59 protein-coding genes and 2 tRNA genes (2 of these 61 only partly in view) are annotated in these 55,828 nt (G+C 59.0%); 30 read left to right on the plus strand and 31 right to left on the minus strand.

Annotated elements, in window-relative coordinates:
* Nucleotides 1-707, minus strand: the 5' portion of a protein-coding gene (locus ACR0DO_RS12405) for a helix-turn-helix domain-containing protein (RefSeq protein ID WP_170469388.1). The gene continues 316 nt to the left of window position 1, outside the view; only the first 707 of its 1,023 coding nucleotides appear in the window; its start codon is at nt 705-707; its stop codon lies beyond the left edge, outside the window.
* Nucleotides 708-803: 96 nt separating this feature from the next.
* On the opposite strand from ACR0DO_RS12405, the gene ACR0DO_RS12410 reads away from it, so the two are divergent.
* Genes ACR0DO_RS12410 through ACR0DO_RS12420 form a run of 3 tightly spaced genes read left to right on the plus strand, consistent with a single transcriptional unit; the run spans nt 804 to nt 3,085 of the window.
* A complete protein-coding gene (locus tag ACR0DO_RS12410) occupies nt 804-1,343 on the plus strand; it encodes a DUF1254 domain-containing protein (RefSeq protein WP_480559098.1) in 540 nt (179 codons plus the stop codon).
* Entirely contained in the window at nt 1,312-1,557 is a 246-nt protein-coding gene (locus tag ACR0DO_RS12415) for a DUF1214 domain-containing protein (protein ID WP_480559100.1), read from the plus strand. Before ACR0DO_RS12410 ends, ACR0DO_RS12415 begins: the two co-directional genes overlap by 32 nt.
* A gap of 34 nt (nt 1,558-1,591) precedes the next feature.
* Complete coding sequence (locus ACR0DO_RS12420; RefSeq protein ID WP_170380003.1) at nt 1,592-3,085, plus strand: DUF1254 domain-containing protein; 1,494 nt, start codon at nt 1,592-1,594, stop codon at nt 3,083-3,085.
* A 138-nt stretch (nt 3,086-3,223) separates the two neighbouring features.
* Here ACR0DO_RS12420 and ACR0DO_RS12425 read toward each other — a convergent pair whose 3' ends face one another.
* From ACR0DO_RS12425 to ACR0DO_RS12435, 3 genes are read right to left on the minus strand one after another with little or no spacing between them, the layout of a single operon-like run.
* Nucleotides 3,224-3,526 carry a hypothetical protein gene (locus ACR0DO_RS12425; protein WP_214648679.1) on the minus strand — a complete coding sequence of 101 codons (303 nt, stop codon included), beginning with the start codon at nt 3,524-3,526 and terminating at the stop codon, nt 3,224-3,226.
* A gap of 60 nt (nt 3,527-3,586) precedes the next feature.
* The gene (locus ACR0DO_RS12430) at nt 3,587-4,357 is read right to left on the minus strand and encodes a nuclear transport factor 2 family protein (protein ID WP_170380001.1); all 771 of its coding nucleotides are present in this window, start codon (nt 4,355-4,357) and stop codon (nt 3,587-3,589) included.
* Nucleotides 4,358-4,392: 35 nt separating this feature from the next.
* The gene (locus ACR0DO_RS12435; RefSeq protein ID WP_480559102.1) at nt 4,393-5,277 is read right to left on the minus strand and encodes a VOC family protein; all 885 of its coding nucleotides are present in this window, start codon (nt 5,275-5,277) and stop codon (nt 4,393-4,395) included.
* A 14-nt stretch (nt 5,278-5,291) separates the two neighbouring features.
* On the opposite strand from ACR0DO_RS12435, the gene ACR0DO_RS12440 reads away from it, so the two are divergent.
* The 3 genes from ACR0DO_RS12440 to ACR0DO_RS12450 all read left to right on the plus strand — a co-directional run bounded on the left by ACR0DO_RS12440 (nt 5,292) and on the right by ACR0DO_RS12450 (nt 7,897).
* On the plus strand, nt 5,292-6,173 hold the full coding sequence (locus ACR0DO_RS12440; protein WP_170379999.1) for a LysR family transcriptional regulator: 882 nt from the start codon (nt 5,292-5,294) through the stop codon (nt 6,171-6,173).
* 343 nt (nt 6,174-6,516) lie between these two features.
* Nucleotides 6,517-7,077 carry a recombinase family protein gene (locus tag ACR0DO_RS12445; protein WP_480559104.1) on the plus strand — a complete coding sequence of 187 codons (561 nt, stop codon included), beginning with the start codon at nt 6,517-6,519 and terminating at the stop codon, nt 7,075-7,077.
* Nucleotides 7,078-7,330: 253 nt separating this feature from the next.
* Entirely contained in the window at nt 7,331-7,897 is a 567-nt protein-coding gene (locus ACR0DO_RS12450) for a recombinase family protein (RefSeq protein ID WP_480559106.1), read from the plus strand.
* Nucleotides 7,898-8,078: 181 nt separating this feature from the next.
* On the opposite strand, the gene ACR0DO_RS12455 is transcribed toward ACR0DO_RS12450, so the two are convergent.
* From ACR0DO_RS12455 to ACR0DO_RS12495, 9 genes are all read right to left on the minus strand, one after another.
* Nucleotides 8,079-9,257, minus strand: a complete 1,179-nt coding sequence (locus ACR0DO_RS12455) for a hypothetical protein (RefSeq protein ID WP_480559108.1) — start codon at nt 9,255-9,257, stop codon at nt 8,079-8,081.
* Between the two features lie 69 nt (nt 9,258-9,326).
* Entirely contained in the window at nt 9,327-9,950 is a 624-nt protein-coding gene (locus ACR0DO_RS12460) for a hypothetical protein (protein WP_480559110.1), read from the minus strand.
* Entirely contained in the window at nt 9,947-15,271 is a 5,325-nt protein-coding gene (locus tag ACR0DO_RS12465) for a DEAD/DEAH box helicase (RefSeq protein WP_480559112.1), read from the minus strand. Before ACR0DO_RS12465 ends, ACR0DO_RS12460 begins: the two co-directional genes overlap by 4 nt.
* A 213-nt stretch (nt 15,272-15,484) precedes the next feature.
* Nucleotides 15,485-15,559 (minus strand) — tRNA-Phe (locus tag ACR0DO_RS12470).
* A 79-nt stretch (nt 15,560-15,638) separates the two neighbouring features.
* Entirely contained in the window at nt 15,639-15,821 is a 183-nt protein-coding gene (locus ACR0DO_RS12475; protein WP_480559114.1) for a DNA gyrase inhibitor YacG, read from the minus strand.
* On the minus strand, nt 15,818-16,840 hold the full coding sequence (locus tag ACR0DO_RS12480; protein ID WP_480559116.1) for a ribonuclease E/G: 1,023 nt from the start codon (nt 16,838-16,840) through the stop codon (nt 15,818-15,820). The genes ACR0DO_RS12475 and ACR0DO_RS12480 overlap by 4 nt, the downstream gene beginning before the upstream one ends.
* The gene (locus tag ACR0DO_RS12485) at nt 16,837-17,415 is read right to left on the minus strand and encodes a Maf family protein (protein WP_480559118.1); all 579 of its coding nucleotides are present in this window, start codon (nt 17,413-17,415) and stop codon (nt 16,837-16,839) included. Before ACR0DO_RS12485 ends, ACR0DO_RS12480 begins: the two co-directional genes overlap by 4 nt.
* Before the next feature lie 11 nt (nt 17,416-17,426).
* Nucleotides 17,427-17,645 carry a translation initiation factor IF-1 gene (gene infA, locus ACR0DO_RS12490; protein ID WP_005978431.1) on the minus strand — a complete coding sequence of 73 codons (219 nt, stop codon included), beginning with the start codon at nt 17,643-17,645 and terminating at the stop codon, nt 17,427-17,429.
* A 91-nt stretch (nt 17,646-17,736) separates the two neighbouring features.
* Nucleotides 17,737-18,612 (minus strand): carbon-nitrogen hydrolase family protein, encoded by an 876-nt coding sequence (locus ACR0DO_RS12495; protein WP_480559120.1) that lies wholly within the window; start codon nt 18,610-18,612, stop codon nt 17,737-17,739.
* A 142-nt stretch (nt 18,613-18,754) separates the two neighbouring features.
* Between ACR0DO_RS12495 and ACR0DO_RS12500 the strand changes: the two genes are divergently transcribed.
* Nucleotides 18,755-19,270 (plus strand): excalibur calcium-binding domain-containing protein, encoded by a 516-nt coding sequence (locus ACR0DO_RS12500; protein ID WP_480559121.1) that lies wholly within the window; start codon nt 18,755-18,757, stop codon nt 19,268-19,270.
* 9 nt (nt 19,271-19,279) lie between these two features.
* On the opposite strand, the gene ACR0DO_RS12505 is transcribed toward ACR0DO_RS12500, so the two are convergent.
* From ACR0DO_RS12505 to ACR0DO_RS12550, 10 genes are all read right to left on the minus strand, one after another.
* Nucleotides 19,280-19,873 (minus strand): GNAT family N-acetyltransferase, encoded by a 594-nt coding sequence (locus ACR0DO_RS12505; RefSeq protein ID WP_480559123.1) that lies wholly within the window; start codon nt 19,871-19,873, stop codon nt 19,280-19,282.
* A complete protein-coding gene (locus ACR0DO_RS12510; RefSeq protein WP_170327935.1) occupies nt 19,866-20,264 on the minus strand; it encodes a ketosteroid isomerase-related protein in 399 nt (132 codons plus the stop codon). Before ACR0DO_RS12510 ends, ACR0DO_RS12505 begins: the two co-directional genes overlap by 8 nt.
* Before the next feature lie 2 nt (nt 20,265-20,266).
* Nucleotides 20,267-20,719 (minus strand): arsenate-mycothiol transferase ArsC, encoded by a 453-nt coding sequence (locus ACR0DO_RS12515; RefSeq protein WP_170448442.1) that lies wholly within the window; start codon nt 20,717-20,719, stop codon nt 20,267-20,269.
* A gap of 3 nt (nt 20,720-20,722) precedes the next feature.
* On the minus strand, nt 20,723-21,202 hold the full coding sequence (locus ACR0DO_RS12520; RefSeq protein ID WP_480559125.1) for a UPF0262 family protein: 480 nt from the start codon (nt 21,200-21,202) through the stop codon (nt 20,723-20,725).
* A gap of 69 nt (nt 21,203-21,271) precedes the next feature.
* Nucleotides 21,272-22,072, minus strand: a complete 801-nt coding sequence (locus tag ACR0DO_RS12525) for a glycosyltransferase family 32 protein (RefSeq protein ID WP_480559127.1) — start codon at nt 22,070-22,072, stop codon at nt 21,272-21,274.
* A 122-nt stretch (nt 22,073-22,194) separates the two neighbouring features.
* Entirely contained in the window at nt 22,195-23,496 is a 1,302-nt protein-coding gene (gene hisD / locus ACR0DO_RS12530; protein ID WP_480559129.1) for a histidinol dehydrogenase, read from the minus strand.
* Nucleotides 23,497-23,548: 52 nt separating this feature from the next.
* On the minus strand, nt 23,549-24,016 hold the full coding sequence (locus ACR0DO_RS12535) for a GNAT family N-acetyltransferase (RefSeq protein ID WP_480559131.1): 468 nt from the start codon (nt 24,014-24,016) through the stop codon (nt 23,549-23,551).
* Nucleotides 24,017-24,062: 46 nt separating this feature from the next.
* Nucleotides 24,063-24,539 (minus strand): DUF2948 family protein, encoded by a 477-nt coding sequence (locus ACR0DO_RS12540; RefSeq protein WP_480559133.1) that lies wholly within the window; start codon nt 24,537-24,539, stop codon nt 24,063-24,065.
* Nucleotides 24,536-25,804 carry a UDP-N-acetylglucosamine 1-carboxyvinyltransferase gene (murA, locus tag ACR0DO_RS12545; RefSeq protein WP_480559135.1) on the minus strand — a complete coding sequence of 423 codons (1,269 nt, stop codon included), beginning with the start codon at nt 25,802-25,804 and terminating at the stop codon, nt 24,536-24,538. The genes ACR0DO_RS12540 and murA overlap by 4 nt, the downstream gene beginning before the upstream one ends.
* A gap of 6 nt (nt 25,805-25,810) precedes the next feature.
* Nucleotides 25,811-25,966 carry a hypothetical protein gene (locus ACR0DO_RS12550; protein WP_480559137.1) on the minus strand — a complete coding sequence of 52 codons (156 nt, stop codon included), beginning with the start codon at nt 25,964-25,966 and terminating at the stop codon, nt 25,811-25,813.
* A gap of 83 nt (nt 25,967-26,049) precedes the next feature.
* On the opposite strand from ACR0DO_RS12550, the gene ACR0DO_RS12555 reads away from it, so the two are divergent.
* From ACR0DO_RS12555 to ACR0DO_RS12565, 3 genes are all read left to right on the plus strand, one after another.
* Nucleotides 26,050-26,124, plus strand: a tRNA-Thr gene (locus ACR0DO_RS12555).
* Between the two features lie 178 nt (nt 26,125-26,302).
* Entirely contained in the window at nt 26,303-26,857 is a 555-nt protein-coding gene (locus ACR0DO_RS12560; protein WP_480559139.1) for a TetR/AcrR family transcriptional regulator, read from the plus strand.
* On the plus strand, nt 26,857-27,693 hold the full coding sequence (locus ACR0DO_RS12565) for a sterol desaturase family protein (RefSeq protein WP_480559141.1): 837 nt from the start codon (nt 26,857-26,859) through the stop codon (nt 27,691-27,693). The genes ACR0DO_RS12560 and ACR0DO_RS12565 overlap by 1 nt, the downstream gene beginning before the upstream one ends.
* 7 nt (nt 27,694-27,700) lie before the next feature.
* Here the strand turns inward: ACR0DO_RS12565 and ACR0DO_RS12570 are convergent, their stop codons facing one another.
* Nucleotides 27,701-28,393, minus strand: coding sequence for a Crp/Fnr family transcriptional regulator (locus tag ACR0DO_RS12570; protein ID WP_170448427.1), 693 nt, complete (start codon nt 28,391-28,393; stop codon nt 27,701-27,703).
* 178 nt (nt 28,394-28,571) lie between these two features.
* Between ACR0DO_RS12570 and hemA the strand changes: the two genes are divergently transcribed.
* Nucleotides 28,572-29,795 (plus strand): 5-aminolevulinate synthase, encoded by a 1,224-nt coding sequence (gene hemA / locus ACR0DO_RS12575; protein WP_480559143.1) that lies wholly within the window; start codon nt 28,572-28,574, stop codon nt 29,793-29,795.
* A gap of 55 nt (nt 29,796-29,850) precedes the next feature.
* Here hemA and ACR0DO_RS12580 read toward each other — a convergent pair whose 3' ends face one another.
* The 7 genes from ACR0DO_RS12580 to ACR0DO_RS12610 form a co-directional block, all read right to left on the minus strand.
* Nucleotides 29,851-30,138, minus strand: coding sequence for a cytochrome C oxidase subunit IV family protein (locus tag ACR0DO_RS12580; protein ID WP_480559145.1), 288 nt, complete (start codon nt 30,136-30,138; stop codon nt 29,851-29,853).
* Between the two features lie 5 nt (nt 30,139-30,143).
* Entirely contained in the window at nt 30,144-30,692 is a 549-nt protein-coding gene (locus ACR0DO_RS12585; RefSeq protein WP_480559147.1) for a cytochrome c oxidase subunit 3, read from the minus strand.
* The gene (locus tag ACR0DO_RS12590; RefSeq protein WP_480559149.1) at nt 30,689-32,611 is read right to left on the minus strand and encodes a nitric oxide reductase activation protein NorD; all 1,923 of its coding nucleotides are present in this window, start codon (nt 32,609-32,611) and stop codon (nt 30,689-30,691) included. The genes ACR0DO_RS12585 and ACR0DO_RS12590 overlap by 4 nt, the downstream gene beginning before the upstream one ends.
* Before the next feature lie 9 nt (nt 32,612-32,620).
* Nucleotides 32,621-33,430, minus strand: a complete 810-nt coding sequence (locus tag ACR0DO_RS12595) for an AAA family ATPase (protein ID WP_480443201.1) — start codon at nt 33,428-33,430, stop codon at nt 32,621-32,623.
* A 5-nt stretch (nt 33,431-33,435) separates the two neighbouring features.
* The gene (locus ACR0DO_RS12600) at nt 33,436-34,803 is read right to left on the minus strand and encodes a cbb3-type cytochrome c oxidase subunit I (protein ID WP_170332379.1); all 1,368 of its coding nucleotides are present in this window, start codon (nt 34,801-34,803) and stop codon (nt 33,436-33,438) included.
* A gap of 16 nt (nt 34,804-34,819) precedes the next feature.
* Nucleotides 34,820-35,269: a c-type cytochrome gene (locus ACR0DO_RS12605; protein WP_170448418.1), complete on the minus strand. Its 450-nt coding sequence runs from the start codon at nt 35,267-35,269 to the stop codon at nt 34,820-34,822.
* 99 nt (nt 35,270-35,368) lie between these two features.
* On the minus strand, nt 35,369-36,550 hold the full coding sequence (locus tag ACR0DO_RS12610) for an NnrS family protein (protein WP_480559151.1): 1,182 nt from the start codon (nt 36,548-36,550) through the stop codon (nt 35,369-35,371).
* 233 nt (nt 36,551-36,783) lie between these two features.
* Here ACR0DO_RS12610 and ACR0DO_RS12615 point away from each other — a divergent pair, with 233 nt between their 5' ends.
* The 19 genes from ACR0DO_RS12615 to ACR0DO_RS12705 form a co-directional block, all read left to right on the plus strand.
* The gene (locus ACR0DO_RS12615) at nt 36,784-38,460 is read left to right on the plus strand and encodes a cytochrome D1 domain-containing protein (protein WP_170327964.1); all 1,677 of its coding nucleotides are present in this window, start codon (nt 36,784-36,786) and stop codon (nt 38,458-38,460) included.
* Between the two features lie 125 nt (nt 38,461-38,585).
* The gene (locus tag ACR0DO_RS12620) at nt 38,586-40,373 is read left to right on the plus strand and encodes a NapC/NirT family cytochrome c (protein ID WP_480559153.1); all 1,788 of its coding nucleotides are present in this window, start codon (nt 38,586-38,588) and stop codon (nt 40,371-40,373) included.
* 53 nt (nt 40,374-40,426) lie between these two features.
* Nucleotides 40,427-40,828: a cupredoxin domain-containing protein gene (locus ACR0DO_RS12625; protein WP_480559155.1), complete on the plus strand. Its 402-nt coding sequence runs from the start codon at nt 40,427-40,429 to the stop codon at nt 40,826-40,828.
* Nucleotides 40,829-41,030: 202 nt separating this feature from the next.
* Complete coding sequence (gene cobA / locus ACR0DO_RS12630) at nt 41,031-41,792, plus strand: uroporphyrinogen-III C-methyltransferase (RefSeq protein ID WP_170674194.1); 762 nt, start codon at nt 41,031-41,033, stop codon at nt 41,790-41,792.
* A complete protein-coding gene (locus ACR0DO_RS12635; protein WP_480559157.1) occupies nt 41,785-42,150 on the plus strand; it encodes a c-type cytochrome in 366 nt (121 codons plus the stop codon). The genes cobA and ACR0DO_RS12635 overlap by 8 nt, the downstream gene beginning before the upstream one ends.
* Nucleotides 42,147-43,292, plus strand: coding sequence for a cytochrome D1 domain-containing protein (locus ACR0DO_RS12640; protein ID WP_480559159.1), 1,146 nt, complete (start codon nt 42,147-42,149; stop codon nt 43,290-43,292). The genes ACR0DO_RS12635 and ACR0DO_RS12640 overlap by 4 nt, the downstream gene beginning before the upstream one ends.
* Nucleotides 43,293-43,295: 3 nt before the next feature.
* On the plus strand, nt 43,296-44,285 hold the full coding sequence (gene ahbB, locus ACR0DO_RS12645; protein WP_480559161.1) for a siroheme decarboxylase subunit beta: 990 nt from the start codon (nt 43,296-43,298) through the stop codon (nt 44,283-44,285).
* On the plus strand, nt 44,282-44,731 hold the full coding sequence (locus ACR0DO_RS12650; protein ID WP_480559162.1) for an Lrp/AsnC family transcriptional regulator: 450 nt from the start codon (nt 44,282-44,284) through the stop codon (nt 44,729-44,731). The genes ahbB (ACR0DO_RS12645) and ACR0DO_RS12650 overlap by 4 nt, the downstream gene beginning before the upstream one ends.
* Nucleotides 44,728-45,210, plus strand: a complete 483-nt coding sequence (gene ahbB, locus ACR0DO_RS12655; protein ID WP_480559164.1) for a siroheme decarboxylase subunit beta — start codon at nt 44,728-44,730, stop codon at nt 45,208-45,210. Before ACR0DO_RS12650 ends, ahbB (ACR0DO_RS12655) begins: the two co-directional genes overlap by 4 nt.
* Before the next feature lie 3 nt (nt 45,211-45,213).
* A complete protein-coding gene (gene nirJ / locus ACR0DO_RS12660; RefSeq protein WP_170448401.1) occupies nt 45,214-46,428 on the plus strand; it encodes a heme d1 biosynthesis radical SAM protein NirJ in 1,215 nt (404 codons plus the stop codon).
* Complete coding sequence (locus tag ACR0DO_RS12665; protein WP_480559167.1) at nt 46,403-47,956, plus strand: cytochrome D1 domain-containing protein; 1,554 nt, start codon at nt 46,403-46,405, stop codon at nt 47,954-47,956. The genes nirJ and ACR0DO_RS12665 overlap by 26 nt, the downstream gene beginning before the upstream one ends.
* The gene (locus ACR0DO_RS12670) at nt 47,913-48,182 is read left to right on the plus strand and encodes a hypothetical protein (protein ID WP_480559169.1); all 270 of its coding nucleotides are present in this window, start codon (nt 47,913-47,915) and stop codon (nt 48,180-48,182) included. Before ACR0DO_RS12665 ends, ACR0DO_RS12670 begins: the two co-directional genes overlap by 44 nt.
* A gap of 106 nt (nt 48,183-48,288) precedes the next feature.
* Complete coding sequence (locus ACR0DO_RS12675; RefSeq protein WP_480559171.1) at nt 48,289-48,729, plus strand: DUF2946 family protein; 441 nt, start codon at nt 48,289-48,291, stop codon at nt 48,727-48,729.
* Between the two features lie 44 nt (nt 48,730-48,773).
* Nucleotides 48,774-50,897 (plus strand): 4Fe-4S binding protein, encoded by a 2,124-nt coding sequence (locus ACR0DO_RS12680; RefSeq protein ID WP_480559243.1) that lies wholly within the window; start codon nt 48,774-48,776, stop codon nt 50,895-50,897.
* A 15-nt stretch (nt 50,898-50,912) separates the two neighbouring features.
* Complete coding sequence (gene nosZ, locus ACR0DO_RS12685) at nt 50,913-52,820, plus strand: TAT-dependent nitrous-oxide reductase (protein WP_480559173.1); 1,908 nt, start codon at nt 50,913-50,915, stop codon at nt 52,818-52,820.
* Between the two features lie 3 nt (nt 52,821-52,823).
* Nucleotides 52,824-54,080 carry a nitrous oxide reductase family maturation protein NosD gene (locus ACR0DO_RS12690; protein ID WP_480559175.1) on the plus strand — a complete coding sequence of 419 codons (1,257 nt, stop codon included), beginning with the start codon at nt 52,824-52,826 and terminating at the stop codon, nt 54,078-54,080.
* A complete protein-coding gene (locus ACR0DO_RS12695) occupies nt 54,070-54,963 on the plus strand; it encodes an ABC transporter ATP-binding protein (RefSeq protein ID WP_480559177.1) in 894 nt (297 codons plus the stop codon). Before ACR0DO_RS12690 ends, ACR0DO_RS12695 begins: the two co-directional genes overlap by 11 nt.
* Nucleotides 54,960-55,781, plus strand: a complete 822-nt coding sequence (locus ACR0DO_RS12700) for an ABC transporter permease (RefSeq protein ID WP_480559179.1) — start codon at nt 54,960-54,962, stop codon at nt 55,779-55,781. The genes ACR0DO_RS12695 and ACR0DO_RS12700 overlap by 4 nt, the downstream gene beginning before the upstream one ends.
* A protein-coding gene (locus ACR0DO_RS12705) for a nitrous oxide reductase accessory protein NosL (protein ID WP_480559181.1) crosses the window boundary here: on the plus strand, nt 55,778-55,828 show its start. The gene runs 465 nt beyond the window's last position; 51 of the gene's 516 nt are visible here — the first part of the coding sequence; its start codon is at nt 55,778-55,780; its stop codon lies off the right edge, out of view. The genes ACR0DO_RS12700 and ACR0DO_RS12705 overlap by 4 nt, the downstream gene beginning before the upstream one ends.

Below are 55,828 nucleotides of genomic sequence, written 5' to 3' on the forward strand. Positions count from 1 at the left end.
CTAAGTGTTTGAGGTGGGCCGCCCAATCGTTCGCGAGAAATATCTCCGACGGTTGTCGAGCCGCCGGTAAGTTTTTTGGGCGTGGTTTCGGCTCGCAAAGCCGATGCATCAAAATCAACCCCAAGCCGGGAGGCGTTCCAGATTACAGGACAAGCGTAGGTGTCTTCTGCCTCGACAAATCCAGGAACCTTCGGGAAGTCCAAGAGCACGGCAGATGGCTTCCAGTCGCTTCCTAAATACGCGCGGAATATGCTCAAAAAAACCCCAACGGCCGAGAAGCCGATGTCCGGATACGCGAAATGCGAGCGAAGTCCAAAACGATAACAGTAGCGCGCGCTTGTGCCCGAAGTTTCAAGCCACGCGCGATCCGTAGACGAATGAAATGGCATGACGGCAGAAGCTCGTATTAGCGCTGCCCCCAGCGTTGGAGCAGAAAGAACGTAACTCCCCCAGGCGCCGTAGTCAGCGACAGTGAGATACGGTGACCACAACAATCCGATGTTTTGTTGTCCCGTGGATCGTGCGGCTTCGTGCACAAAGGTCGCCAAGGCATGCTCCGAGATGTAACCGCCTCTTTCCTCAATGAAGTGAACAGGAAGATCGGCAGAGTCAAAAGCACGCAACAAGCGTCTTTCCCCAGCGGCCTCAAGCACAAACTGGGGCATCGCGCCCAAGGCCTTAGCCGAAATCATCGGTGGTAGGTTCAATCCGTCAACCCGCTTGTTCGCCCGCGTGTCGTGAAATGATACGCATCGGCTGAACGGATGTGCAAGCTTTCCCTAAACAGCAGGGAGCATTGCAATATGAAAATACTTCGGCCATTACACGGCGGTTTTTCGATGCATTTTTTGGGAATGGTGCTCGGCGCAGGTATTTCTGCTTCACCAGTTTTCTCCCAGTCCTTCAACGACACGGGCGACATCCTTGCACGATCAGCCGAGGTCGAGGACATCGAGTACAAGATTATGGTGCAGCGTGCCACCCAGACGGCCATCTGGGGAATGCCTGCCGCCGGTATGATCGATTTCCTCAAGGGCATTCGCCGCGACCTCGGTGGCGACTACAATGACATCATTTATCTCAACAAGCCGTTCGACTCCAAACATGGGTTTCTTACGGCCAACGATGTTACGGCCTATGCTTGGGCTTCAATGACCTCCGAACCCGGTCCCCTTGTCATTGAAGTGCCCGCTGCCACCGACAAGGTGAACTACTTCGGTACAATCGTGAATGCTTGGGATGTTCCTATTGTGGACGTAGGTCCCGATGGTTTCGATGAAGGTGCCGGCGGCAAGTACCTCATGCTATTCGATGGAGACCAAGAGCTTCATCCGGAACGTTGATCCAGTGGGTCTGTCCGAGCGCGACACAGACTCTATGCAAGCCGATGAAGACGGTTCTTACGACATCTTTTTTGGACCGGAGGCACCGGAAGGCAAGGAAAGCAACTGGATACCAACCACAGAGCCGTACTTCCTTTTGTTCCGTCTATATGGGCCGCAAGACGGATGGTTGGAAAGTGGCTGGATGCTGGGCGATCTAGAAAAAGTAAACTGATCAAAACAAACAAAAATTCCCAATGGAGTGAACAATGAAAACAAAGTCGTTAGCCGTGCTGACCGCCCTGGTACTCGCATCGCAATCTCCAGCCCAAGAGTACAAGGCTGAAGTTCCGGATAGCATAATCGTACCGGATCAGGTGGAGACACGATTTGGAACGTTGGAATATTTTGACGGCTTGCCGACGCCGGATACAGCTAAGCTGTCGTATAACGCATTAAATTTCATGCGTGGCATGCAGGTATTCATGGATGGAATGCCTGCAGCCTCAACATATGCAATGTGTCACGGGCTCGAAGAGGGCGCTGGCGTTGATCCGATGAAGATCGGGATCTTTGAAGACCTGTATAACGCCCGTTCGCTTCTTCTCACGCCGAACACCACGACAATCTACATTCTTAACTGTACGGACCTGTCCGAAGGGCCAGTGGTTTACGACGTGCCGCCGGGCATGCTGGGGTTCGTGAACGATGCCTATATGCGTTATGTCACTGACATCGGGAACGCTGGGCCTGACGCTGGCGAGGGTGGGAAGTTCTTGATCGTTCCGCCCGACTATGAAGGTGAGTTGCCGGACGACGGTTACTATATTGTGAAGCCGCCAAGCTATCGGAACTGGTTTCTGTTGCGTGCGTTTTATGGGGAAGACGGCGTTGGAGCCGCAGTGGATCGTGTGAAGGAAACTCTTCGTGTTTACCGGTGGGAAGACCGCGACGCGCCGCCCGATCAGGAATTTGTGAACCTGACTGATCTTCAGTTCAACACGATACACGCCAATGACTTTTCCTTCTTTGAAGAGATGAAGGCCGTTGTAGACAACGAAGCGGAAGGAGCACTTCCCGATGAATTGATGGGAGCAATGTTCTCGCTGGGTATCCGAAAAGGTGAACCATTTGAACCCGATGACGAACTGAGGCTGCTGCTCACAGAGGCAGTCGCATTGGGCACGGCGGCGGCTAAGTCGTTGAATTTTGCTCCTCGCTCGCGTGCGCCATTCTACTATGACGAAGGGTATTGGAAGACGGCGTTCGTCGGTGGCAATCATGAGTTCCAGGCGGGGGACGTGAAAATCCTCGATGCGCGGACCCTGTTCCACTACTACGCGACTGGCATTACGCCTGCCATGGTTGCACAAAAGGTTGGTGTCGGGTCGCAATATGCGCTGGCAAACCGGGACAGTGACGGGAACTACTTCGATGGGAGCAACACCTATTCCGTCACCATCCCGCCAAATCCGCCCGCGCAGGATTACTGGTCTTTCGTCGTTTACGACACCCAAACCCGTTCACTGCTCGAAACTGATCAGAAACTCGCAGGGGTCGACAGCAACCAAGCTACATTGGAAGCGAATGAAGACGGAAGTTACACTGTCTGGTTCGCGCCTGAAGCGCCTGAAGGCAAAGAGGGCAACTGGATACAGACGATGCCGGGCAAATCTTGGTCGACCGTACTGCGATTGTATGGCCCTCTCGAGCCTTGGTTCGACGGATCGTGGCGCCCGGGCGAGATCGAACTTATGGAGTGATAGACTGTCAATTTAGCGCCCTAACAGTTCGCTATCGAGAACGAGATGTCGTGCCATGTGAGTGCGCATCCCGAACAACGCGACAACAACCAGGGGAGGGCGGCAACTACCTCGTAGTGCCGCCCTTCTGTTTGTCTGCTATCGCGCTAAATTGTAGCGTGTCATCGACATTGTGGTTGCATCGATCATGCTCATGAATCGTTCAGCAGCGGGTGCTGATGCAAAGCTATCCATGGACGCTTGGGCGTCTTCGGCACTTTCCCAGTTAACTACCACTGCCCATTTGCCATCTGTGAATGCAGCTTGGCGCGAGACAAAGCCTGGTTGTTTGCTGACATGCTCATCTTCGATGACTTTATCAACAGGTTCGAACTCTTGCGGTGTAACGCCTTCCGCAAGGTCCATCGTCACAATTTCAATGACGCCGACGTCTTGTGCCATTGCGTTACCTCCTACGAGCATTATCAGGGTGATCAAGAACGCTTTCATGATGGCACCCGATCAAAACTTTCCATTGTCGTGGGCCATCTCGGACGGGATGTCCGCGATTACGTCCCAATGCTCAACGATCTTGCCGTCTTCGACGCGGAACAGGTCATAGAAGGCAGTCGGCTTGTCGGCAAACGTGCCCTCGGAGGCGGTGAAGACAAAGTTGCCCTCGGCCACAACAATGTGGACGTCCGTGTAGATCATCTGGATGCCTTGCTCGGCCATGCCTGCAAGAGCCGCACCCAAACCGTCCAGACCGTCAGCAATGTTGCTGTTGTGCTGTATGTAGGTCTCCGTCGACAGAAATTCGGTTATCCGGTCAACGTCGCCATCCTTCAGGATGGTGTGCACAAAGTCTGTGACCAGCGCCTTGTTCTCAGCGGTCTTATCCAGATCGGTTATCTCAGTTGGACCATCGGTCTGAGTATGACCCGACGGGTTCGGCGGTGTGATTGGTGTCAGGTTGTCCCAGTGTTCTGCAACCTTTCCGTCCTCGACGCGGAAGACATCAAAGCCAACCAAGGTGTCTGCACCAAACGCCTGGGCGTTGTTGTAGGTGGTATGCAGGACGACGATATCGCCCTCCGTGATGACCCGGTGGATGTCCACCTCGATCCCGCTTTCCTTAAGACCGGGGATAAACCCCAGGATTGGAGCGGCACCTGTGGGTACAGCAGGGTTGTGCTGAATGTAGTCATTTGCCAGCAGTTGTTCGGCTGCGGTTGCGTCGAAGTTGACGAAAATGGCGGCTACAGCCTCCAATACGAGCTCTTTAGGTGTCATTGTTGTTGTCCTCTCTTGGTTTGATTTGACGATATTCACGCGGCGCAGGCTTGCGCCGAGTTGATCGTGAATTCAGTGCCCCACGGGTCGACCTTGCGGCCGGGCGTGAGAGTTTTGGGGTCTGCCAACAGCTCAACACTTGTGAGACCAGTGGCCCCAGCAGAGCGCGAGCCTGCTCCCTTGGATTGCCAAGCGTTTGTAGCTAGGTGGTGATGGTAGCCACCGGACCCGAACCAGCGGGCTGAGGGCAGCTCAAAGGTCTGAACCATACTCAGTTCGTCAGTAACGAATTTCGCTGCTTTGCTGACATCACCGACACGTAAATGAACGTGTCCGATGACTGTGCCTTGTGGTGCGCCTTGCCACTGTGTGGCATCTTCTGTGAGTGATTTCAGATCGAGCGGGTGCGTTGTCATGTGGACGGTATCGCCCTCGCGTTTCCACATTTTGCGAGGCAGGTCACGATAGATTTCGATGCCGTTTCCTTCGGGATCGTTCAGATAAAGCGCCTCGCTGACACCGTGGTGGGATGCCCCGTCCAGGCGAACACCGCGCTCATCCGCGTAGATCAGCCATGCGCCGAGGTCTTGTTTGGAAGGCAACAGAAATGCCGTGTGAAACAGCCCCGCCTCTTTAGGAAAGGGTTTGGCGTTTCGGTCCTGGCGCAGCTCGATCAGCGTTCCAGCCTCGGTGCCGAGGTAGGCGCTTTCACCGTCGCGTTCGATCAGGCCGAGGCCAATCACGTCTTCATAGAAGGTGGCGGTCTTATCCAGATCGCGCACCGTCAGGGCGACCTGACCTATTGAGATGGGGGCGTCTGACGCTGCCATGTTCTTTTCTCCTGCGATTAAGCTTGAGAGGAACTTAGCGATGGTCTTTTCTCCATAAAATGGCGATAAGAGCGAGTGTGTATCGCGCAAATGGAGACAATTCTATGGACCGGATCGACGGGATGCAGAGCTTCGTGGCTGTTGTGGAATCCGGTTCTTTTGCCGCCGCCGGACAACGGCTTGGCATTTCAAACAAGCTGGTCAGCAAGCGTGTCGCACAGCTCGAAAACATGGTTGGGCTGAATCTTCTCCATCGCACCACCAGGTCTATGTCGCTGACCCACGAGGGGGAGCGATATCTGGAAGGAGCGCGACGAGTGCTGGCTGAGATGGAGCAGTTGGAGACTGAGTTTGACGCTTCAGAGGGCTTGAAGGGCATCGTTCGTGTGGCCGCGCCCCTTACCTATGGCGACACGGCGGTGGCTAAAGCAGCAAGCCGCTTCGTAGAGCAACACCCGAACGTCACGGTCGAATTGGACTTGTCGGATCATTATGCCGATCTGGCCAAGGGCGGTTTCGATATCGCAATACGGATCGGCGCGCTCAGTGACTCCAGTTTGGTCGTTCGCAAGCTTGGTGAAACGCATATGAAAGTCGTCGCGACCCCTTCCTACCTTGAAGAACATGGCGCACCTTCACATCCTGCGGAACTCTCGGACCACATTTGCATTCGAGATGCGAACAACCCGGATCCAAACCGCTGGCCCTTCCAGATCGAAGGGCAAACCGTGCAGGTGCCTGTCTCTGGCCCATTTCTCGCAAACAGTCCTCCCGCCTGCCTCGTTCCGACGCGCGCAGGGAGCGGCATCTTCATATGCCCAGATGTGTTTTTGGGGGACGACCTTGAAACCGGACGTCTTGTGCAACTCTTTCCGGAGTTCCATTCCCGCACTTTGCCGATCCAAAGCGTGCAGTTGCCTTCGGCCTTTCGAAAGCCGCGTGTTAAGTCCTTTGTCGAGTTTATGCGTGAAGAGATTCGAGCGTAGGAAGTCCAAAGCAGTCACTCGCGCTATGCGCAGCATTTGGTAGGTATGGGCTCAGGGCGGTCATTCGCTGCATACAGCGTCAATGTCCGCTGCTTAGGCCGAATTTACTGTAATTTTTTGGCGAATTTTTTCGAGCCCGTATCTATAGCTCCGGACAGCCTGAGCTCCCCCCATGGGGTAGTCAGCATATGTCTTGGCCCTTTTGTATAGTATTGCTGTTTCACAAGGCCCTGCCCCAGCGACACAACCAGCACACACGCAAATTGTGTCTCACAGATGTTGACTTTGCTTTTTGAGACAGTATGTGTCTCAATATTTAAGACTTTGAGAGACGGAACAGATCATGCTTGTTGGCTATGCTAGGACTTCGACTTTAGATCAAACGGCTGGGCTTGATGCTCAACTACGGGAACTAGAAAAAGCCGGGTGCGAGAAGGTTTTCACCGAACAGGTATCCTCAGTGGATGTGAGAGCGCGTGAGAAGCTCACAGAGGCGCTCAACTTTGTCCGAGAGGGTGATCACCTAGTAGTCACCAAACTAGACCGACTGGCGCGCTCTATGGCCCACCTGATGGAAATCCGTAACCAGCTTGACGCCGTTCGGGCGCACCTAACGATCTTGGGGTTAAGTCTCGACACTTCCACTGCCCAAGGCAAGCTGATGTTGAACCTGCTGGGAAGCGTGGCTGAGTTTGAGCGTGAGATTATGCTGGAGCGTCAGCGTGAAGGAATTGCCAAGGCCAAAGCCGCTGGAAAATACAAAGGGCGCAAACCAACCGCATTGGAAAAGTCGGACGAGGTGCTTGCGCTGGCAGGTGAAGGCATCGGCGCCTCCAAGATTGCAAATGACCTCGGCATCAGCCGTGCGTCGGTGTACCGGATATTAAATGCAGGTCAAAGCTGACCGCTGCTACCCGCGTTGTTGACGAGCGAAACGGATGCCAAGCTGAAGCTTAACAGACTTACGCTCGCGCCGTGTCATCAATCTTCTTTGCTAACCCGCGCCTAAACTCGATGCACCCGCATTTGTCCGAATTGAGTATACCCTGACCTGACAGCAGAAAAACTGCGGGAAGTGTCAGATTAGACTTATCGAATCATTTATCTGACAGTACGGTAACTTCAGACACGCAAATCGGACAGTTGGAGGTTGGTGAATGGGCGAGCTCATAGGTTACGCTCGGGTTTCTAGCGCAGGTCAGAAACTGGAAGTGCAGAACGCCGCCCTGACGGGCGCGGGGTGCGGTCGAATATTCGCTGAGAAAAAGAGCGGGACCAAAACGCAAGGGCGTTTGGAACTTGAGCGTATGCTGGATTACGTCAGAGAGGGCGATACGGTTGTGTGTGTGCGTCTTGACCGACTTGCGCGCTCTACACGCGATCTGCTCCAGATCGCCGCGACGTTGGAGCAGAAAGGCGTAAACCTGAAGGTGCTCGAACAGGAAATCGACACCAGCACACCTGCCGGTCGCCTATTCTTTACGATGATTGCCGCCATTGGCGAGTTCGAGACGGAACTCCGCAAAGAACGTCAACGCGAAGGCATAGATGCTGCATTGGCAAAAGGAGCTGACAGTCCCTTCAAGGGACGTCCAGCGAAGATAAACTTGCAGGATGTGCAGGAAGCACTCGAACGCCAAAACGGGAGCAAGGCCGCAGCAGCGCGCGAATTGGGTATCAGTAGAGACAGCATCTATCGCCTGATCAAGCAAACAGCGGCATAGGGGCTGGGATGGCCGGGCAGGCGAGCCCTGACGCGCGCTGCGCACGTCCTCCCTGTCGCCAGAAATTGCGTGAACAATTTGTCTTTATTTGAGGCGGGACCCAGAGGCGGGGGTAGTCCGGTTTTCGGATCGCACCACGGTGCCTGTAAGCGAGTTGCCGAGTAACTTTATGGTTACAGGGTCACGACGGGAAAATGCCAGCAGCAAAATTTATTCTGCCAACACTTCGCAAGCCCTCGACGAAGTGACGTCGGAAATTTGTTTTGCTCATAAGGTCGTGAACTTCTTGGCGGAAGTCGTTGCGGGCTCTGAACTCACGCTTCTTGTTTTCTAGTCTGGGCTCATAGAATTCAGGGAACACACCGTCTCTTGCCAAATAGAAGACCGTCTCTGCATCAGCGAATTCATCTTCTGTGAGTTCGCGCGTTATGGCTTCATGCACTTTGGCGTCATCGCCCATTCTTTGTAGCATCGCGGCGCGGTCGAGTTTGAAATAGTCTATTCCGAGATCATCGGCCTTGGTACGTGGTGGGTGCAGTTTGTCCCATTGCTCAAGTAGCCAAACCGCCTTGGTGTCTGAGAGATGAGTCAAGTCCGTCTCGATGCCAATGAGGCCAGAAAGCCCCCGGTTTTCTTGAATTTTGTTGAGTGCGAGACTGAACTGCCTGTTGCCTAGCGCGAAACGCTCTTTAATCCTGCGCTTGCATTCGTCGAATTCTGCCGTTGCCCAATTCTCTCGCTTTGGGAGCATTCCAGCAATTTTCACGAGATCACGGCGAGAGCAATGTGTCGTTCTTGTGCCCGTCCGCCATTCGTCACAAAGCGAATAGGAACGATTTCTTATGTTCTTTAGCGCGTCCTGTAACGTGCCGAGGCTCCTCCGTATGACGGCAATGTTTGCAAGGGCCTTCCCCTCCATGCTGCGCTGTCCATCGCGGTTTTCGTGGAAGCGAAGCTCCTGTCCATCGTCGTCAATCTGGGCGAGGCTGTCGACGTATGGCTGGAGCACTGACAACCGCTCTCGGAAAAGCTCGTCGGGTATGACTTTCGATTCAAGGAAGGCCAGATGTGACGCGATATCGTGGTTTTTCGGATGGCCGCCACCTAAAATGCCTGCCCGGACTAACTCACCGATTACCAGCTTGAGGGTGAGTTCTATAGCGTGGCGTGCGTTGTAGAGTATAGGCAAGACGAGCGTGTCGCGTTTCTCGTACATGCGCTTCTCTAGAACCGCCGCAGCCAACTCTATCGCCGCCTCGATGTATCCATCTGCGTAGTTCTCTTCATCGCCTTGACGACCGATGCAGGCGTTCCATTCGGTATCGTCACCAAGATCAAAGAATAGGTCAGGCTGCGACATGGTTAGTCGATGTCCAGTTTGGGAAAGTCATTCAATATCGGGCGTTACATCACGCATTGTGGCGCGGACTTATTTGTCTTTAGGATTCCAATAAAGCGAAACTGCTTTATGTCTAACGCCGAAGTCCAAACCGGAGCACTCGTGCTTGTGGGTAGAAACGAATGATAGAGGGTTTTCATCTTCGCCGTCAGAAATGCTGACGTCCGGATTTCGGGTTGCTAACTCGTCCCGCCACTTGGACACCACGGCCATTGGATTCTGGACAAAGCAATAGATCAAGACGTCTCCTTGATCTTGCCCATAGTTGCCCGTCGAGTACCGGGTAGATAACTGTTGAAAGCCCTTGTCTAACCAAGAATAGCTGCTGTGAATTTTAGCTTCCGCCAGCCATAAAAAGTCGTCACGCTCTTCAACGACAATGTCGCAATGCCCCCCGACAGAGGCGTTGTGTACAGCCTTCACACCGCCTATCTTGAGCATACTGCATACTTGAACAGTCAGACCATCTTCATCGTCATCTTGCTTCTTTTCGCGGTGTTTCACCAGTTCACTACAGGCGAAGTCAACGAGTCTTCTGACCGCTCGCACACGACCATCGTGATCTTGCGCATAGACAAAATCTATACCAGCTTCCTGCGCCGTTCCTAAAAACGGGGCTTTGAGCGCGGCGAGAGCGTCCGGGGTGATCGTCATGACACCGGCACCTCAAACAGATCGTTGTCCAATTCGAAGAAGGGCACAACCCGTTCAGATGCGCCTGCGACATCCTCGTTTGTCAGCGGATGCAGGACCGTATCGACATCCAGCGCGCGTTGGAATTCTTCAGGACTAAGCGGATGCCGCGTGCCGTCATCATCCACGAATTCCGCTGAGGCGCGGAAGATCGCGTATTCGGACTGCACCAAAATCGCCAAAGCCGCGATCACATCCTTGGTCAGTTCGTCCCTTCCCAGAAGACCTAGGAGGCCGCTGACGCGTAGGGTTTGCTCTGGGGCCACCTTACCGACACTGACAGCGTCGACGATCTGTAGGGCAGTCTGAGCGGCTTCTGTGCCCGCCCAGTGCTCGTTGATCGCTGACTTGAGCTCGGCGACGGTGCGGACGCCTTTTTGCTCGCCCGTGTCGATGTCCAGCGGCGGGAGGCTGTTCACGATCTTCATTGTCTCAAGGCTGACGGTGATCACGCGTTGGAACAGCTCCAGCGGGTACTTGGGGTCGCCGACCGTCTCGTTGGCGTAGTCGTTGGCGTCGTTGACGATGCCGCTCTTCTTATCGGTCTTCACGACCTGCCGTTCCATCACCCATTCCAGCGCGGGCTTGCCGTTGACGACGTAGTCATAGGCCTCAAGAGGCACGTTCTGGATCGTGATGTTGTCGTTGTAGATGACGGTCGTGAGGTCCTTTTCCTTGCCCTTGCCGCCCCATTTCCATTTATTGGTATGCCTGACGCGGTAGAAGGCGACAGGATCGCTCTGGGCCTCTGGGATAAGGTCGTGGGTGCCTTCCTTGAACGTGACCATATACGGCTCAACGCTTTCGAAGTTCACATGCAGATTGCCCAGCGCGCGGCCCGCGTCGCGGAAGGCGGCGAAGTCTTCGAAAGTCCGGACCGCTGGAATGCGGGGGAGCTCTTTAGTCAAATTGTCTGCGTAACGCTCCAAGTACTGGGGTGAGTGCAGCAAACCGTAGACATAATAAAATATGTCTTCTTTATTGATGTTCTCTTTGGGATACGCCGTTTTGAAATGGGCTAATCCTTCATCGGAGATGGCGTCACGACGGCGCAACTCTGAAGTTTGACCGTCAAAAAGACCGCCAACCTCTACTTGCTCATCATACAAATAAAGAGGAAAACACTGGGTCCCGGCTTTTGCTGCGGTCACTGAAAGGTCTTGGGGCAAATCCGACATCAAGGCGGAGAATGGCGTGACGTTTCCGGGCGACGGAAGGCTTATAATCAAGTTATCCCCGCCACCTTTTGGAAAGATTTTGGGGAACTGACCAGTTCTATGAATGAATACCTTATCATAGTAGAATTCAAGCTTTTGAAATGGTCGATACACAGCCCTTGCAATATGCTCTTCTGAATATTCCCCTTTTTCACCTCGTTCGAGACGAGGAATAAGGCTGCTCGACCACTTAATTCTCTTTGGATCGCCATCAATAAAGTCAGAAGTAGCAACGCCAAGTGGTTTCTCGCGAAACCGCTCAACCTCGACATTGAATTTGTCGATCATACGCTTCATATTTTGGGACAATTTAGACTTGGAAGCGTTGAACGCCCAAGCGTCTCGGTTTGAGTTGATTCCCAGTGAATAATTCTCAAACAGACAGGACTCTGAAACGTCGTTTTTGGACCCAATTTTGATGAAAGCATCGAAGGATGTGTCGCGCTGATTAATCCAATCGTGCTGGTCATCCGGGAAAATACGATTCCAACCATCCTGGCTTGTAATCCCCGAAATACTCCCAAATTCAGCTATTCTTGCGAGCTTTTGCAGTCGATCCAAATAGTCCCCAATGTCGTGAAACCATATCCGACCATGCTCTAATGCGTTAGGGTTCTTCACAAAGACACTGATGCCAATGGGAGCTCGACTTCCAGAGCCAAAGGTTTGGCCGCCCTCTTTTCGCGCTCGCTCACCGCTGGTACGAGTGTTTCCGCGTAGATGAAACACATACAAGTCCGTAAATTCTTCTTCGAGGCACGCGCGAAGCCCGTCAGCAGTGTTGCCTTCGATCCATCCGGCGTTGCTTACGTACGCTACTATCCCAGCGTCTCCAATTCTATCGGAAGACCAGCGCAATGCTCTAATGTAGCTGTCATAAAGAGCGTTCTTTTTGTTGGCAGTAGATCTTTTTGCGTATGTGTCTCGGATTCGCGCATCGAGACCGGGATAGGACACATTGGCGTTGTTATCATTTGCGCTAGTTTGCCCCGCCGAATAGGGCGGGTTTCCAACAATCACGCGGATATCCAGCTCTTTCTGACGAGTACGACGCTCTGAGTTGTCGGGCAGCAGCTCCGCGATCAAGTCGCGTTCTTGCTCGTACATTTGGAACGTATCGGTGAGCAAGATGCCCTTGAACGGCTCATAGGGAGCGTCTTTGTTCAGCTCCCCCTGCGCCAGTTCGTGATAGACCGTTTCGATGTTCACGGCAGCAATGTAATAGGCCAGCAGCACGATCTCGTTGGCGTGAATCTCGTGCTTATATTTGCGCTCCAGCTCTTCGGGCGCGATCAGGCCAGATTGCAGCAAGCGGGTGATGAAGGTGCCCGTTCCGGTGAAGGGGTCAAGGATGTGGACGCCTTGCGACCCCAGCGTTTGCCCGAACTGGGCCTTCAGCACGTCGTTGACCGAATGCAGGATGAAGTCGACCACTTCGACCGGGGTGTATACGATGCCAAGGCGCTGGGTGAGGACGGGGAACGCCCCTTTGAAGAAACTATCATAGAGCTTCAGGATCAGCTCCTGCCGCCCGTTTGCCGTGACCACATCCGCCGCGCGGCGTTGGACGCTGGCGTAGAATTTCTCAAGGCTTTCGGATTCCTTGGACAGGTTGTGCTGATCAAGCTGGCCTAGCACGATCTCCATCGCGCGGGAGACCGGGTTTTCCTTGGTGAACTCGCTGGATTTGAAGAGGGCGTCGAAGACCGGTTTGGTGATGAGGTGCTGCGCGAGCATCTCAATTGCTTCGTCTTCGGTGATTTCCGGGTTCAGGTCGTCTTGGAGTTCGGCAAGGAAGGCGAGGAAGGCGTCGCGTTCTGGTCCCTCGTGCGCGACGATGGTCTTGATGCGGGTGATGTGGGTCTGGGCGATCTCTGCGATGTCCTTGGCCCACTTGTCCCAGTATTCCCGGGTCCCGCATTTCTCGACGATCTTCGCCATGATGGCGCGGGTGAATTCGTCGAAAACAAAGGCCTGCTGCGCGTTAGCGAGGTCTTCGCGACGGGGCGCTGGGCCTTCCTTGCCAATTTCTGAGCCGGGTTTGTTGCGCTTCTGCTTGTTGGTGTCGAAGTCATCTACAACCGCCGTCAACTCCCTCAATTCGGTCTCTGAGGATATGCTTACCAGTTCGACCTTATCGCTGATGTCCTCGCCCAGCTCCGCTTGGTTGATCCGGGCGTCCAGACGCTCGTCATGGGCGCGAAGGGCGTTGAGGATTTGCCAGACGACCTTATAGCGCTCATTGTCGTTTAGCGCCTCTTCTGGCTTCGTATTGGGCGGAATGGCGACAGGCAGGATCACGTAGCCCAACTTCTTGCCCTCGGCGCGCCGCATAACGCGGCCTACGGACTGCACAACGTCGATCTGGCTCTTGCGGGGGTGCATGAACATGATCGCGTCCAGAGCGGGCACGTCGACGCCCTCAGAGAGTACGCGGGCGTTGGTCAGGATGCGGCACGTGTTGTCGCCTGCGTCATCCTTAAGCCAGTTCAGCATTTCCTCGCGTGAGCTGGCATTGTAGCTGCCGTCGATGTGGCGAACTTCGGTGCTCAGGTGACGGTCGTCGTCGATCAGCTCGTTGCCAACATATTCGTCGACCACCTGCGTGAACTCGTCTTCTATGATCTCGGACTTCTTGATGGTCTGACAGAAGGCCAGCGCACGCTTCATGGGGCGCGGGTCAAACTCAAGGTCTTGTGCGAGGTCGGTCTTCGTCAGCGCCTTGTAGCACCCGATGATCTTGGTCGCGTCATCTAGCGTCAGCTCCGGGCCGTCTTTCAGGCGGTTCTGGATGGTTTGTGATACCAAGCCTTCATCAACAGCAAGGACGACCACCTTGTAATCCGTCAGAAGCTCGTTCTCGACCGCCCAACCAAAGCCACGATGGAACAGGTCTTTGCCGAACTTGCCCTCATCATCCATAGACGCCAGACGGGCGTCATAGTCATCCGCCTTGCGTTTAGCTGTATCCGCAAAAATTCGCGGGGTCGCGGTCATGTAGAGGCGTTTCTTTGCCGCGACATAGGCGTTGTCATGGATGCGGACAAAGTTGCTGTCGTCCTCGTCCTTTAACGTAACACCTGTCGTCCGGTGCGCTTCGTCACAAATCACCAAATCGAACTCTGGCAGACCGTGGTTCTTTTGCGCACGGGTGAGCACGTCAATCGAATGATAAGTAGAAAACACCACGGTCATTTGATCTAACGGCGCGGACAGGACTTGACTGGCCAGCTTCTCAGGGTCCGTCGTCGCAGGGAAAGCCAGATCATGCACGTTCAAATCAAGGCTGTCCGCGTCCGCTCTGCGTCCCACCTGTGTATCGGAACAGGCGGAGAATGCGGTGAACGGGTCCTCACTATCATTCTTCCATTCTCGAACTGTCTGGGACATCAGCGCGAGCGAAGGAACCATGAACAGGACGCGCTTACCCGGACCAGCGAGCGTTTCCGCTATGCGCAGCCCCGTAAAAGTCTTCCCCGTGCCGCACGCCATGATCAACTTGCCACGATCTGCTGTTTGCAACCCAGTCTGCACTTCGCGAAGAGCGTCTTTCTGATGATCTCGGAGCTGCTTTTTTGGCGCTAGGCTAACCGAACCAGAACGGATGAACTGCGACCAATCAATGCGGCTTGCCTCAAGCTCTGCGACACTTATCCGGTTCCATTCCTTCGAAAGTTTGTCCAGCGTCTCCTGCGTGTTGCGACCAAGCTCTTTGTGCGTGGTGTCCGCGATGACCAATCGGGTAAAAAGATCGTTCGAAGATGCGGATATAAAGCTGTCGATATCAGGCTTTTGGATTGTGTGATTGGGCGCGTAGAACTTGCACTGAATCGCCGCAAAACCAGACCCGTCAGACAATGTACCAACGAGATCGATGCCCGTGTCAGCGTTGCTCCATCCTTGCGATGTCGCCCAATCTGCAAACGTCTCAACCTTAGAATAATACTGACGCTGAGTATCATCGTTTTCCATGAATACCCGAACAAGGCGTTCGAAATAGTCGCCCTTCTCGCGTTCGGTCCGCGCGGATGCGCGGTACTCTTCCAAAATGTCTTGTAAGCGCACCTGTCACTACCCTGTTTATTGATTTTGTTCTTCCGACTTGTCGCCGGTTGGGGAAACCTAACGTACGCTGGGCGTACCGTCCAGCAAGGGGAAGTCAGTAGAGCTGAGAGATTCATCAAAATGGACAACTCAAAAACCGTCCATAGAGCTGTACATAGAATGTTTCGCGCATCGCTCTAAGCGATTGATTTTGATATATTTTTCCTGATTAAATGGTGCCCGGGGGCGGAATCGAACCACCGACACGAGGATTTTCAATCCACTGCTCTACCCCTGAGCTACCCGGGCACGGGAACGATGTTTATCGTTGGGTGGAGGCCTTCTATGACTTGCCACAGGCAGTGTCCAGAGGCTTTTTGACATTTTTTTAATGTGGGCGCGATTGCCCGGTTTCGCCTTCGGGGACATCTGCGTCCAGGTCCTCTTCGCGCTGCGACGGGACCGCATATGACCCGTTCAGCCACTTGGCCAAATCGACGTCAGCGCAGCGTTTGGAACAGAACGGACGGAATCTGATCACCGTGTCTTCGCCACAGATCGGACAACTCATTTCAGCACCTCCGTCAGGGGAATACGGCCACGTTTGCGCTGCAGTTCATAGTGCCCCAGCGAGGTCCAACCGGCCAAAGTGGTCTCGATCCCATCCGCCTTGAAAGCAGCGCGCAGGGCCGATTCAAATCCCCGGCGGTCTTTCTTAGGCATGGGGGCAAGATCCAGGGTGATTTGCCCGCCGAGACCGCGTACACGCAGCGCGCGGGGCAGCGCCTTGGCACAGGCAAAATTAACCTTGGTACCAGCGGCCAGAGACGTATCGGAGCCGGTGTTCACATCCACGGCGACCAGCGCGCGTGTGGGCTGGATATAGAGATGCCCTCCGCCCGGCAGCGGCTCGGAAATTCCACGCGCAACGTCCAGAGCATCCAGTACACCATGCGCCTCGAACCCACCGGCTTGGGTCACGACCTCGGCCGGGTCGGTCCAGTCGCGCCAGGCCAACACTTGCGGGCCGTCCCCTTCCAGCAGCAGTTCGGGCTCGGTTCCGTGGTCGTTGATAACCTGATCGGCATGGGCCAGCATGGCGCTGATATCTTCAGCGATCTCGCCTGCGTCCTCTCCCGCGCAACAGGACCGCAGGATCAGGCCATAATCGTTGCCCTCCATGCACTCATGCGCGATCTCGAGCAGGCGGTCGCGTTCATCCTCGTCACGGATGGAACGCGAAATATTCAGGCCCGGCGCATCGGGTGTGACAATCGCATAGCGGCTCTTGAACAGGATGCGGTCGGTTACAGGCAGCGCCTTGCCCGGCTCGGCGTAACCCGTCACCTGCACCAGCATCAGCGCACCGGGGGCAAGCCCCTTGACCTGCCGCAAAAAGGCCGGGCCATCGGGTGTTGTCAGGAACATGCCGCCCTGCCCTTTGACCGGACGGTCGGCGCGGGCGCGATAGATCGTACCCGGCGCAGGGGCATCTGCGGCGATCAGGAAATCGTCCAGCTTGCCATCCACCATCAAGGCAGCGGCTTCGCGGTTGTCGATGTGGTCCAGAACGATGGTGCGACCCTTCATGATGCCTCACGATACAGGGGATAGCCGATGCCTTGCAAAAGGGCGGCTGTTTCGGAAAGGGGTAGACCGACGATGCCGGTGAACGAACCCGAAATCCACGGGATGAACGCGCCAGCCGGACCTTGAATGGCGTAAGCGCCTGCCTTGCCCTGCCAATCACCGGTGGCCAGATAGGCGTTGATCTCAACGTCCGCCAGGCGTTTGACCTTGACCTGAGAAACCACGTCGCGTTGCAGCACCCGATCCCCGCGCCGCACAGCGACCGAGGTGATCACACGGTGCCGCCGACCGGACAGAGCGTGCAGAAACTCAGCCGCTTGCCCTGCATCTTCGGGTTTGCCCAGAATGCGGCGGCCCAGCGCGACAGTGGTATCTGCGCAGAGGGTGATATCGTCATTATCCGCCTGAACCGCCTGCACTTTTTCCCGCGTGATGCGGCTGCAATAGGGCACCGGCAGTTCACCCTTCAGAGGCGTTTCGTCAATGTCCGGGGCGCGGATGGCATCGGGCTGCACGCCAAGCTGGGACAGCAGGTCCAGCCGCCTTGGGCTGCCCGATCCTAAGATAAACGCCATTGCGGCAGGCGTTACTTGAAGCGGTAGTTGATCCGACCCTTGGTCAGATCATAGGGGGTCATCTCGACCTGAACCTTATCGCCGGCCAGAACACGGATGCGGTTCTTGCGCATCTTGCCTGCCGTATGTGCGATGATCTCATGGCCGTTTTCCAGCTCGACCCGAAACGTCGCATTAGGCAGGAGTTCCTTCACGACACCGGGAAATTCGAGCGTATCTTCCTTGGCCATGTTGTCTCCATCATTACGTTGCACTCGCAGAATCTGCGAGGATGTGCGCTTAAATGAGCCTATTTTGGGCTTATTTCAAGGGCGGAATCACCTAAAGGGGGGATATTGTGACTGAATCGACTCGGGGCGCCTGCTCCTCCCAGTGGGTGCGGTTCAGTACATTTCCGTCGGCGCGGACCTCGGCAATGGCTGACAGGTCAACCTCAGCATAGGTCCAGCCGGGCTGGTTCAGGGTGCCCTCGGACAGCACGCCGGTCGCCGGAAAGCCCTTGTCCGGCGGGCCGAAAATGCCGCCGGTGCCGGTGTTCATGTCTACCGCCTCGGACCAGTCATTGTTGCCGACCAGCGAAGCCATCACCGTAACGCATTGATTTTCCAGCGCCCGCGACATCGCGCCGATCCGTACGCGCCAATAGCCTGCCAGTGCCTCGGTACACGAGGGGACGAGGATCAGGTCGGCTTCATGCAGGGCGCGGCCCAGCAGGGGAAACTCGCTGTCATAGCAGATCAGAACGCCGATCTTGCCCAAGGCGGTATTGAACAGCTTGAGCGGGCCGCCGGGTGCGATATCCCAATCCTCGCGCTCGAACCGGGTCATGATCTGCTTGTCCTGATGACCCTGTTGACCATCGGGGGCATAGATCACGGCACGGTTCACCGGACGGCCCGGACCATCTACGACCGGAGCCGACGCACCCAGAATGTACGTATTGTATTCCCGCGCAAGACGCTGGTGCAGAGCCTGGGTATCTTCCATCCGATCCGACACCGCCCGGATCGAACGCTCCAGATCACCGGCCACTCCGGTGCCATCGAGCGTTGAAAGCTCCATCGCTCCGTATTCGGGGAAGACCAGCAATTCGGCCCCCTGCTTGGCCGCGTCAGAAACCCAGTGATCCAGCTTGTCCTCATATTGCGCCCAACTGTCGAGCCAATCGAGGTTATAGGCGGCAGTTGCGACTTTCATGGGTGGCATCCATTCAACAGGTCAGAGATTTTGACATCCGGTTTCCCGGCCCAGCATTGCAGAGCTTTCTCACATGGGAAAGAAATGTGCTCAATTCCGAAAACAACCTTTTCACCTGTTCAGGCGACATCCTGAGGTTTCGATGAAAACACTCTTTCCGACCAGCCTTGCTTGTACTCTGCTCGTAGCCTGCACTTCGCCAATCGCCTATCAAACAGCCAGCACCCCGGACCTTTGGGTTCAGCATAGCGCAGCACAATCGCCGTTAGAACTGGCTTATATCGAAGCTGAACTGGCCAGCCGGGGGCAGCGCAGCTCTGGGGCGTCCTATCTGGGCCAGCGAACGGCTGTTGCTTATGGAAAGCCCGTGTACCAACGGGACGCCGAGCGATCCGGTGATCTGGATTGCAGCGACTTTGCCTCAGCCGCCGAGGCGCAAAAGGCGTTTCTGGCCGCAGGCGGTCCGCTGTCAGATCCCAACAATCTGGATGCGGACGGAGACGGGTTGGCCTGTGAGTGGGGTAGAACCCTTACAGAAAACGCCAAGCGATACCGCGCGCCGGTGCAACGCTCGGCATCGCGCACGTGCTATATCGGTCCGCGCGGCGGGACATATACGATCACGTCAAGCGGAAATAAGAATTACAGCGGATGCTGAAAAACGCGCTTACAGATCCCTGATCCAGAACTGCAACGGTTTCTGGGTCTCGTCCTCTTGACCGACATCCTTCCACGAAAACTGCGCCACCGCGCCGGGCAGCGGTTCATATCCCCGCGCGCGCCAGAAGCCATCCAGTGGGCGGTAGCTTTCCGGTCGCATCGGATGATCTGCCGGGCGTTGCACGCTACAGAAGGCGCATTTGCTGAACCCCATCGCGCGAGCGTGGGTCTCGCGCAGGTCGAAGAATTTGTGGCCAACACCTTGCCCCCGATAGTCAGACAGCAGAACGGATTCAGCGCAGTAGAAGATTTCGGACAGATCCAGCCCGGACCCATCGAAGGCTGCGGCGAAATCGTCGGCGTGTTCATTCAGAGGCGCCCCGGTCGAGGCTCCGAACAGGCGGTCGCCGTCAAAGGCTCCGACCACGATCGCCTTATCGCTGTCGCGGTAGGATTGCAGGTACTTGCGTTCATAACCCAGATCACCGTCATACAGGTACGGCCACGCCCGAAACACTTCGATCCGCAGGCGCGCCACGTCGTCCAGAGCGGCCTCAAGCGCCGCTCCGGTCAGGGGGCGGACGGCGGTGACCTCAGCCATTCGAGACCTGCTTGGTCCAGTCGGCGAGATTGTAGAAGGTGGTAACGCGGGTGATCTTGCCATCCTTCAGGTCAAAGAACGACCCGGCGGGCAGACGATAGGTCTGGCCGTGGGCTTCGGGCAGGCCTTCGTCGGTTTCCAGATAGGTGCCGTTGACAATGAACTCGGCCGCCGCGCGGGTGCCGCCTTGGGCGTCGAACACCACGATATCGGTCAGGTTCTCGCGGTAGCAGCGGTTCATGTGATCGCAGAAGGCGGCGAATTTCTCTTTGCCGACACGGATCTGGCCTTCGTTCACATGATGGGCCACGTCATCGGACAGGCAGGCCAGCATGCCGTCCACATCGCCAGCGTTGAATGCCTCGAAATAGGTCTTGACGGTCTGGTTCATTGTCACTCCGTAGGTTCGCCCCAGCGTTCTTTCAGATGCCCGATGATCTGATCACGGGTCTGTCGGTAGTGATGTAGCTTTTCTTCGCGATTCTCGCCCAGCCCGGTAGGGTCCATTATTGGCCAATAATCGACATCCAGGTGAAAAATCCGGGTCAGTTCCAGCGCTTTTCGCTGACTGGCGGGCGACAGGGCAACCACCAGGTCAAAGGAACTGAGGTCATCGCCCCATTCCTGCATCTCGTCGAACGAGCGCGTCCGGTGGCGCGAAAGCTCGACCCCGATCTCCTGGCAGACAGAAATGCAGAACCCGTCAATCTCAAGATCGTTGCGCACTCCGGCGGATTGCACATAGGTGCCGGTGCCATAGAACTTCTTCATGATGCCTTCGGCCATCGGAGACCGGACCGAGTTATGGTCGCAACAGAACAGGACCGACTGCGGCAGAGGCGTCACCCGTCAGCCCCCGAAGTGCAGCACGCAGATCAGCGTGAACAGACGGCGGGCGGTGTCGGTGTCGATATCCGCTTTTCCTTCCAGCCGCTCCTGCAGCACGCGGCTGCCTTCATTGTGGATGCCCCGTCGGGCCATATCGATGGTTTCAATCTGACTGGGTGGCAGGGTCTTGACCGCGTTGAAGTAGCTTTCGCAGATCTGAAAATAGTCTTTGACCACCTGTTTGAACGGCCCCAGCGACAGGTGGAATTCGGCCGCTTTTTCCTCAGCCTCGGTGGCGACATCGAACACCAGCCGCTTGTCCCGGATCGACAGCTGGACGCGATACGGCCCTTCAGGCACCTCGCGCCCGTCCCGCTGGGGCAGCGCAAAGCGGTTTTCTTCCAGCAGGTCATAGATGGCAACCTTGCGCTCCTGCTCGATCTCGGGGGTCGGCGGGGGCAGGTTACGGTCATCCAGTTCGATATGCGAAATGCGGGTCATTTGCGTCAGGTCCGTTCGGGTCGAGACAGACTTATCGCAACTGAAAACCATGAACAACGCGGGAATAAGCTAAATCGGGTGCATATTCGGATCGATCTGGTGCTTTCGCAACAAATGATCCACCAGCGCGCCACGTTTCAGGCTTTGAACGTCAGCAAATATCTTCCGAAACCACGATCCATGAAAGTGGATCGACATCTTGTTCTGCCAATCCAGGAAATCCAGCTTGGACATGTCCGGGTCATTCCAAAGATGCCGGAATCGTGGAGGCAAAGCATACAATTCCGCGCGTGGGACCCCTCGTGACATTTCACCGCTCTGGCTAATGAAATAATACAGCATAGGCGGCCCCAAACTGAACAGGGGCAAGCTCCAATACGTGGATTTTCCATACAGTTTCAGATAGGCCTGTTTGTGCGCGTCCGGCCACCAAGGTGGCACCAGATCACTGTCAAAAGCGAAATCGCACATGGCCTGAAGGGACGGGCTGTCGTTTGGAAAGGCCATGACGCTGTTGATCAGTCGCTGGTTCTTTTTGTTTCCAAGCGGGAAAAGGTAGCCGTCCTTTGCTGTCAGCGGGCGAAGGGCATAGATATCCGCATCCACCCAGATATAGTCGGTTTTCTGAAGCAGTTTCAGCCGGAACAAGTCTGCGTGCACCGCCACGGATCGGTTGATCGGATCGCGGTAAATCTCTGGCGCATCGTATATTTCCCGGGCGTCCCGGACTTCGATATAGTCCGGAATGTCCTCAAGATCGCCATAGTGGTAGACGATCAGCTTTTGATCGACATCCGCAAAGGACTTCAGGCACAGATGTTCAAGGAAACTGAACCTCTTGCCGATCCAGAGGGTAGCTGCGCGCTCCAAGTTCAACTCCTTCCACCAGATTGCCGCTGCGACTGCGCCGCAGGTCGGCATTCAGGTTCAAGCCTTTTCAGCGTGCCGGACATCAGATTGAAAGACGCTGTGACCGGCAGGCCATATAAGGTTCAGCCATTCAAACGTTTAAGCCGCGCGGTGACCGACAGGCCATGCGCTTCCAGGCTTTCGGATTGCGCCAGTTGCTCGGCCGCGGGGCCAATCGCACGCAGCGCTTCGGGCGTCATCTGGCTGAGTGTGGTGCGTTTGAGGAAATCCATCACGCTGAGGCCCGACGAAAACCGCGCCGACCGCGCTGTGGGCAGCACATGGTTGGGGCCGCCGACATAATCGCCGATTGCTTCGGGTGTGTACTGACCCAAAAAGATCGCGCCCGCATGGACGGTTTTGCGGCTAAGCGCAACCGGGTCGGCGACGCACAGCTCAAGGTGTTCCGGGGCAATGCGGTTTGACAGTGCCGCAGCCTCGTCCAGATCGCGGACGGTGATCACCGCGCCAAAGTCGCGCCAGCTGGCCCCGGCGATCACGCGGCGTTGCAGGGTTTCCAGACGCACTTTGACAGCCTCTGCCACCGCCTGCCCAAATCCGGCATCATCGGTGATCAGGATCGATTGCGCGCTTTCGTCATGCTCGGCCTGGCTGAGAAGGTCCAGCGCGATCCAGTCGGGATCGTTGTCCTTGTCCGCGATCACCAGGATTTCAGACGGCCCGGCAATCATATCAATGCCCACCTTGCCAAAAACCCGGCGCTTGGCAGCGGCGACAAAGGCGTTGCCGGGACCTGTGATCTTGTCCACCGGCGCGACGGTCTCGGTTCCGTAAGCCAGCGCCGCAATCGCCTGCGCACCGCCGATGCGATAGATCGTATCCACACCCGACAACTGCGCCGCCAGCAGGACCAGAGGGTTCACCTCCCCGTCCGGCGTCGGCACCGCAATGGCCAGCCGCTCGACCCCCGCCACCTTGGCCGGGATCGCATTCATCAAGACCGATGACGGGTAAGAGGCCAAACCACCCGGCACATAAAGTCCCGCCGCCGAGACCGCTGACCAGCGCCATCCCAGAGTCGCTCCGGTGGCCTCGGTCCATTGGTGATCTTCGGGCATCTGCTTTTCGTGATAGGTGCGGATGCGTTCCGCAGCCAGTTCCAGCGCCGCACGGTCCGCGTCCGAGACCTGCGCCACCGCATCCGCGATCTCATCAGCGGAAAAGGCCAGCGTTTCGGGCGTCAGGTCCAGCCGGTCGAATTTGGCGGTCAGTTCAATCACTGCCGCGTCACCGCGCACACGAACATCCTCGATGATCTGCGCCACGGTGGCGTCCACATCCGGGCTGTCTTCTCGCTTGGCCGACAACAGCGCCTGAAAGGCGGTTTCGAACTCGGGCGATGAGGAATCGAGGAAAACGGGCATGGTCTGGCTCTCCGGGCGTTTGATCGGGACATATCGCCGGGATGGGCTGGCCTCAACCCTTCTCGGCAGGGTGCAGCGATTTGCGCATGGCGAAACAGGAAACGTCGCCACGCGCACCGCATTGTCCGGTGGGTTGCCAGCCGTGTCTCTTGTAGAATGCCTGCGCCGTTCGCGTCGCCTCAAGGCGGGCTTCCGCATGGCACAAGGCGATCAGTTCCTGTTCCAGCCGTTGCAGCAAGGCAGATCCGATGCCATGCCCGGCGTGATCTGGATCGATATAGAGCAGCGTGATCTCATTGTCGCGCAGGCCACCAACGGCAGCCACCTGCCCTGCACATTCGGCCACCCAAATCTGAGCCCCATCCCTGATCCAGCCCCGGATCGTCTCCGGGTCCTTGTTCGCCGTCCATTTCGCGATGGCCTGCGGGTCACCCCGGTGATCGGCCTGACACAGCTGTGTGATCGAGCGGATCAGAACCCGGCTCAGATCGAACACGTCGAACACGGTCGCGCGACGCACCTCCAGACCCGTCGGCAGCCCCGAGAACGCTTGCGATATGCCGCGCTTATTCCGGATGGTGCGGGGCCTGCCCCGACGGAGCCTGATAGGGCCGCGTCACATCCTTGAGGGTTGCGTCAATCGCCTCGACCGACAAACGGATTGCGCCGTCACCGGCCAGCGTCAGGATGATCTGACCCGCGCCGTCCTCACCCGGCTCGAAATCGACCGACAGCAGGGACATCACCATTTCCTTGTCGCTGCGATCCACACCCTGGCTTGCCACCGAAAGCACTGAATCGAACACCAGAACCGACTGCACCCGCTCGAACGCACGCCTCCGGCGGGTGGCGGCGTCCTTGTCCTCCCAGCGAAAGCGGTTCAGCAGCAGGCCGAAACGGCGCTGCGACGGCTGCCATGTCATCTCGGTCACCGGGAATACGGCATCCTGCGTCAGGGTCGAGATGACCTGCAGGTCATCGCCATCCTCGGCGCCCAGGTTCAGCGGGGCCTCGCGCCCGTCGTGGAAACTTGCGTCTGTCATTCGCCCTTGATCCGTTCGATTTTGGCGCCCACGCCTTCCAGCTTGCGCACTACATGTTCATATCCGCGATCCAGATGATAGACCCGGCTGACCGTGGTTTCCCCTTCGGCCGCCAGCCCCGCCAGGATCAGCGATACCGAGGCGCGCAGATCCGTCGCCATGACCGGCGCACCCTTCAATTGCTCGACACCGGTGACCGTAGCCGTCCCGCCATGCACTTCGATTTCCGCACCCATACGCACCAGTTCAGGGGCATGCATGAAGCGGTTCTCGAATATGCGCTCTTCCAGAACAGAGGTGCCCTCGGCCGTGCACATCAGCGCCATCATCTGCGCCTGCAGGTCGGTCGGGAAACCCGGGAACGGTTCGGTGATCACGTCCACCGCGCGTACGCGCCCATTCTTGCGGGCCACTTTCAGACCCACGTTGGTTTCAGAAACGCTGATCCCTGCCGCATCCAGTTTTTCAGCGAAGGATTCGACAAGGTGCATCCGACCGCCCAGCAGCTCAACCTCACCGCCGCAGATGGCCGGAGCCAGCATATACGTGCCCAACTCGATCCGGTCGGTCACGACCTGGTGGGTCGCGCCGTGCAGGCGATCAACGCCCTGAATTTCGATGGTCGAGGTCCCCTCGCCCGATATCTGCGCCCCCATTTTGCGCAGACATTCGACCAGATCGACGATCTCGGGCTCACGCGCGGCGTTCTTCAGTACCGTGGTACCCTTGGCCAGCGTGGCCGCCATGACGATGTTCTCGGTCGCACCGACGGAGGCAAAGCGCATCTCATGCACCGCACCTTTCAGACCACCCGGCGCCTTGGCGTGCAGGTAACCGTCCTCAAGCTCAATCTCGGCGCCCAGCGCCTCGAGCCCTTCCACATGCAGGTCCATCGGTCGCGCGCCAATCGCACAGCCACCGGGCAGCGACACGACCGCCTCACCGAACCGGGCCAGCAACGGGCCAAGTACGAGGTTCGAGGCCCGCATCTTGCGCACGATCTCATAATCCGCCGTGTGGCTGGTCAGGTCGTGACTGGACATCGCCAGCACCTGCCCGTCCTGCAGCGAAGACACCTCGGCACCCAGAGACTGCAGCAGGGCGGTCATGGTTTTGATGTCGCTCAGCCGCGGCGCATTGGTCAGCGTCAGCGGTTCTTCGCTCAGCAAGGTCGCGGGCATCAGCGTCAGACACGCGTTCTTGGCCCCCGCAATCGGTATCTGACCGTTCAGCGGCCCGTTGCCCGTCACCAGAATCGAATCCATCTGCTCTTATCCCTCGTCCTTGTCGGCTTTGTCGGTTTGGGTTGCACGCGCCTTGGCCTGCGCCTTGCGCCGCGCCATATTCGCCTTCAGCGCCGCCTTCAGCCGCTCTTCGCGCGCATCCCCGGCTTTGCCGTGTTTTTTGGGTGTATTTCTGTCTGCCATAATCTTTCTCTACAGGAGGCGAAAAAAACCGTCCAGACACCCTTGCGCCCCGTTTCGTTTGAGTCTAATCACCCGCCCACAGCGCTGCTGTAGCTCAGAGGTAGAGCACTCCCTTGGTAAGGGAGAGGTCGAGAGTTCAATTCTCTCCAGCAGCACCATGACCATCTTCCTGACATCATGCACTTGTACCCACAGCACGCGACTTGTGTCGATGCAGCGCGACGCGCGTTGCTGTCTATTGCTGTGAAGGCGCATAACTCGCCCCCGCAGGGATATCTCTCAGTTTTCTCGCACCGGCATCTTGAATTGATGCCTCATATGAGACACATATGTCTCATGACTAGTATTCGACCAGAAACCCGCGACGCCATCACAGAAGCCGCCTTCGAGGTGTTCTCGGAACACCCGACAGCCTCGCTTGGTGATATTGCCAAACGGGCGGGCGTGGGCCGGGCGACGTTGCACAGGCACTTCCCCGGCCGCCCCGAGCTTATGCGCGCCCTTGCCGGAATCGCCCTCACCGAACTGGAACAGGCGGTAGAGACCACAATTGCAGGCGCGCAGAGCTCTGCTGAAGAGTTTCGCCTGTCCATTCACGCCATCGTACCTCTGGCCAACCGGCAGTGGTTTCTGGCCCATGAGGCACCTCAGGCCGATCCGGCAACCGCCGAAGCCTATGCCGCCAGCCGGGCAGAACTTCTGCGTGACATCGAACAGGCAAAAACCGAAGGCGTGTTCGATGCACATATCCCGACCGAATGGATCGCCGAGGCCTACGACAACCTGATCTACGCCGCCTGGTCCCTTGTGCGTTCCGGCGAGGCCACCCCCAAACAGGCTGCGGACCTGGCCTGGCGCACGCTTTCCTCGGGCCTGAAAGGAGACATCTGATGAACCTTGAAACCCTGACAACGCAGATCGGCGAAGCGTTCTTTGTCATCGGTGCCGTGATATTTCTGATCGAAATTGCCGAAATGGTCATCAAGGGTGAATTCAAGGCCAAAACCTTTGGTGAAATACTGACCAGCGGGTCTACGCAAATCCCCTATGTCCTTGTCGAGACCTTCATCCTGACGGGCGCATATGGCCTCTACTGGATCATCGCGCAGGAAATGCCGTGGTCGATCCCCGTGACGTGGTGGAGCCTGACTTTGGTCGTGCTGCTGGCCGACATTACCTATTACTGGGAACATCGTATCGCCCATAAGGTGCGCCTGTTGTGGACACAGCACGCAGTGCACCATTCCTCGCGGGACCTGAACATCGCCACCGGGGTCCGGTTTGGACCGCTGGAAGGTGTCTGGTCTCTGATCGCCCACCTACCGCTTGCGTTCATGGGCTTTGCGCCCGAGGCCATCATCTTCGGGCTGGTCGTGGTGCTGGCCTATCAGCTCTGGCTGCACACGGAACTGATCGGCAGGCTGGGGCCGCTGGAGTGGGTTCTGAACACGCCCTCTCATCACAGGGTCCACCATGGCTGCGACGACAAGTATATCGACAAGAACTATGGCGGCATCCTGATCACCTGGGACCGGCTGTGGCACACGTTCCAAGCCGAAGAAGAAACTCCGCGCTATGGTCTGACGCGCGATTTCAACAGCCAGAACCCGGTCAAGGTCTGGTTTTCGGAATGGCCGCGGCTGATCCGCGACATCAAGGGCGCAAAAAGCCTGCGCCACGCAATGAGCTATCTTTTCAGGTCACCCGGATGGAACCCGAAACGCTGATCCGGGATCATTTTTCCGACGGGTCGCTTTCGGCATAGTCCCGCAGGCGTTCGATATCGGCAATCTCGGCGTGGTTGCGGTTGATCTTCACACCAACGGTCTTGAGCCGCGAGAAGGCGCGGCTCAGACTTTCCGGTTTCATCCCCAGGCGCCCGGCGATCAGCATCTTGTCATAGGGCAGTTCCACGTCGCAGGCGTCAGCATCGGCATCGCACAGGCCCAGCAGAAACTCGGCCACCCGCTGTGCACCCGTCTGCGCCTTGAGCTGTTCCAACTGCGCCACCAGCGCGTGCAGATGAGTAAAGGTTGAGGCCAGAATCGACACGCCGATCTCGGGGTCTTCCTTCATCAGCGACAGCAGCACCGGGCTGGGGATATGCATGATCTCGCAGGCGGACACAGCCTCGGCAGAGACCGGGTACGGGACATTCCGCAGGGCGACCGCCTCGCCAAAGCTTTCGCCGCGTGTAAATACGCTGACCACAGCCTCGGACCCGGTGGGGGACATGCGGAACAGCTTGACCCAGCCGGCCAGTACCACATGCACGGCCTTGGCCTCTTCTTCCTGCAGGAAAATCGTCTCACCGCGATCATAGCTGCGCCAGATCGCGTGGCTGAGCAGAGTATCAACATGCTGTTCCGGCAAGCTCTTGAGCAGGAGCGATTGCCGAGCGATTGCTTTTTGCGCTTCGTGGGCCAAGAAGGTTCCCCTTTTCCCTAGTCGATCTTCTGACCGGTACATCCTTCAAGCTCAGGCTATGCCAAAGCTCAGCCCAACGCACCAGTCTTTTCCCGGGTCAACTTGACTATTGTCATGTTGCGGCAGCTTCAACGCGCATACCTTCACCCCAAAGCCAGTATTCCGGGGAGCTAGAAAGATGGACTACGAGCGATTTTTCAGCCAGAGCCTCGATAGTTTGCGGGAAGAAGGAAACTATCGTGTCTTCATCGACTTGCAACGTCGCTGCGGGTCTTTCCCGAACGCGCGCCAAACCGATGGGCAGGTCCAGCGGGACGTGCGTATCTGGTGCTCGAACGATTATCTGGGCATGGGGCAGCACCCTGCAGTGATCTCGGCCATGCATGATGCGCTGGACCGCTGCGGCGCTGGCGCGGGCGGCACGCGGAACATCTCGGGCACCACCCATGATCACGTGCTGCTGGAGACCGAACTGGCCGATCTGCACGGCAAAGAGGCCGCGCTTTTGTTCACTTCGGGTTATGTTTCGAACTGGGCCGCTCTTGGCACGCTGGCTTCGAAAATCCCCGGTCTGATCGTGTTTTCAGATGCCTTGAACCACGCCTCGATGATCGAAGGCATCCGCCACTCACGCGCCCAAAAGGTCATTTGGAAACACAACGACCTTGAGGATCTCGAGGCGAAACTGGCCGCCGCTGACCCCGATGCGCCGAAGATGATCGCTTTCGAATCGGTCTATTCGATGGACGGCGACATCGCCCCGATCAAAGAGATCTGTGATCTGGCCGACAAATACGGTGCCATGACCTATCTGGATGAGGTTCACGCCGTTGGCCTCTACGGCCCGCGCGGCGGCGGCATTGCCGAACGCGAAGGCCTGATGGATCGCCTGACCGTGATCGAGGGTACGCTGGGCAAGGCCTTTGGCGTTGTCGGCGGCTACATCGCCGCTTCGGCCGCGCTGTGCGATTTTGTTCGCAGCTTTGCCAGCGGGTTCATCTTTACCACCGCCCTGCCCCCGTCGATTGCGGCAGGTGCCGCGGCCTCGATCCGGCACCTGAAACAGTCGAACGCCGAGCGCGACCTGCAAAAGGCCCGCGTGGCGCAGGTGCGCGCCCGTCTGGACGCCGAGGGCATTCCGCATCTGCCGAACCCCAGCCATATCATCCCGGTGATGGTGGGTGATCCGGTGAAATGCAAATTCATCTCGGACACGCTGCTGGAAGAGTTCGGCATCTACATCCAGCCGATCAACTACCCGACCGTCCCCAAAGGCACCGAGCGTCTGCGGATCACACCGTCACCGGTTCACACCGATGCCGATATCGACCATCTGGTCAATGCGCTGTCAGCCCTGTGGCAACGGTGCCAGATCGCGCGGATGCCGATGGCCGCCCAATAACCAAAGCGCCCCTTGCTTGGAAGACTGCCGCCCTCATGGGCGGCTTTTTTCTTTCTCAGATCAGGTAGAGGCCGAAAATCAGCACCGCAAACGCGGTCAGAACCATGGTGAATCCGCGCAGCCAACCCGGGCTGTGGGAAAGGTCCAGATATTGGGCAAGGATTATGCGGGATTTGGTCAACGCAAGGATCAGAATCCCGGCGCCCAATAGCTTCGGTGGTATGGGTATCAATGTCAGCAAGGCGGATGCGGCGCTGAGCGCCAGCAGGGCAAGCCAGGCGCGGGTGATTGGGCTTGGGAGCCTCCGGCGGGAGTATTTGGGAAAAGATGAAGAAACGCGCATCGCTTTCATCCCAGCAGGTAGATCACGGGGAACAACATGATCCAGACCAGATCGACCATATGCCAAAACTGGGCGCCTGCCTCGATATTGCGAGGATCATCCTTCCAGGAGACCAGCAGAAGGATGCCGACCCCGGCCAGCACATGTGCAGCGTGAAAGCCCGTCAGCAGGTAGTAGAACAGAAAGAACGGATGCGTTTCGAATCCGATCCCCTGCGCCGCCTTGTCTGCGTATTCCGTGCCCTTGATGATCAGGAACACCACGCCCAGCAGAGCCGCCCCGATCAAGGCTAGACGCGCCGCCCCACGTCGGGCAGCCTGGCGCCAATGCAGGGCCTGTGCGGCAAGATAGCCGGATGTGACCAGAACGGCGGTGTTGAACGCGGCCCCCGTGCGGTGCAGATGCGACTGTGCCTCGGCAAAGCCCGCCGGGTCGGTCAGGCGCACCCCCATGAAGGCGACCATCCCGGCGCCGAAGACCAGCAGTTCCGAGATGATCAGGACCCACATCAGCAACTCGCCCGGAAGCTCGTCGATCAGAGAGGTTTCGCTCATGCGCCGACCAGTTGGCGGTAGATTTGCGGCAGAGCCATTGTCAGGCGGTGCGGGTCGGGGATGACGGCAAAGCCGCCCTGCCCGAACATACGCGGGAACCAGCTTTTGCCGGTTTTGTCGATGGTGACGCCAAAGACCGATTGCCCGGCCCGACGGGCCTCTCGCACGGCCATGCATGTGTCTTCGATGCCGTGGCGACCTTCGTAATGGTCCAGGTCGTTGGGCTTGCCGTCGGTGATAACCAGCAGCAACCGGCGTTTGCGGGATTGCTCTGCCAGATCAGACGAACAATGCCGGATCGCGGCCCCAAGGCGGGTATAGTGGCCGGGGCGGAGCGATGCGATGCGTTGTTCGACCCTTGTGCCCATCGGCTCATCAAACCGCTTGCAACGTTGCACATAGACACGCTGACGCTTCAGAGAGCTGAAGGCGTGGATCGCGAAATCATCGCCACAGGCGTTCAGGCCCCAGGCGAGCGCGGCCAGTGCCTCGCGTTCGATATCGATCACCGCGCGGCCCGTGACGGCGCTTTCGGTAGAACGGCTGACATCCAGCAGAATCGACACCGCCAGATCACGCGCCACGGGGCGGGATTGCATCCAGATGCGTTCGTTGCCCTCGCCGCTGGCCATTCGGTCGGTTTCGGCGCGGACTGCGGCTTCGATGTCCAGCTGATCGCCGTCCAGATGGCCGCGTGTCATCACCCGGCCGGGGCGCAGGGCCTCGAACTGGCGTTTCACGGCACGGATACGGCGGGCGGTGGCGGGATCCTTGCCGAACTCGGCGGCATCCTCACGGATATCAGCATCCGACAGCAGAACGTTCACGTGATCCGGCAGGTACTGCCCGGTGCGCACGTCCCATTCGGGATAGAGGATACGGCCAGACAAACGCTCGCGGTTCACATCCTCGGGCGCAAGGTCCAGATGCAGTTTCAGCTTGGTCGGCGGTGCTTTGGATATTTGACCCAGCCCGATCTCTTCCTGATCGTCCGCAGCCTTTTTGGCGTTGTCGGGGTCGTCATCATCGACCCGGCGGTTAAGATTCAGGAACTCAGCCCAGCTGAGGATCGCTTCGAACTTGTGCAGGATCAGGCTGTCTTTCCGCTCGGCCTGGTCGGATTTGCGGCGGCGGGCGCGGTGGGTCTTTTCACCGGACTCCTCGGGCTCGCCCTCGGTTTCCGGATTTTCGACCTCGTTATGTTCGGAAAAGCCGACAGCGCGCAGCTCGGGCCACAGCGGCACCGGGCGAAATGGCTGATAGCCGCGCGGGGCCGTGATCTCAGCGTCCATCTCATGAAACGCCCGGGCGCGGTCCGATAACGGCTCGGGATCGCCCAGCATATGGCGCACGATACCTTCCACCGCAGCCTCAACCGGCGGCAGATCGGGAACGCTGCGCTGGTGCAGCACCCCCTTGCACAGTTCGGTGTAAAGGGGGCGCAGGCCCGGGGCGTCGTCCAGTGTGGCCTCGACCATCGCCTGCGCTGCCGCCAGCGCGCGCAGATCGGCGCGCAGCGGGTCTTCTTCGTCAATTCGGGTTCCGGCATGAGCCGCCGCAGCGGCCAGCCAGACATAAAGTGCGCCGTTTGCCTCGCGCGCAGGAAAAACAGTCAACCGATCCGGCAGGCGCAATACCTCGCCATCGAACGAGGCGCGCGGCATCAGTTCGACCTCGGTCGCCAGCTTGCGGCGCCAGCTCAGGCGGTGACGTGAAACCTCGGGCGAGACCGGGCGCAATTCAACGCCCGGACTACCCCCAAGCCCTCGGAAGAGGACTGCCAGCCGCCCCGCGACCTCTGAGAGGTCGACCGCGGCTCCAACATGCACCTCAGGTGCATCGAGGCGGCTGGCAAGGGTGTGCCACAGTTTCCCGATCGTTTCTTCGGGTTCCCATGGCTCAAATTCGATCCTGACCATCGGCCGGCCTCACCCAAAGACAGCCGTGACAAGATCGAGGAGCCCGCGTTTGATGTCCTCATCATCAGTCAGAGGTTCGATCATAGCGGCAAGGATGGCGCGGTCGGTCGACATGCCCTGTGCGATCAGTGTCGCGGCATAGACAACCAGACGGGTGGAAACGCCTTCCTCAAGGTCCTGACCCTTGAGCCCGCGCAGCTTGTTCGCCAGCCGGATCAGCGGCTTGCAGCGCTCCAGCGCCAGCCCGCTTTCCTGGGCGACAACTTCGGCTTCCATCTCGGGCGACGGGAAGTCGAACTCGAGCGAGATGAACCGTTGCCGGGTCGAGGGTTTCAGGGTTTTCAGGATATTCTGGTAACCTGGGTTGTACGAGGCCACCAGCATGAAGCCGGGTGCGGCCTCAAGCTCTTCGCCGGTGCGGTCGATCGGCAGGATGCGCCGGTCGTCGGTCAGCGGGTGCAGCACCACGGTGACGTCCTTGCGGGCTTCGACCACCTCGTCAAGGTAGCAGATCGCGCCTTCGCGCACCGCGCGGGTCAGGGGGCCATCGACCCAGACGGTCTCGCCGCCTTTCAGCAGGTAACGCCCGATCAGGTCGGCAGCGGCCAGGTCGTCGTGGCAGGCCACGGTATAAAGCGGGCGTCCAAGTTTGGCGGCCATATGGGCCACGAACCGGGTCTTGCCGCAGCCTGTCGGTCCTTTCAGCAGAACCGGCAGATCGTTGTTGTAAGCAGCGGTGAACACATCGCATTCATCGCTTTGGGGCAGGTAGAAGGGGGCGTTAGCCGCCCCCTCATTCAGTTTTATGGAGCCGTCCATATCCATTACTCCGCAGGGGTTTCAGCTGCGCCGGATTCAATGACCTCTTTCCGGGGAACCCAGATCGAGTAGATGAACAGCAGCGCACCGAGGACAACGACGACACCCGAACCAAGACGCATCCAGTAGAAGATCGCGATCTGGTCTTGCACGTCCATGAAGTAGTCACCGACCACACGTTGCATGTGTGTCTGCACGGTACCGCCGAACGTCAGCACGAAGGTCATGAAGACCATGCCGCTGGTCATCAGCCAGAACGAACCCATGTTCAGAACCTGATTATAGGGATCGCGGTTCTTGAGGATCGGCATCGCATAGCTGAAGATCGCCAGGTTGAGGCAGACATAGGCACCGTAGAAGGCCAAGTGACCGTGTGCGGCGGTGATCTGCGTGCCGTGGGTATAGTAGTTCACCCCGTGCAGCGTGTGCAGGAAGCCCCAGACACCGGCGCCGAAGAAGGCGAGCGTGGCACAGCCCAGCGACCACAGCAGCGCGGCCTTGTTGGGGTGGTCACGACGGCCTTTCCAGACCATGACGAAGGCAAAGGCCATCATCGCGAAGAACGGGATCACCTCGAGGCTCGAGAAGATCGAACCGATCCACTGCCAGTACGCAGGCGTACCGATCCAGTAGTAGTGGTGACCTGTCCCAAGGATGCCCGAGAACAGCGCGGCGGCGACGATGACATAGAGCCATTTTTCAACGATCTCACGGTCGACACCGGTCAGCTTCAGCATCAGGTAGGCCAGGATCGAGGCCATGATCAGTTCCCACACGCCTTCAACCCACAGGTGGACAACATACCACCAGTATTGTTTGTCCAGGGCCAGGTTGCCCGGATTGTAGAAGGCAAACAGGAACAGCAGCGCCAGACCCCACAGACCCAACAGAAGGATGTTGGTGATGGCGGTCTTCTTGCCCTTCAGAACGGTCATCGACACGTTGTAAAGGAAGATCAGCGCGGCCACGACGATACCCGCCTTGACCCATTTGGGTTGTTCAAGGAACTCGCGGCCCTCTTTACCCAGCAGCCAGTTGCCTTCGAACAGGTTGAACACATAGGTCACAACCACGCCCAAAGTACCGACCACCAGAATGATCAGCTGCAGATAGGCCAGTTTGGTCGAGTGAATCTCGCGTTCGGATTCTTCCGGGATCAGGAAGTAGGCCGCACCGAAGAAGCCCAGAATCAACCAGACGATCAGCGAGTTGGTGTGCAGCATCCGTACGATGTTGAACGGCAGAAGCTCACTCAGGAAGTTTGGGAACACATAGATCAGACCGGCCAGCAGGCCGCCGATCACCTGGATCGCAAACAGGGCCATTGCTACGGCAAAGTAGGCATAGGCGATTTTTTGGGATTCGTATTTCATTGCTCCGTTCCCTTTCTCAGCCTGCCTCGTTGGGCGGCCAGCCCTGAGCGTCGATATTATCCGTCCAGATCAGGAAGTTGGTCAGGTCGCGGAGTTCTTCGTCGCTGAGGTTGAATTGCGGCATCTGCCGACGACCGGGAATGCCGGTCGGCTGCGCCTCCATCCAGCCTTTAAGGGATTCAAAGGCCGATTCCGGGTCGTCGAGGACACCCCAGCGGGTCATTACGTTCGCGACTTCGGGCGCAAAGTAGGCACCTTCACCCAGGATCGTATGACAGTTGATACAGGCGTGTTTTTCCCAGACATGCTTGCCCCGAACCACACTTTCATCGAGCTTTGCCGAGTTCTCGGAATTCACGATATACCAGTGGGAATGGGCCGACAGGGCCAGGAAGATGAGGATAAAGAACAGTGACCCGCCATAAAATATGTTGCGGGCCATGCTCTTGGTCATGACTTCTCGCATTGCGCTCTCCTTTGCGCAGATTAGCTAGTCTGGACAACATGACGGTTGGGCCATGGTGTCTCCTTAACGAAAGTCAAGACCAGCGGAAGTAATTAGAATTCATCCTGCCCGCTGCGCCCTGGGCCCCGTCAGGGCGGGCCACATGGCGATCAGGTACAGGGCAAAGGCACAGACCCACAGGCCGTCGGACAGCAACATCGCCACCATGTAGCCTGCGTTCAGCTCGGCACCGATCCAGCGCGACAGGGCGGCCACGGCCATCAGCCCATATGCAACCACCATCGGGGCAGGCGCGATCAGCGCACGACCGCTGTGGCCCAGCGCAGCGCGACTCATGACCGCCAGGGTCGTGCCACCGACGCAGCCGATTCCCAGAACATGCAGGGCGGCGACTTCATTGCCGATGCCCAACACCGAAAATCCCCAGAGAATCAGGCCCACCGCCAGCATTCCAAGCCCCAGATGCAGCGCCAGAAGAATCGGCTGCCGTGCCGCCCAGCGTGTGCGCCAGCGGGCCATGCGCAGAATCTGCACCGCGCCCAATGCCAGCGCCCCTGCCCCGGCCACCGGCCCGGCGCCGAACAGCAGGGCGCTTAGCGGCAGAATCAGGGCCAGAATCATGCCTGCCTTGTCCAGGGCTGCAACCGACACCGGCCAATCCGCCTCGGGCACGCCCTCGCGCTTCATGGCATTGCGGGTGAAGGCCGGCGTGATCCGCCCGCCCAGGATGGCGATCATCGCACACAAGCTCAGCAACCCGGCGCGCAGCCCGGTTTGCAGCGTGTCAGCGGTGATTCCCATCCATTCCAGATGCGTCAGCAGGTCCGCGACCCAGATCAGGCTGAGCAACAGCAGGAAAATCATGTTCTGCGGCTTCGGGCGACGGATCAGCTGAGTCAGGATTTTGGCTGCCAGAACAGGCACAAAGACCAGATCGACCACCGCAACGAACACCGGCGGCAGCATCCCGGAAAACCACATGGCCATCCGGCCCGCGAGCCACAGCGCAGCGGCTAGAGTAATAAAGCGTGCCCGCGCCTCGGGCGCGCCGGTCCAGTTGGGCACAGCTGTCAGAAAGAACCCGCCCAGCGCGGCAGTGGCATAGCCAAAGATCATTTCATGTGCGTGCCACATCGGTGGCGTCATGCCATAGTCCGGCGCCATATACGGCACCGCCAGCCACAGCCCCCAGACCACGCCGACAAACAGGCCATAGAGACCGGCGGACAGAAAGAAAACACGGAAACCCTCACCAAGAACACGGGTGATCATTGCGGTCATGGCTGCTCTCCTCGACGGTTTTCCAAATCCTAGCAGCGCAACCGAACCGGCGACTTAACCAAAATCAAAACACCGGAAAACATGCCCCTAAGACTCAGATTTTCCCAAGGTTTTTTTGGTGTTTTTTCCGGTTGCCGCCCGAATTGCTTCCTTTGTGTTGACTTTCGTCAAGGAGCGCTACCGCGCGATGTCCCACCCTTGGAGGTGCCTCACCACGCAAATGGAGAGTGATCATGTCACTTGGAATCAGCTACAACAAAACTGGCCGCGCCTTTGGGGCCGGTTTGGCGATGCTGCTGGGCAGCGTCGCTGCACCAGCCTTCGCCGAAGAGCCAACCCTCAGCGAGGAAGCGTTTGAATCATCCAAACAGCTTTATTTCGAACAATGCGCAGGCTGTCACGGCGTTCTGCGCAAAGGCGCCACAGGCAAGAGCCTTGAGCCGCATTGGAAGAAAACCGCAGCCGACGGCACCGTGACCGAAGGCGGAACCCTTGCACTCGGGCAGGAACGTCTCGAGAAAATCATCGCCTGGGGTACCGAAGGCGGGATGAACAACTTCTCGGACATCATGACCGAGCAGGAAATCAAGGATATGGCGACCTACATCCAGATGGAGGCTCCCAAGCCGCCAGAGATGTCGCTGGAGCAGATGAAAGAGACCCGCAAGGTCTATGTCGAAGAAGCCGACTACCCGACCGAGCCGCTTCACGGCCGCAACTGGGAAAACTTCTTCGTCGTCATCGAGCGTGACGTAGGTAAGGTGGCCGTTATCGACGGTGACACCAAAGAAGTGCTGACCCACATCCCGACCGGTTACGCCGTGCACGTTCTGAAAGCATCGGAACACCACAGCATTACCGAGCCTGAACACCCCGGCCGCTTCTGGTACACCATGGGTCGCGACGGCAAGATGACCAAGATCGACCTCTGGCAGAAGCCTGAGAACATGTTGGTTTCGGAAGTCAAGATCGCCTATGACGCACGTGACGTGGCCGTTTCCGGCGACGGCAAATACGTCATCGGTGGTGGTTACTGGCCGCCGCACTTCGCAATCGTTGATGCCCAGACAATGGAACCGGTCAAAGTTGTTTCGACCCGCGGCGTGAACGTGGACGGCGACTATGTGGAAGAGGCCCGCGTGGCCGCAATCTACACAACGCCGAACGAGCCGACCTGGATCGTCGCGATCAAGGAATTGGGCCAGCTGTGGCAGGTTGATTATACCGACCTGGACAACCTGCGGATCGACAAGATCGACTCGGCCAAATTCCTGCATGACGGGTTCTTTGACCCGACAGGCCGGTACTTCCAGATCGCCGCAAACGCGTCGAACAAGATGGTCGTCGTCGACACCGAGACCCACAAGCTGGAAGCCATGATCGACACCGCTGCCCTGCCGCACCCCGGACCGGGCGCGAACTGGATCGACCCGAACTGTGGTCCTGTGGCCGGTACAACCCACCTTGGCGTGGGCACCGTAACCGTCTGGGGTAACGACCCGGAAGGCCATCCGGATCAGGCTTGGAAAACCTGCTACGAAGTGGAAACCGACGGCCCCGGCCTGTTTGTTCGGACCCACCCGAACTCGGATTACATCTGGGCGGACCAGACCAAGCACCCCGAGCCTGAAATTCAGCAATCGGTGCAGGTCATCTCGAAAGAGACCGGCGAGATCGTGAAAACCATCCAGATCACCGAAGATGAAGGCAGCGCTGCCGTTCACTTCGAGTTCAACGCGGATGGTACCGAGGTCTGGGTCTCCAAGTGGAACCTGTCGGACTCGAAAGAACCCAACGGTCAGATCGTGATCTTCGACGCCAAGACGCTGGAAGAAATCGGCCGCATCGAAGGGCTGTATGCCCCGACCGGCAAGTTCAACGTCTACAACCGCTCGAACCACGTCACCTGACGGGTTTGATACCAAAACCGGAAAGGGCGGGCCCCTCGCCCGCCCTTTTCCTCGTTTGACAATTCAGCCAAACACGCCCGCCCGACACACCGGGCCAGTCAATACAGCCATAACGGAGCCCGGATATGACCTCCGAACCGGATAAAAAACCACCAATCTGGCGCCGGTATTTCCTGTGGGGAATGCCCGTGGCCGGCATCGCCGCGGCCTTTGCCGCCGGCATTATCTTCTGGGGCGGGTTCAACACCGCCATGGAAGCCACCAACACCAAGGATTTCTGCATCTCGTGCCACGAGATGCGCGATTTCGTCTATGAGGAATACACCGGCACGATCCATGACGTGAACCGGTCCGGCGTGGGCGCGGTCTGTTCCGACTGCCACGTGCCGAAGGACTGGACGCATAAGATCATCCGCAAGATCAAGGCCAGCAAAGAGCTTTATGGCAAGATGGTCGGAACCATCAACACCCGCGAAAAGTTCGAAGCCAAACGCGTGCATCTGGCCATGAACGAGTGGGAGCGGATGAAATCCTCGGACTCGCGCGAATGCCGCAACTGTCACGATTTCGAATCGATGATGCCGGAATTCCAGAAACCCCGCGCACGTCAGCAGCACCTGAACGCGATGGAGATCGGCCAGACCTGTATCGACTGTCACAAGGGGATTGCGCATTCGGACGCCCGTGACCGGGCCGACGAAGAGTATCTGGAAGAGCTTGAAGCCCCGAATCCGGCCTTCATCCGCCCGATCCCGCCGGAATACCTGGCCAGCCTTGCCAAGATCGAAGCCAAGGAAGCCGCCGACGCAGAGGCTGAAAAAGCCGCCAAGGCAGCGCAGCAAGAGGCCGTTCAGGCCCAGATCGCAGCCGCTGTTGACGCAGCTGTTGCCGAAGAGCGCGCCAAGGCAAGCGGAGAAGAGGCCGCAGCGCCCGCAGGCGGCGGTGGCAGTGATGTCGGTGGCGACGTCGACTGGAACGCCGTAGCAAGCGCGGATCTGAAACTGTTCTACCCCGGTCAGGCTTCGTTTGAATGGGTGCAGAACGGCAAATTCCACGGTGGCGCCCGTCCGCTGACCAAAGGTGGCGATCAGTGCTCGACCTGTCACGCCAAGGAACTGGACACGATCGGCAACAAGATTGTCGCCGGTGGTGAGCTTGAACCGACGCCGATCCCTGGCAAACGTGGTGTGATCGACGCAACCGTTCAGGCCGCACATGACGACGAGAACCTGTATATCCGCCTGCAATGGCCGGATGCAGGCCACAACCCGGCACCGTTCGTGGACGGTGGCAAGATGGACCCCGAAAACCAGATCAAGGTTGCCATGATGATCACCGGCACCGGTATCGAGCTAGGCGATCAGGTGGGTTGCTGGGCCTCGTGCCACGCGGACAACTCCTACATGCCCTTCGCGCCCGAGGCGGATGCAATTGCCGCCAATGGTGACGTCTCGGGTCGTCTGGCCGCACAGGACACGGTGACCAAATACATCAGCGAAAGTCGCACCGAGGTTGATACCAAGGGCCGCCGCGGCAAGCCGATGGGTGGTTGGGACAAACTACATACCGCCGAGCAGATCGAGCAGTATCTGGCCGACGGCACCTATCTTGACCTGATGCGTGTCTATGCGGACGGCAGCGCCACCAACGGCTATCTGCTGGAACAGCGCGTGGTCAATGACGGCGAAATCGCCGCCTCGGCCGAGCTGTCCGGTGGTATGTGGACGGTGGTCTTCAGCCGCCCGCTGAACTCTGGCGCGCCCGGTGATGTGCCGCTGGAGGCTGGCAAGACCTACACGGTCGGCTTTGCCATCCACGACGACTTTGCCGCCGCGCGGTTCCACCATGTGACGCTGAACACCAGCCTTGCGTTGGATGACGACTCAGCTAACATCAACGTGGTAAAACAATAAATGAGGGGGCCGGATGATCCGGCCCCTTCCCCTTTGGAAAGGAGACATGGACGATGAAACCCCACCGCCTTCTTCCCGCGCTGCTGCTTCTGGCCGCGCCCGCCTGGGCCGATGAAACCACCGATATCTGTGCCGAGGCCGAAGAGCGTTATGTCGAGCAGTTCGGTCAGCCTTCTTCCGCCGTCGAGGACGCCGAGGTGGTGCTGATGTACAAATACAATTTCTGCCCCGGTGAGTTGACCGTCAAGGCGGGCACCACCGTGCGCTGGGTGAATGTGGACAAACGCACCAGCCATTCGGTTTTGCTGAAAGACGGCAGCGAACCGGAAAGCGACCGGTTGTTCCCCGAGGAATCGGTGGACATGACCTTCCTCACGCCTGGGCCGCAGGAATATCTGTGCGGGCCGCATTGGGAAACGCAGAACATGATCGGCATGATCACCGTCGAACCCTGAGCCGAGGCAATAATACAGGCAAGTTCAAAGGAGCGCGGGCGCAAATCCCGCGCTCCTTAACTTATGTCAAGGAGGTTGGTTTACGATTGCGCCAACTTGCACTCATGACACGCCCGGTCCCCCCAGCAACGTCCCCTATTCGCGCGTGGAAGCTGCCGGAAGGTCCGGGTTCCGAAGACATTCAGAACAAGCGAGTTTGCACATGAGCGGTAAGGTTTTTCTGATTGGCGCCGGCCCCGGCGACCCCGAGCTGATGACCCTGCGCGCCCTGCGTATGCTGCAAGAGGCCGACGTGGTCGTCTATGACCGGCTGGTCTCGGACGACATCCTCGAGCTCCATGCCGACGGTGCGCGGCTGATCCCGGTGGGCAAGGCCCCCCAATGCCACACCGTACCGCAGGACCGTATCAACGAAATCCTGAAAGAAGAGGCCTTGGCCGGGCACACTGTCGCGCGCCTGAAGGGCGGCGATCCGATGATCTTTGGCCGTGGCTCGGAAGAAGCGGCCTATCTGATGGCCCACGGTGTCACCGTTGAATACGCGCCGGGCATCACGGCGGCACAGGGGGCCTCGTGCTCGACCGGCGTGCCGCTGACCCATCGCGGGCTGGCGACCTCGGTGCAATATGTCACCGGCCACCGTCAGGCCGACAAGGTGCTGGACCTGGACTGGAAACGGCTGGCCGATCCCGATTCGACCCTGGTGGTTTATATGGGCGTGGCCAATATCGGCCAGATCGCCGTGGGGCTGATGACCGAGAACCTGCCCGGTTCGACCCCCGTTCTGGCCGTGGGCAAAGCCACCACGCCCGAAGAGAGCCGACTGGTCTCCCGCCTTGATCAGCTGGCGGCGGATGTGCGCAAGGCAGAGCTGAAAGCGCCGACCTTGTTCATCATCGGCAAGGTGGTGTCACTTTATGCAGAACGGCCGCTGGCGGACCTGCTGGAACAGGCTCATGGCTAGGCTCGGTCAAAAGAATACGGGGCATCGCCCGGCCCAACGTCCGGGCTGGACGGCGCACGCCGTGCTGACAACCGCCGTGGTTCTGGCGACATCCGCCTTTGCCGCCGATGCGCTAGATCCCAATGCGTTGAAACGACTTGTCCATCAGGATTGCGGTTCATGCCACGGGCTGTCGCTGAAAGGCGGCCTTGGTCCCGATCTGCGGTCCGAGACGCTGGAACACTATGACCCCGACGTTCTGACCGGCGTCATCCTCGATGGCATTCCCGACACTGCGATGCCCCCATGGCGGCCTCTGATCAGCGAAGAAGAGGCCGAATGGATCGCCCGTTACCTGCTGGAACAGGAGGCACAATGAAACATCTCGTCCTCGGCCTTGCAGCCGCACTGATGATGACAACGGCACATGCCGAACCGACCGCAACCGGAGACCTGGGCCTGGTGATTGAACGCGCCAAGGGGTCGGTTCTGTTGGTCGACCAATCCGACCGGGCCGCGCTGGCGCGGATTGAGGGGCTGGGCGATCTGTCCCATGCCTCGCTGGTCTACTCGCCCGATGAACGCTTTGCCTATGTGTTTGGGCGTGACGGTGGCCTGACCAAGGTCGATATCGTCACCCGCCAGATCGTGAACCGCGTCGTACAGGCGGGCAATGCCATCGGCGGCGCGATCTCGGACGATGGCAAACTGGTCGCCGTGTCGAACTATGAACCCGGCGGCGTACGTGTCTTTGATGCCGACACGCTTGAGATGGTGGCCGACATCCCCACCGACAGCAAAACCATCGGTCTGGTCGATGCACCCGGCCGTCGCTTCGTGTTCACCATGTGGGACACGGGCGAGACCTGGATTGCCGATTTCGCCAAAGGCGACCCCGCGATCACCAAGATCCCCGACATGGGCAAGAACCCCTATGACGCGCTGATCACCGCCAATGGCCGCACCTATATTACCGGTTTGTTCGGTGAGGACGGTCTGACCGCGCTGGACCTCTGGGCCGATACTCCCGAACCCATCCGCGTGCTGCCCGACTATGGGCGCGGGCAAGAGGAAATGCCGGTCTACAAGATGCCCCATCTGGAAGGCTGGGCGCTGACCGGGCGCGAGTTTGTTCTGCCCGCCGTGGGCCATCACGAAGTTCTGTGGATCGACTCTGACACCCTGACCGAAACCGGGCGCACCAAGACGCATGGCCAGCCGGTCTTTGCCATGGCGCGCCCCGATGGGCGTCAGGTCTGGGTGAATTTCGCCCACCCGCTGAACGACACGATTCAGGTTATCGATAGCGTCAGCAAAGAGATCATCCACGAGTTCAAACCGGGTCCGGCGGTGCTGCACATGGAGTTCACCCCGCGCGGGCATGAGGTCTGGCTCAGCGTGCGCGATGCCAACAAGGTCATGGTTTACGACACACAGACCTTTGAAAAACTGCGCGAGATCGATGCGGACAGCCCCTCGGGCATCTTCTTCACCGCGCGTGCGCACAGAACAGGGCTGTGACCGATGGATCATATCACCGACCCGATCGACCGCCGCCTGCTGGATGAGTTTCAGCGCGATTTCCCTATCACCGACCGCCCGTTTCAGGTTCTGGGCACTGCGCTGGGCCTGGACGAGGCCGAAGTGATCGACCGCCTGACCCGGATGCGCGCAACCGGTAGGATCACGCGAGTAGGGGCGACAATCGCGCCCGGCGCGGTTTCCGCCAGCACTCTGGCCGCCGTAGCCGCACCTGATGAGCGCCTGGAAGAGGTCGCCGCAATGATCGACGCGGAACCCGGCGTGAATCACAATTACCAGCGCGAGGATGACTGGAACCTTTGGTTCGTCGCCACCGGTCCGGACCGCGCACATGTCAACGACACGTTGGCCCGGATCAGCCATCGCACCGGGCTGCGGGTGCTGGATCTGCGGCTGGTCCGTCCGTTCAACGTCGATCTGGGGTTCCGCATGTCGGGCAAAACCCGCAACGTGCCGGGGCCCCGCAAAGTCGACAGCTCGGCCATGCGAGACGGCGATCGGCCGTTGCTGCAGGCGCTCAGTTCAGGCCTGCAGCTGGTCACCGAACCTTTTACCGAACTGGCCCGGTCACTGGGTCGAACGACGCCGGACGTGACGGCGCGTATCAAGGCACTGCATGATGCGGGCATCATCTCGCGTCTGGGCGTGATCGTTCGGCACCGCGCGCTTGGCTGGTCGGCCAATGCGATGGTGGTCTGGGACATGCCCGCCGATCAGGTCGGCACCGCCGGCCCCGCCCTTGCCGCGCATCCCGGCGTGACCCTTTGTTATGAGCGGAACCCGGTCGAGGATGTCTGGCCCTATCGCCTCTATTCCATGATCCACGCCCGGTCGCGCAACGAAGCGTTGGAGACCCTTTCGGGTGCAACCGCCCTACCGGAATTGGCCGGTGCGCGCCACAAAGTGCTGTTCTCGACCCGCTGTTTCAAACAGACCGGCGCACTTATCCAAGCCAGAGAGGCCGCCGCATGACGCTGGATGAAACCGACCGCGCAATCCTGAACCGGATGCAGGACGATCTGCCACTGGCCACGCATCCCTATGCTGCAATCGCTGAAGAACTGGGCATAGAGGAAAGCGAGCTGCTGAACCGCCTGACACGCATGAAAGACGACCGTGTGATTACCCGCTTTGGCCCGTTTTTCGACGCGGCCGCCATGGGCGGTGCGTTCTGCCTGTGCGCAATGGCCGTTCCGCCCGAGAATTTCGAAACTGTCCTGACCAAAGTCAATGCGCATGCCGAGGTTGCCCATAATTATGAACGCACGCATCGGCTGAACATGTGGTTCGTTCTGGCAACCGAAACCCCCGAGGGGATCGAGGCCACCGCCGAGGCGATCGAACGGGAAACGGGGATCGAAGTTCTTTGTTTTCCCAAATTGCAGGAATTTTTCATCGGCTTCCGGGTGGCGGCATGATCGACGCGAAAGACAGAGAGATTATCGAGGCGCTGCAAGGCGGCCTGCCCCTCGTGCCTGCACCCTACGCGCGGGTGGCTTCGGACATGGGCATGGACGAAGACGAGTTGCTGCTTCGTCTGGCCGACCTGAAATCGAGCGGTGTGATCCGCCGCATCGCTGCTGCACCCAATCACTACAAACTGGGCATGACCTCGAACGGTATGACCGTGTGGGATGTGCAAGACGACCGCGTGACCGAACTGGGCACTCAGATCGGCGCTCTGCCCTTTGTCACCCACTGCTACGAACGCCCCCGCGCCCTGCCCGACTGGCCCTATAACCTGTTTGCCATGGTCCATGGCGCGAACCCCGACGAGGTCGAAGAAAAACGCGCCGAGATCACCGCCATTCTGGGCGATGCCTGCCGGGCCAAAGATATCCTCTATTCCACGCGCATCCTGAAAAAGACCGGGCTGCGCCTGAAAACGAAAGGCTGAGACATGTTCCGCCTGACAGAATACATGCATCAACTCGTCACCCCGACACCAGTGCGCAAACGCCGCCCCGGACCGGTGAAACCGGTGGTGATCTGGAACTTGACGCGACGCTGCAACCTGAAATGCCGCCATTGCTACACCGTTTCGGCGGATGTGGCCTTCCCCGGTGAGCTCAGTCACGAGCAAGCCATGGTAACCCTTGAGGATCTGGGCCAGTTTCGCGTCCCGGCCCTGATCCTCTCGGGTGGGGAACCGCTGGACCGGTTCGATTTCTTCGATATCGCCAAGCGCGCGCGCGATCTGGTACCGATGCTGGCGCTGTCCACAAACGGCACCCGGATTTACGACGAAACCGCCGATATGATCGCCGATGTAGGGTTCAACTATGTCGGCATCTCGCTGGACGGGATCGGCGCCACGAATGACTGGTTCCGCGGCGTTGAAGGCGCCTTTGCCGACGCCCTGCGCGGCGTGCGTGAATGCAAGAAACGCGGCATCAAGGTGGGCCTGCGCTTCTGCCTGACCGAAGGCACCCAGCACCATCTGCCCGACCTGCTGCAACTGTGTGATGACGAGGGCGTAGACAAGTTCTATCTGTCTCACCTTGTCTATGCTGGCCGCGGCGACAAGAACCGGGGTGAGGATGCCGAACATCTGCGCACCCGCAAGGGCCTCGACCTGTTGCTGGAGCGCGCGTGGGAGGCCGCCTCGGGCGGACGCCCGCTGGACATCGTGACCGGCAACAACGACGCTGATGCGGGATATTTCCTGAACTGGGTCCGCGCACGTTTCGATGCCGACAAAGCCGCCCATGTGCGTGAACATCTGGCCGCCTGGGGTGGGAATTCCAGCGGTCTGGGTGTGGCCAATATCGACAATCTGGGTCGGGTCCATCCCGATACCTATTGGTCCGACTACACGGTCGGGAATGTGAAAACCAAACCGTTCTCCGAACTTTGGACCAGCGATGACCCGATGCTTGCCATGTTGCGCACCCGCCCGCGCCCGCTCAAGGGGCGCTGCGGGGCTTGTCAGCTCAAGGATGTCTGCGGCGGCAATACCCGGATTCGGGCATTGCAACTGACCGGCGATCCTTGGGCCGAAGATCCGGCCTGCTATCTGTCCAATCAAGAAATCGGCGTCGAGGATGCGGGCGAGCGCCTGCAGGTGACGCCGTTCCGAGGTAAAAGCCATGACCCGGCGCATCAGTTCTTTTGACACTCTGAAAATCGGCACCTTCTGTTCGCTGTTGCTGGCAGGTACAGCATGGGCCGACGCCCCAGCCGACTATGCCGAACACTGCGCCTCGTGCCACGGTGAAAACCGTCTGGGCGGGGTTGGCCCTGCGCTGATCCCCGAGACGCTGAAGCGTATGCGTGGGCCACGTATTGCCGCAGTGATTGCCGAAGGCCGTACCGCTACGCAGATGCCCGCCTTTTCCCATGAATTGGATGCTCTGCAGATCGAGGAACTGGCCGGCTGGCTGAAGTCGCCTTTGGAAACCAACCCGGAATGGGGTGAGGCCGAAATCATGGCCAGCCGCACTCTGGATGAGGATTACAGCCCGGTTGACGCGCCCGTGTGGGACAGCGACCCGATGAACATTACGCTGGCGGTTGAGACCGGCGATCACCATGTCAGCGTTCTGGACGGCGACACGTTCGAGGTTCTGGACCGGTTCGAGACCCCCTTTGCCGTGCACGGAGGCCCCAAATTCAGCCCCGATGGCCGCTATGTGTTCATCATGTCCCGCGATGGCTGGGTGCAGAAATACGACATCTGGGCGCTGAAACAGGTGGGCCGCGTACGCGCGGGTCTGAACAGCCGCAACATCGCCATGTCGGGCGACGGCAAATGGGTGGCCGTGGCGAATTACCTGCCCAACAGCCTGACCCTGCTGTCGACCGAGGACCTGTCGGTCGCCAAGGTCGTCGAGGTCAAGAGCAAGAAGGGCGTTCCCAGCCGTGTCTCGGCTGTCTATCAGGCCCCGCCGCGCGAAAGCTTCGTTTTGGCGCTGAAAGACGTGCCCGAGATCTGGGAGGTCTTCTACGGTGCCAACCCTCCGCAATCCGGGTTGGGTCATGATTTCCGCATCGAGGGGCAGTTCAAGAACCCTGACCCGTTCCCGGTGCGCAAGATAACCACGCCGGATTATCTGGACGATTTCTTTTTTGACCAGAGCTATGAATACGTCATGGGGGCCTCGCGCGATGGCAATGGCGGTCAGGTGATCGATCTGGTGATCGGGCAGAAAGTGGCCGATCTGGACCTGCCGGGGATGCCGCATCTGGGTTCGGGCATCACGTGGCAGCATGGCGACACGACCGTGATGGCCACGCCGCACCTGACTGATGGCACGGTGTCGGTGATCGACATGGAAACCTGGGAAACCGTCAAGCGGATCAAGACCGAGGGGCCCGGTTTCTTCATGCGCAGCCATGAGAATTCGCCTTATGTCTGGGCCGATGTGTTCTTTGGCCCGAACAAGGACGCGATGCATGTGATCGACAAGCACAGCCTTGAGATCGTTAAGACTCTGCGTCCGGCCCCGGGCAAAACCGTGGCCCATGTGGAGTTCACCAAGGACGGCAGCCACGCGCTGGTCTCGATCTGGGAAGATGACGGCGCTGTGATCGTCTATGATGCGCAGACGCTGGAAGAGGTTCGCCGCCTGCCGATGCGCAAACCTTCAGGGAAATACAATGTCTGGAACAAGATCACCTTCTCGGAAGGCACCAGCCACTGAAGGCAAATGGCCGGTCTGGAAACTGGCCATTCTGCTCTATCCGGCCACGGCGCTGACCGTGGCCATCAACCTGTTTCTGGCAGGTCTGATCGCCAACAGCGTCGGCTTCGGCATAATCGAGCCGGTCACCGCAATCCTGTGGTCGATCCCCTTGGGGGTACCCGCATCCTGGCTAGCCGGGCGCTGGGTGCGTGGCCTGATGGATGAGGCGGACGACCAAAGCTAAATCTCCGGCGCCTAACCGAAGTCAAGTATGGCCGCGAGAGAATCCCTTACGACTCAGGAAAGATTGCCGAGTTGGATTCTCCATGCCCGCCCTCAACCCTCTGCACATGTCAGCTGTTTGCGCGTCCCGCGCGGCTTGTGCTTTGGCGGGCATCTTCCTTCTGCTGTTGCAGCTGCTTGGCCCGGCGCTGGCGAGTCCCGGGGAAAGCATGTGGGTGGAGATCTGCTCGGAGGCAGGGGCGGTCTGGGTTCAGGTGGACCTCGAAGAGGACACCACGGACCCAACCGCGCCCTGTCCGAAATGCGCCGACTGCGCCTTGTGCGCCGTCACCTCGGCAGCCCCGGTACCGGATCTGCCCGTTCTGCAACGGGACGGTCTTGTTCACGCCGCATATTGCGAAAATCGCGATCTGGTCAATGTCACCAGCGTAAAACGCCTGTGGCCCGAAACCCGAGGCCCCCCGCGCGCGACCCAAGAAATAACTGAACGCGCCCTGCGCGCGTCCATGGCGTCCACCCAAGTCATCGGAGGTGCGCCGTGGTCGTAAGTCGCGCAATCCATATCCTGCTGGCCTTTACCCTGTCCTGCCTGATGGCGATCAGCGCCCATGCCGACAGCCTCGCCAGCTTCCTGCCTGACATTGAGCCCGCCGATCTGGCCCCCGGTGCCGATGCCTTTGGCCCGGTGCGCGATGACGTGCCCGTCGCCCCCGTGCTGAAGGGCGGGGAAACTGTCGCCTGGGCTTTCCTGACATCCGATTTCGTGGGCACAACCGGCTATTCCGGCAAACCCATCCACGTGGTGGCCGCCATCGACGGCGATGCGGTGCTGACCGGGGTGAAGCTGGTCAAGCACTCGGAACCCATCGTTCTGATCGGCATCCCCAATTCCCGCATGGTCGAACTGACCGAAGGTTACACCGGCCTCGACCTCAAGCACGAGGCCGCAACGGGCGGTGAAGGGCATGACCTCGACATCATCTCGGGCGCGACGGTCACGATCATGGTGATCGACGACAGCCTTGTGCGCGGCGGTATCAAGGTCGCCCGCGCACTGGGTCTGGGCGGGCTGTCTCCGCTGCAGGCTGACGGGCCGAAACGCGAAGTCGATATGGCGCAGGATGCGACCTATGATTGGACGACGCTTTCGGGCGACGGCTCGGTGCGGCGTCTGACGCTGGATATCGGCCAGGTCAACGCCGCGTTCGAGGCCACCGGTGATCAGCGCGCCATCAAACGCCCTGAACGGGGTGAACCGGATGACACTTTCATCGACATGCACGTGGCGCTGGTCTCGGTGCCGTCGATCGGGAAATCCCTGCTGGGTGAGGCCGAATACAATAACCTGACCAAGTGGCTGGACGAAGGCGAACAGGCCATTCTGGTGTTGGGTCGCGGGACCTACAGTTTCAAGGGCTCGGGCTATGTCCGGGGCGGTATTTTCGACCGTATCCAGCTGATTCAGGGCGACAGTTCGGTCCGGTTCTTTGATAAGCAACAACGCCGTCTGGGTCAGGTCGCAGCCCCTGACGCGCCCAGCTTTACCGAACTGGATATCTTCAAAATCCCCGCTGATGCCGAGTTCGACCCGGCCGAACCCTTCCGCCTGCAACTGCTGGTGCAGCGGGCCGTGGGCGCGGTCGAGAAGACTTTTCTGACCTTCGATCTGGGCTATAAGCTGCCGGAACAGTACCTTCTGCCGGCCGCGGCCCCCGCGGTCGTCGACGATGCCACCGGAGAAGCCGCCGCCAAGGCTGCCCTTTGGCAGCGCATTTGGAAGGACCGCACGGTCGAGATCGGCGTTCTGGGCGTCATGCTGCTGGTGCTGACCGCCACATTCTTCTTCCAGTTCCACGCCACGATGAATGCCCGCGTCTTCTACTGGTTCCGCATCGGCTACCTGACGATGACCTTGTTCTTCATCGGCTGGTACGCCAACGCACAGCTGAGCGTGGTGAACCTGATGGCGCTGGCAGGCAGCCTGCGCACTGGGTTCAGCTGGGACGCTTTCCTGCTGGATCCGCTGGTCTTTATCCAATGGTTTGCAGTCGCTGCCGCCCTGCTGTTCTGGGGACGTGGGGCCTATTGCGGCTGGCTGTGCCCGTTCGGCGCGCTGCAGGAACTGACCAACAAGATCGCGCGGGCCTGCCGCGTTCCACAATGGACCCTGCCCTGGGGACTGAACGAACGGCTTTGGCCTGCAAAATACATGATCTTCCTCGTGCTCTTCGGTATCAGCTTCGTCTCGATCCCGCTGGCCGAAAAATATGCCGAGATCGAGCCGTTCAAGACCGCGATCATCCTGAAATTCATGCGCGACTGGCCGTTTGTGGTCTTTGCGCTTCTCCTGCTGGGGATTGGGCTGTTCATTGAACGGTTCTACTGCCGCTATCTCTGCCCGCTGGGCGGAGCGCTGGCGATCCCTGCCCGTATCCGCATGTTCGACTGGCTGCGCCGCTACAAGGATTGCGGCACCCCCTGTCAGACCTGCGCCAACGAATGCCCCGTTCAGGCCATCCACCCCACCGGTGAGATCAACCCGAACGAGTGCGTCACCTGCCTGCATTGTCAGGTGCTCTACCAGTCCGAGGACAAATGTCCCGTCGTTATCCGCCAGCTTAAACGGCGGGCCAAGACAGGGTCGGTCAGCCCTAAGACCCCCCTCGGACAACCACCGGCGAACCATCCGAACGCCAAACCGCAATCCGTTTCCTAAAAAGGAGGAACGATCATGTCGGAAAACGAAAACAAACTGAACATCACCCGCCGCGGGATGCTGGGGGCCACCGCCACCGGTGCTGTGCTGGCCGGGACCGGTCTGGGTTCGACCCTGATGACCGCACGCGAAGCCAGCGCTGCGGCCAAGTACAATCTCGAACCCGGCGAGCTGGATGAATATTACGGCTTCTGGTCTTCGGGTCAGACTGGCGAACTGCGCATCCTGGGCTTCCCGTCCATGCGCGAACTGATGCGCGTGCCGGTATTCAACCGTTGCTCGGCCACCGGCTGGGGTCAGACCAACGAGTCGCTGAAGATCATGTCCGACGGCCTGCTGCCGGAAACCAAAGAGTTCCTGGCTAAGCGCGGCATGAAAACCTATGACAACGGCGACCTGCACCACCCGCACATGTCGTTCACCGACGGCACCTATGACGGCCGTTACCTGTTCATGAACGACAAGGCCAACACCCGCGTCGCTCGTGTGCGCTGCGACGTGATGAAATGCGACAAGATCACCGAGATCCCGAACGCCAAGGCGATCCACGGTCTGCGTCCGCAGAAATTCCCGCGCACCGGCTATGTCTTTGCCAACGGCGAAGATGAAACACCGCTGGTCAATGACGGCACAGTGCTGGACGATCCGTCGCAATACGTGAACATCTTCACCGCGCTGGACGGTGACACGATGGAAGTGGCATGGCAGGTCATCGTGTCGGGCAACCTCGACAACACCGACTGCGACTATCAGGGCAAATACGCCTACTCGACCTCGTACAACTCGGAAATGGGTATGAACCTGGCCGAGATGACCGAGAACGAGCTGGACCACGTCGTTGTCTTCAACCTGGCCGAGATCGAAAAGGGTATCGAAGCCGGCGACTATCAGGAGCTGAAGGGCGTCAAGGTTCTGGACGGCCGTAAGGGTCAGAACAAGAAATACACCCGCTACATCCCGATCCCGAACTCGCCGCACGGCATCAACACCGCGCCGGACGGCAAGCACGTCTGCATCAACGGCAAGCTGTCGCCCACCGTCTCGATCATGGACGTCACCAAACTGGACGCCCTGTTCGAAAGCGATGCCGATCCGCGGTCGTGCATCGTGGGTGAGCCGCAGCTGGGTCTTGGCCCGCTTCACACCGCCTATGACGGTCAGGGCAACGCGTTCACCACGCTGTTCCTGGACAGCCAGGTCGTGAAGTGGAACATCGACAAGGCGATCAAGGCCTATAACGGCGAAGACGTCGATCCGATCATCTCGAAGGTCGACGTGCATTATCAGCCGGGCCACAACTCGACCTCGATGGGTGAGACCAAAGACGCTGACGGTAAATGGCTGATTTCGATGAACAAGTTCTCGAAAGACCGTTTCCTGAACGTCGGCCCGCTGAAGCCCGAGAACGAGCAGCTGATCGACATCTCGACCGACGAGATGAAGGTGGTTCACGATGGCCCGACCTTTGCCGAGCCGCATGACTCGATCATCGTCCGCCGTGACATCGTCAACCCGGTCAATGTCTGGGACCGCAACGACGTCACATGGGAAGACGCCCGCAAACAGGCCGAAGCCGATGGCATCGATCTGGAAGAAGGCGCCGAAGAGCCCATCCGCGATGGCAACAAGGTGCGCGTCTACATGACCTCGCAGGCGCCGACCTTCAGCCTTGAGAAGTTCACGGTCAAACAGGGCGACGAGGTGACGGTCTACATCACCAACCTCGACGACGTGGATGACGTGACACACGGCTTCTGCCTGGGCAACTACGGCATCGCGATGGAGATTGGGCCGCTGGCAACCGCCTCGGTCACCTTCACCGCCGACCGTCCGGGCGTGCACTGGTTCTATTGCCAGTGGTTCTGCCACGCGCTGCACATGGAAATGCGTGGCCGGATGCTGGTCGAGCCGGCAGGAGCCTAAACCATGCGCTGGCCCCTGCTCATACCGCTCCTGCTTGGCTCGCCCCTTTGGGCGGCGGACTGGGACGTGCCCAACCGGGCGGGGGCCATCACTGAAACACTGGCGCAGGCGGCGGATGGAGACACCCTCCGCCTGAGCCCCGGTATCTACACCGAAACACTGGTTCTGGACCGGCCCGTCACCATCGACGGGCAGGGACAGGCCACCATTGACGGACAAGGTGTTGGCAGCGTCATCACTGTAACCGGGCCGGGCGTGACCGTGCGCGGGTTGACGGTGATCGGCTCAGGCTCGGACCATGACGGGATCGACAGCGGTATCCAGTTGACCAAAACGGCCAAGGCCCCCGTGGTCGAGAACAACGTGCTGTTGGGCAATCTCTACGGTGTCGACATTCATGGTGCCAAGGACAGCATCGTACGCGGCAACCGGATCGAAGGGCGACAGGACCAGCGGATGAACGACCGCGGAAATGGCATCTATGTCTGGAACGCGCCGGGTGCGGTGGTTGATGGCAATGACATCAAGTACGGGCGCGACGGGATATTTGTGAACTCGTCCAAGAAAAACACCTTCACCAACAACCTGTTTCGCGATCTGCGTTTCGCCGTGCATTACATGTATGCCGACGACTCGGTCGTCAGCGACAATGTCTCGATCGGCAATGATCTGGGCTATGCGGTGATGTTCACGACCAATGTGACCGTGGCCAATAACGTCTCGATTGACGACCGCGAACATGGCGTGATGCTGAACTACGCCAACAAGAGCACCATCACCGGCAACGTGGTGAAAGGTGCCAAGGAAAAATGCACCTTCCTGTATAATTCGAACAAGAACGAATTCACCGACAACTGGTTCCAGGGTTGCGGCATAGGCATCCACTTTACTGCGGGCTCCGAGCGCAACCGGATCGTTGGAAACTCTTTCATCGGGAACCGGACACAGGTGAAATATGTCTCGACCAAATGGGTCGAGTGGTCTGAAGACGGGCGCGGCAATTATTGGTCCGATTTTGCCGCTTATGATGTGGATGGCAACGGTATCGCCGACGCCCCCTATCGCCCCAATGACTCGATGGACCATGTGCTGTGGACCCAACCCTCAGCCAAATTGTTGCTCGGCTCGCCAGCCGTGCAACTGGTGCGCTGGTCGCAATCGGCCTTCCCGGCGCTGCTGCCGGGCGGTGTAATGGACAGCAACCCATTGATGCAAGCCCCTGAACCCCCAGCTATGAAAAAGGTGCCTCATGACGGATAAGGCCCTGACTATCGACCATGTCAACAAGGACCGTGGAAAGATCCGCGTTCTTGACGATATCACCCTGTCTCTTGCCCCCGGCCAGCGCGTGGCGCTGCTGGGCCATAACGGCGCGGGCAAGTCGACCCTGATCAAATCCATCCTCGGCCTGACGCCGATCAATGGCGGAGCCATCCGGATCGGCAACACCACCCCCGGCAGCGCACAGGCGCGGCGGGACACGGCCTATCTGCCCGAAGCGGTGTCGTTTCATCCCGCGCTGACCGGCCGCGAGCAACTGACCCTGTTCGCAAAGCTGTCCGGGACCAGGGCCGACGTGCCCGGCCTGCTGGACCGTGTTGGCCTGAGCGATGCACTGGACCGCCGGATCGGAGCCTATTCCAAAGGGATGCGGCAACGTCTGGGTCTGGCGCAGGTGCTGCTGGGCCAACCCAAAGTTGCCCTGCTGGATGAACCAACCTCTGGCTTGGACCCGATTTCCCGGCAGGATCTCTATGCCATCATCGACGAACTGGCCGCTCAGGGCACCGCCGTCCTGATCGCCTCGCACGCCCTGACCGAGGTCGAGGCCCGCACCGACCGCATCGCCATCATGCGCAAAGGCCGGATGGTCGCCGACGACACGCTGAGCAATCTGTCTGCTCTGGCCGGTCTGCCGATCCGCCTGCGCGTACGAGCCAGTGCCAACCCCGATGCGCTGGCCGCCGAACTGGGCGGCAACCGGATCAACGGGGCGTCGGTGGAACTACTCTGCTCCCCCGATGACAAGATGGAGGCCCTGCGCCGCATCGCCGGATTGGGCGAGGCCGTGGCGGATGTCGAGATGACCCCGCCCAAGCTGGAAGACCTCTATCGCCACTATGCACAGGAGGAAATGCAATGACCCGCTTCCTCGCCATTACCCGCACCGAAATGCTGATCCTGCGCCGCAACCGCTGGCTGCTGGTCGCCACGCTGATCATGGTGCTGTTCGCGCTGGCGCTGACCTTTGCAGGCAGCGCCCCCACCGGCACGCTGGGGGTCGACATGCTGACCGTCTCGGTGGCCTCGATGACCACGCTGTCAGTCTACCTTGCGCCCCTTTTGGCGCTGATGATCTCGTTCGACGCTATCGCAGGCGACGTGGATCGGGGCAGCCTGTCGCTGCTGCTGTCCTACCCGGCAGGGCGCGGAGAAATCCTGTTGGGCAAATTCACCGCCCACCTCGCCGCTTTGGCCTTTGCCATGACCGTCGGCTTCGGCACCGCAGGAGCGGTGGCGGCCTTCTTTGGCGGCGCGGGGCCGGAAAGCCTGATGGCGCTGGCCCGCCTCATCCTCACATCCATCCTGCTGGGCGCCGTGTTTCTGGCGCTGGGTTACCTGCTGTCCGCCCTGGCAAGGGGAGCCACGGCAGCAGCAGGTCTGTCGGCCGGGCTCTGGCTGGTTTTTGTCGTCCTTTATGATCTGGGCTTGTTGGGAGCCGTCGTCATGGACAAGGGCGGCACCTTCACCCAATCCGTCTTTCCGTGGGTGATGGTAGCCAACCCGGCCGACGCATTCCGTCTGTGGAACATCGCCGCAACCGAAGGCGTCGCTATGGCCTCGGGCATGACCGGAGCCGCACAGGCCCTGCCCGTCTGGGCCGCGCCCGCCTCGCTGCTGATCTGGCCGGTGCTGGGCTTTGCCCTCGCCCGCCTCGCATTCCGGAGGGTCGAGCCATGAAACGTCTTGCCCTGATCGCCCTAGTCGCTTTGACCGCGTGCAAGGAA

This window comes from Ruegeria sp. AM9, assembly GCF_056540565.1.

Excerpts from the sequence above, each read along its gene's own strand:
- ACR0DO_RS12410 (WP_480559098.1), top strand. The coding sequence starts at position 804 with ATGAAAATACTTCGGCCATTACACGGCGGTTTTTCGATGCATTTTTTG.
- ACR0DO_RS12415 (WP_480559100.1), top strand. The coding sequence starts at position 1,312 with ATGGAGACCAAGAGCTTCATCCGGAACGTTGATCCAGTGGGTCTGTCC.
- ACR0DO_RS12420 (WP_170380003.1), top strand. The coding sequence starts at position 1,592 with ATGAAAACAAAGTCGTTAGCCGTGCTGACCGCCCTGGTACTCGCATCG.
- ACR0DO_RS12425 (WP_214648679.1), bottom strand. The coding sequence starts at position 3,526 with ATGGCACAAGACGTCGGCGTCATTGAAATTGTGACGATGGACCTTGCG.
- ACR0DO_RS12430 (WP_170380001.1), bottom strand. The coding sequence starts at position 4,357 with ATGACACCTAAAGAGCTCGTATTGGAGGCTGTAGCCGCCATTTTCGTC.
- ACR0DO_RS12440 (WP_170379999.1), top strand. The coding sequence starts at position 5,292 with ATGGACCGGATCGACGGGATGCAGAGCTTCGTGGCTGTTGTGGAATCC.
- ACR0DO_RS12445 (WP_480559104.1), top strand. The coding sequence starts at position 6,517 with ATGCTTGTTGGCTATGCTAGGACTTCGACTTTAGATCAAACGGCTGGG.
- ACR0DO_RS12450 (WP_480559106.1), top strand. The coding sequence starts at position 7,331 with ATGGGCGAGCTCATAGGTTACGCTCGGGTTTCTAGCGCAGGTCAGAAA.
- ACR0DO_RS12455 (WP_480559108.1), bottom strand. The coding sequence starts at position 9,257 with ATGTCGCAGCCTGACCTATTCTTTGATCTTGGTGACGATACCGAATGG.
- ACR0DO_RS12460 (WP_480559110.1), bottom strand. The coding sequence starts at position 9,950 with ATGACGATCACCCCGGACGCTCTCGCCGCGCTCAAAGCCCCGTTTTTA.
- ACR0DO_RS12475 (WP_480559114.1), bottom strand. The coding sequence starts at position 15,821 with ATGAGTTGTCCGATCTGTGGCGAAGACACGGTGATCAGATTCCGTCCG.
- ACR0DO_RS12480 (WP_480559116.1), bottom strand. The coding sequence starts at position 16,840 with ATGAAGGGTCGCACCATCGTTCTGGACCACATCGACAACCGCGAAGCC.
- ACR0DO_RS12485 (WP_480559118.1), bottom strand. The coding sequence starts at position 17,415 with ATGGCGTTTATCTTAGGATCGGGCAGCCCAAGGCGGCTGGACCTGCTG.
- infA (WP_005978431.1), bottom strand. The coding sequence starts at position 17,645 with ATGGCCAAGGAAGATACGCTCGAATTTCCCGGTGTCGTGAAGGAACTC.
- ACR0DO_RS12495 (WP_480559120.1), bottom strand. The coding sequence starts at position 18,612 with ATGAAAGTCGCAACTGCCGCCTATAACCTCGATTGGCTCGACAGTTGG.
- ACR0DO_RS12500 (WP_480559121.1), top strand. The coding sequence starts at position 18,755 with ATGAAAACACTCTTTCCGACCAGCCTTGCTTGTACTCTGCTCGTAGCC.
- ACR0DO_RS12505 (WP_480559123.1), bottom strand. The coding sequence starts at position 19,873 with ATGGCTGAGGTCACCGCCGTCCGCCCCCTGACCGGAGCGGCGCTTGAG.
- ACR0DO_RS12510 (WP_170327935.1), bottom strand. The coding sequence starts at position 20,264 with ATGAACCAGACCGTCAAGACCTATTTCGAGGCATTCAACGCTGGCGAT.
- ACR0DO_RS12520 (WP_480559125.1), bottom strand. The coding sequence starts at position 21,202 with ATGACCCGCATTTCGCATATCGAACTGGATGACCGTAACCTGCCCCCG.
- hisD (WP_480559129.1), bottom strand. The coding sequence starts at position 23,496 with ATGCCCGTTTTCCTCGATTCCTCATCGCCCGAGTTCGAAACCGCCTTT.
- ACR0DO_RS12540 (WP_480559133.1), bottom strand. The coding sequence starts at position 24,539 with ATGACAGACGCAAGTTTCCACGACGGGCGCGAGGCCCCGCTGAACCTG.
- murA (WP_480559135.1), bottom strand. The coding sequence starts at position 25,804 with ATGGATTCGATTCTGGTGACGGGCAACGGGCCGCTGAACGGTCAGATA.
- ACR0DO_RS12550 (WP_480559137.1), bottom strand. The coding sequence starts at position 25,966 with ATGGCAGACAGAAATACACCCAAAAAACACGGCAAAGCCGGGGATGCG.
- ACR0DO_RS12560 (WP_480559139.1), top strand. The coding sequence starts at position 26,303 with ATGACTAGTATTCGACCAGAAACCCGCGACGCCATCACAGAAGCCGCC.
- ACR0DO_RS12565 (WP_480559141.1), top strand. The coding sequence starts at position 26,857 with ATGAACCTTGAAACCCTGACAACGCAGATCGGCGAAGCGTTCTTTGTC.
- hemA (WP_480559143.1), top strand. The coding sequence starts at position 28,572 with ATGGACTACGAGCGATTTTTCAGCCAGAGCCTCGATAGTTTGCGGGAA.
- ACR0DO_RS12580 (WP_480559145.1), bottom strand. The coding sequence starts at position 30,138 with ATGCGCGTTTCTTCATCTTTTCCCAAATACTCCCGCCGGAGGCTCCCA.
- ACR0DO_RS12585 (WP_480559147.1), bottom strand. The coding sequence starts at position 30,692 with ATGAGCGAAACCTCTCTGATCGACGAGCTTCCGGGCGAGTTGCTGATG.
- ACR0DO_RS12590 (WP_480559149.1), bottom strand. The coding sequence starts at position 32,611 with ATGGTCAGGATCGAATTTGAGCCATGGGAACCCGAAGAAACGATCGGG.
- ACR0DO_RS12595 (WP_480443201.1), bottom strand. The coding sequence starts at position 33,430 with ATGGACGGCTCCATAAAACTGAATGAGGGGGCGGCTAACGCCCCCTTC.
- ACR0DO_RS12600 (WP_170332379.1), bottom strand. The coding sequence starts at position 34,803 with ATGAAATACGAATCCCAAAAAATCGCCTATGCCTACTTTGCCGTAGCA.
- ACR0DO_RS12605 (WP_170448418.1), bottom strand. The coding sequence starts at position 35,269 with ATGCGAGAAGTCATGACCAAGAGCATGGCCCGCAACATATTTTATGGC.
- ACR0DO_RS12610 (WP_480559151.1), bottom strand. The coding sequence starts at position 36,550 with ATGACCGCAATGATCACCCGTGTTCTTGGTGAGGGTTTCCGTGTTTTC.
- ACR0DO_RS12615 (WP_170327964.1), top strand. The coding sequence starts at position 36,784 with ATGTCACTTGGAATCAGCTACAACAAAACTGGCCGCGCCTTTGGGGCC.
- ACR0DO_RS12620 (WP_480559153.1), top strand. The coding sequence starts at position 38,586 with ATGACCTCCGAACCGGATAAAAAACCACCAATCTGGCGCCGGTATTTC.
- ACR0DO_RS12625 (WP_480559155.1), top strand. The coding sequence starts at position 40,427 with ATGAAACCCCACCGCCTTCTTCCCGCGCTGCTGCTTCTGGCCGCGCCC.
- cobA (WP_170674194.1), top strand. The coding sequence starts at position 41,031 with ATGAGCGGTAAGGTTTTTCTGATTGGCGCCGGCCCCGGCGACCCCGAG.
- ACR0DO_RS12635 (WP_480559157.1), top strand. The coding sequence starts at position 41,785 with ATGGCTAGGCTCGGTCAAAAGAATACGGGGCATCGCCCGGCCCAACGT.
- ACR0DO_RS12640 (WP_480559159.1), top strand. The coding sequence starts at position 42,147 with ATGAAACATCTCGTCCTCGGCCTTGCAGCCGCACTGATGATGACAACG.
- ahbB (WP_480559161.1), top strand. The coding sequence starts at position 43,296 with ATGGATCATATCACCGACCCGATCGACCGCCGCCTGCTGGATGAGTTT.
- ACR0DO_RS12650 (WP_480559162.1), top strand. The coding sequence starts at position 44,282 with ATGACGCTGGATGAAACCGACCGCGCAATCCTGAACCGGATGCAGGAC.
- ahbB (WP_480559164.1), top strand. The coding sequence starts at position 44,728 with ATGATCGACGCGAAAGACAGAGAGATTATCGAGGCGCTGCAAGGCGGC.
- nirJ (WP_170448401.1), top strand. The coding sequence starts at position 45,214 with ATGTTCCGCCTGACAGAATACATGCATCAACTCGTCACCCCGACACCA.
- ACR0DO_RS12665 (WP_480559167.1), top strand. The coding sequence starts at position 46,403 with ATGACCCGGCGCATCAGTTCTTTTGACACTCTGAAAATCGGCACCTTC.
- ACR0DO_RS12670 (WP_480559169.1), top strand. The coding sequence starts at position 47,913 with ATGTCTGGAACAAGATCACCTTCTCGGAAGGCACCAGCCACTGAAGGC.
- ACR0DO_RS12675 (WP_480559171.1), top strand. The coding sequence starts at position 48,289 with ATGTCAGCTGTTTGCGCGTCCCGCGCGGCTTGTGCTTTGGCGGGCATC.
- ACR0DO_RS12680 (WP_480559243.1), top strand. The coding sequence starts at position 48,774 with ATGGCGATCAGCGCCCATGCCGACAGCCTCGCCAGCTTCCTGCCTGAC.
- nosZ (WP_480559173.1), top strand. The coding sequence starts at position 50,913 with ATGTCGGAAAACGAAAACAAACTGAACATCACCCGCCGCGGGATGCTG.
- ACR0DO_RS12690 (WP_480559175.1), top strand. The coding sequence starts at position 52,824 with ATGCGCTGGCCCCTGCTCATACCGCTCCTGCTTGGCTCGCCCCTTTGG.
- ACR0DO_RS12695 (WP_480559177.1), top strand. The coding sequence starts at position 54,070 with ATGACGGATAAGGCCCTGACTATCGACCATGTCAACAAGGACCGTGGA.
- ACR0DO_RS12700 (WP_480559179.1), top strand. The coding sequence starts at position 54,960 with ATGACCCGCTTCCTCGCCATTACCCGCACCGAAATGCTGATCCTGCGC.